The organism is Rhodococcus sp. AG1013 (genome assembly GCF_003350365.1).
Classification (GTDB): Bacteria; Actinomycetota; Actinomycetes; order Mycobacteriales; family Mycobacteriaceae; genus Prescottella.
This window is the reverse complement of record NZ_QQAT01000023.1, coordinates 57,672-100,646: the sequence shown is the minus strand read 5'-3', so window position 1 is coordinate 100,646 and position 42,975 is coordinate 57,672. Positions and strand designations below refer to the sequence as shown.

At 65.9% G+C, this 42,975-nt stretch carries 44 protein-coding genes, 1 tRNA gene and 1 pseudogene (1 of these 46 cut by a window edge); 17 read left to right on the top strand and 29 right to left on the bottom strand.

The window, feature by feature from the left end; genetic code table 11:
• On the top strand, nt 1-138 hold a 138-nt coding region (locus DEU38_RS23430; protein WP_147283580.1), incomplete at its 5' end, for a hypothetical protein.
• 574 nt (nt 139-712) lie between these two features.
• On the opposite strand, the gene DEU38_RS23425 is transcribed toward DEU38_RS23430, so the two are convergent.
• Nucleotides 713-1,804 (bottom strand): IS110 family transposase, encoded by a 1,092-nt coding sequence (locus tag DEU38_RS23425; RefSeq protein ID WP_114723778.1) that lies wholly within the window; start codon nt 1,802-1,804, stop codon nt 713-715.
• Nucleotides 1,805-1,872: 68 nt separating this feature from the next.
• On the opposite strand from DEU38_RS23425, the gene DEU38_RS29470 reads away from it, so the two are divergent.
• Nucleotides 1,873-2,001, top strand: coding sequence for a hypothetical protein (locus DEU38_RS29470; protein WP_258558124.1), 129 nt, complete (start codon nt 1,873-1,875; stop codon nt 1,999-2,001).
• 449 nt (nt 2,002-2,450) lie between these two features.
• Here the strand turns inward: DEU38_RS29470 and DEU38_RS29900 are convergent.
• A pseudogene (locus tag DEU38_RS29900) lies at nt 2,451-2,693 on the bottom strand (hypothetical protein); the annotation flags it as partial.
• Between the two features lie 119 nt (nt 2,694-2,812).
• Entirely contained in the window at nt 2,813-7,393 is a 4,581-nt protein-coding gene (locus DEU38_RS23415) for a hypothetical protein (protein WP_220181959.1), read from the bottom strand.
• Between the two features lie 356 nt (nt 7,394-7,749).
• Here DEU38_RS23415 and DEU38_RS29465 point away from each other — a divergent pair, with 356 nt between their 5' ends.
• From DEU38_RS29465 to DEU38_RS23405, 3 genes are all read left to right on the top strand, one after another.
• Nucleotides 7,750-7,998, top strand: a complete 249-nt coding sequence (locus DEU38_RS29465; protein WP_258558123.1) for a recombinase family protein — start codon at nt 7,750-7,752, stop codon at nt 7,996-7,998.
• Between the two features lie 67 nt (nt 7,999-8,065).
• Nucleotides 8,066-8,500: a helix-turn-helix domain-containing protein gene (locus tag DEU38_RS29460; RefSeq protein ID WP_397484749.1), complete on the top strand. Its 435-nt coding sequence runs from the start codon at nt 8,066-8,068 to the stop codon at nt 8,498-8,500.
• Between the two features lie 190 nt (nt 8,501-8,690).
• Nucleotides 8,691-9,065, top strand: coding sequence for a hypothetical protein (locus DEU38_RS23405; protein ID WP_114723776.1), 375 nt, complete (start codon nt 8,691-8,693; stop codon nt 9,063-9,065).
• A gap of 172 nt (nt 9,066-9,237) precedes the next feature.
• Here DEU38_RS23405 and DEU38_RS23400 read toward each other — a convergent pair whose 3' ends face one another.
• Both DEU38_RS23400 and DEU38_RS23395 read right to left on the bottom strand, forming a co-directional pair.
• On the bottom strand, nt 9,238-9,657 hold the full coding sequence (locus DEU38_RS23400; RefSeq protein WP_181818915.1) for a hypothetical protein: 420 nt from the start codon (nt 9,655-9,657) through the stop codon (nt 9,238-9,240).
• Between the two features lie 226 nt (nt 9,658-9,883).
• Nucleotides 9,884-11,467 carry an RNA-guided endonuclease TnpB family protein gene (locus tag DEU38_RS23395; RefSeq protein WP_114723775.1) on the bottom strand — a complete coding sequence of 528 codons (1,584 nt, stop codon included), beginning with the start codon at nt 11,465-11,467 and terminating at the stop codon, nt 9,884-9,886.
• Between the two features lie 3,778 nt (nt 11,468-15,245).
• Between DEU38_RS23395 and DEU38_RS23390 the strand changes: the two genes are divergently transcribed.
• Complete coding sequence (locus DEU38_RS23390) at nt 15,246-15,554, top strand: hypothetical protein (RefSeq protein ID WP_147283579.1); 309 nt, start codon at nt 15,246-15,248, stop codon at nt 15,552-15,554.
• A gap of 155 nt (nt 15,555-15,709) precedes the next feature.
• Here DEU38_RS23390 and DEU38_RS23385 read toward each other — a convergent pair whose 3' ends face one another.
• From DEU38_RS23385 to DEU38_RS23365, 5 genes are all read right to left on the bottom strand, one after another.
• A complete protein-coding gene (locus DEU38_RS23385; protein ID WP_114723773.1) occupies nt 15,710-16,579 on the bottom strand; it encodes a hypothetical protein in 870 nt (289 codons plus the stop codon).
• 132 nt (nt 16,580-16,711) lie between these two features.
• On the bottom strand, nt 16,712-17,092 hold the full coding sequence (locus DEU38_RS23380; protein ID WP_147283578.1) for a hypothetical protein: 381 nt from the start codon (nt 17,090-17,092) through the stop codon (nt 16,712-16,714).
• Nucleotides 17,093-17,113: 21 nt separating this feature from the next.
• A complete protein-coding gene (locus DEU38_RS23375; RefSeq protein ID WP_114723771.1) occupies nt 17,114-17,473 on the bottom strand; it encodes a hypothetical protein in 360 nt (119 codons plus the stop codon).
• Entirely contained in the window at nt 17,470-17,814 is a 345-nt protein-coding gene (locus DEU38_RS23370) for a hypothetical protein (RefSeq protein ID WP_147283577.1), read from the bottom strand. The genes DEU38_RS23375 and DEU38_RS23370 overlap by 4 nt, the downstream gene beginning before the upstream one ends.
• 43 nt (nt 17,815-17,857) lie before the next feature.
• Nucleotides 17,858-18,274, bottom strand: a complete 417-nt coding sequence (locus tag DEU38_RS23365; RefSeq protein WP_114723769.1) for a hypothetical protein — start codon at nt 18,272-18,274, stop codon at nt 17,858-17,860.
• A 454-nt stretch (nt 18,275-18,728) separates the two neighbouring features.
• On the opposite strand from DEU38_RS23365, the gene DEU38_RS23360 reads away from it, so the two are divergent.
• A complete protein-coding gene (locus tag DEU38_RS23360; RefSeq protein WP_181818914.1) occupies nt 18,729-19,145 on the top strand; it encodes a hypothetical protein in 417 nt (138 codons plus the stop codon).
• 634 nt (nt 19,146-19,779) lie between these two features.
• On the opposite strand, the gene DEU38_RS23355 is transcribed toward DEU38_RS23360, so the two are convergent.
• Nucleotides 19,780-20,175 carry a hypothetical protein gene (locus tag DEU38_RS23355; protein WP_258558122.1) on the bottom strand — a complete coding sequence of 132 codons (396 nt, stop codon included), beginning with the start codon at nt 20,173-20,175 and terminating at the stop codon, nt 19,780-19,782.
• Nucleotides 20,176-20,297: 122 nt separating this feature from the next.
• Between DEU38_RS23355 and DEU38_RS23350 the strand changes: the two genes are divergently transcribed.
• Both DEU38_RS23350 and DEU38_RS23340 read left to right on the top strand, forming a co-directional pair.
• Nucleotides 20,298-20,678 carry a hypothetical protein gene (locus DEU38_RS23350; RefSeq protein ID WP_114723768.1) on the top strand — a complete coding sequence of 127 codons (381 nt, stop codon included), beginning with the start codon at nt 20,298-20,300 and terminating at the stop codon, nt 20,676-20,678.
• Nucleotides 20,679-21,048: 370 nt separating this feature from the next.
• Entirely contained in the window at nt 21,049-21,462 is a 414-nt protein-coding gene (locus DEU38_RS23340; protein WP_114723766.1) for an SdpI family protein, read from the top strand.
• A gap of 1,012 nt (nt 21,463-22,474) precedes the next feature.
• On the opposite strand, the gene DEU38_RS23335 is transcribed toward DEU38_RS23340, so the two are convergent.
• Complete coding sequence (locus DEU38_RS23335) at nt 22,475-23,197, bottom strand: GAP family protein (protein WP_181818913.1); 723 nt, start codon at nt 23,195-23,197, stop codon at nt 22,475-22,477.
• Nucleotides 23,198-23,296: 99 nt separating this feature from the next.
• Between DEU38_RS23335 and DEU38_RS23330 the strand changes: the two genes are divergently transcribed.
• Nucleotides 23,297-23,890, top strand: a complete 594-nt coding sequence (locus DEU38_RS23330; protein ID WP_114723786.1) for a TetR/AcrR family transcriptional regulator — start codon at nt 23,297-23,299, stop codon at nt 23,888-23,890.
• A 261-nt stretch (nt 23,891-24,151) separates the two neighbouring features.
• Here the strand turns inward: DEU38_RS23330 and DEU38_RS23320 are convergent, their stop codons facing one another.
• From DEU38_RS23320 to DEU38_RS23285, 7 genes are all read right to left on the bottom strand, one after another.
• Entirely contained in the window at nt 24,152-24,349 is a 198-nt protein-coding gene (locus DEU38_RS23320) for a hypothetical protein (RefSeq protein ID WP_114723765.1), read from the bottom strand.
• Complete coding sequence (locus DEU38_RS23315; protein ID WP_107986258.1) at nt 24,346-24,591, bottom strand: type II toxin-antitoxin system Phd/YefM family antitoxin; 246 nt, start codon at nt 24,589-24,591, stop codon at nt 24,346-24,348. The genes DEU38_RS23320 and DEU38_RS23315 overlap by 4 nt, the downstream gene beginning before the upstream one ends.
• A gap of 67 nt (nt 24,592-24,658) precedes the next feature.
• Entirely contained in the window at nt 24,659-25,153 is a 495-nt protein-coding gene (locus tag DEU38_RS23310; RefSeq protein WP_114723764.1) for a hypothetical protein, read from the bottom strand.
• The gene (locus DEU38_RS23305; protein WP_114723763.1) at nt 25,150-25,347 is read right to left on the bottom strand and encodes a hypothetical protein; all 198 of its coding nucleotides are present in this window, start codon (nt 25,345-25,347) and stop codon (nt 25,150-25,152) included. Before DEU38_RS23305 ends, DEU38_RS23310 begins: the two co-directional genes overlap by 4 nt.
• Nucleotides 25,348-25,512: 165 nt before the next feature.
• Nucleotides 25,513-25,710, bottom strand: coding sequence for an antitoxin VbhA family protein (locus DEU38_RS23300; protein ID WP_107986261.1), 198 nt, complete (start codon nt 25,708-25,710; stop codon nt 25,513-25,515).
• Between the two features lie 163 nt (nt 25,711-25,873).
• Entirely contained in the window at nt 25,874-26,515 is a 642-nt protein-coding gene (locus tag DEU38_RS23295; RefSeq protein WP_114723762.1) for a Fic family protein, read from the bottom strand.
• A 1,085-nt stretch (nt 26,516-27,600) separates the two neighbouring features.
• Nucleotides 27,601-28,629 (bottom strand): trypsin-like serine protease, encoded by a 1,029-nt coding sequence (locus DEU38_RS23285; RefSeq protein ID WP_114723760.1) that lies wholly within the window; start codon nt 28,627-28,629, stop codon nt 27,601-27,603.
• Nucleotides 28,630-29,183: 554 nt separating this feature from the next.
• Between DEU38_RS23285 and DEU38_RS23280 the strand changes: the two genes are divergently transcribed.
• From DEU38_RS23280 to DEU38_RS28905, 4 genes are all read left to right on the top strand, one after another.
• The gene (locus DEU38_RS23280) at nt 29,184-29,522 is read left to right on the top strand and encodes a hypothetical protein (protein WP_114723759.1); all 339 of its coding nucleotides are present in this window, start codon (nt 29,184-29,186) and stop codon (nt 29,520-29,522) included.
• A 46-nt stretch (nt 29,523-29,568) separates the two neighbouring features.
• A complete protein-coding gene (locus DEU38_RS23275) occupies nt 29,569-30,105 on the top strand; it encodes a hypothetical protein (RefSeq protein WP_258558121.1) in 537 nt (178 codons plus the stop codon).
• A gap of 594 nt (nt 30,106-30,699) precedes the next feature.
• On the top strand, nt 30,700-31,182 hold the full coding sequence (locus DEU38_RS23265; RefSeq protein ID WP_114723757.1) for a hypothetical protein: 483 nt from the start codon (nt 30,700-30,702) through the stop codon (nt 31,180-31,182).
• A 234-nt stretch (nt 31,183-31,416) separates the two neighbouring features.
• Entirely contained in the window at nt 31,417-31,542 is a 126-nt protein-coding gene (locus tag DEU38_RS28905; protein WP_220181958.1) for a helicase associated domain-containing protein, read from the top strand.
• Between the two features lie 3 nt (nt 31,543-31,545).
• On the opposite strand, the gene DEU38_RS23260 is transcribed toward DEU38_RS28905, so the two are convergent.
• On the bottom strand, nt 31,546-31,977 hold the full coding sequence (locus tag DEU38_RS23260) for a hypothetical protein (protein ID WP_114723756.1): 432 nt from the start codon (nt 31,975-31,977) through the stop codon (nt 31,546-31,548).
• Between the two features lie 625 nt (nt 31,978-32,602).
• Here DEU38_RS23260 and DEU38_RS28700 point away from each other — a divergent pair.
• Nucleotides 32,603-32,749: a hypothetical protein gene (locus DEU38_RS28700; RefSeq protein WP_181818912.1), complete on the top strand. Its 147-nt coding sequence runs from the start codon at nt 32,603-32,605 to the stop codon at nt 32,747-32,749.
• 68 nt (nt 32,750-32,817) lie between these two features.
• Here the strand turns inward: DEU38_RS28700 and DEU38_RS23255 are convergent, their stop codons facing one another.
• The 8 genes from DEU38_RS23255 to DEU38_RS23220 all read right to left on the bottom strand — a co-directional run bounded on the left by DEU38_RS23255 (nt 32,818) and on the right by DEU38_RS23220 (nt 40,352).
• Nucleotides 32,818-33,300: a hypothetical protein gene (locus DEU38_RS23255; protein WP_147283575.1), complete on the bottom strand. Its 483-nt coding sequence runs from the start codon at nt 33,298-33,300 to the stop codon at nt 32,818-32,820.
• Between the two features lie 136 nt (nt 33,301-33,436).
• Nucleotides 33,437-33,937, bottom strand: coding sequence for a hypothetical protein (locus DEU38_RS23250; protein WP_147283574.1), 501 nt, complete (start codon nt 33,935-33,937; stop codon nt 33,437-33,439).
• Between the two features lie 543 nt (nt 33,938-34,480).
• Nucleotides 34,481-36,412 (bottom strand): hypothetical protein, encoded by a 1,932-nt coding sequence (locus DEU38_RS23245; RefSeq protein WP_114723753.1) that lies wholly within the window; start codon nt 36,410-36,412, stop codon nt 34,481-34,483.
• Nucleotides 36,413-36,690: 278 nt separating this feature from the next.
• The gene (locus DEU38_RS23240) at nt 36,691-36,903 is read right to left on the bottom strand and encodes a toxin-antitoxin system (protein ID WP_114723752.1); all 213 of its coding nucleotides are present in this window, start codon (nt 36,901-36,903) and stop codon (nt 36,691-36,693) included.
• Between the two features lie 305 nt (nt 36,904-37,208).
• Complete coding sequence (locus DEU38_RS23235; RefSeq protein WP_114723751.1) at nt 37,209-38,441, bottom strand: site-specific integrase; 1,233 nt, start codon at nt 38,439-38,441, stop codon at nt 37,209-37,211.
• Nucleotides 38,442-38,526: 85 nt separating this feature from the next.
• A tRNA-Ser gene (locus DEU38_RS23230) sits at nt 38,527-38,614 on the bottom strand.
• Nucleotides 38,615-38,656: 42 nt separating this feature from the next.
• Entirely contained in the window at nt 38,657-39,091 is a 435-nt protein-coding gene (locus tag DEU38_RS23225; protein WP_114723785.1) for a MarR family winged helix-turn-helix transcriptional regulator, read from the bottom strand.
• Nucleotides 39,092-39,170: 79 nt separating this feature from the next.
• Nucleotides 39,171-40,352, bottom strand: coding sequence for an alpha-hydroxy-acid oxidizing protein (locus tag DEU38_RS23220; RefSeq protein WP_114723750.1), 1,182 nt, complete (start codon nt 40,350-40,352; stop codon nt 39,171-39,173).
• Between the two features lie 37 nt (nt 40,353-40,389).
• On the opposite strand from DEU38_RS23220, the gene DEU38_RS23215 reads away from it, so the two are divergent.
• On the top strand, nt 40,390-41,385 hold the full coding sequence (locus DEU38_RS23215; RefSeq protein WP_114723749.1) for an NAD(P)H-quinone oxidoreductase: 996 nt from the start codon (nt 40,390-40,392) through the stop codon (nt 41,383-41,385).
• 9 nt (nt 41,386-41,394) lie between these two features.
• Here DEU38_RS23215 and DEU38_RS23210 read toward each other — a convergent pair whose 3' ends face one another.
• A complete protein-coding gene (locus DEU38_RS23210) occupies nt 41,395-42,597 on the bottom strand; it encodes a cysteine desulfurase-like protein (RefSeq protein ID WP_114723784.1) in 1,203 nt (400 codons plus the stop codon).
• A gap of 136 nt (nt 42,598-42,733) precedes the next feature.
• On the opposite strand from DEU38_RS23210, the gene DEU38_RS23205 reads away from it, so the two are divergent.
• On the top strand, nt 42,734-42,975 hold the beginning of the coding sequence (locus tag DEU38_RS23205; RefSeq protein WP_114723748.1) for a bacterial proteasome activator family protein. The gene runs 331 nt beyond the window's last position; 242 of the gene's 573 nt are visible here — the first part of the coding sequence; its start codon is at nt 42,734-42,736; its stop codon lies beyond the right edge, outside the window.

The following is a 42,975-nucleotide window of genomic DNA, read 5'->3' as shown; positions in this document are numbered from 1 at the left end:
TACCCGGATCGCAACGACGCCGAGTACATGCAGCACACCATGGCCTACAAGGTGGGCGACGGTCTGCTCTCCGACATCCGTCTCGACTACAAGCCGGTGGTCCAGACCCGCTACGAGCCCATGGAGCGTAAGTACTGATCACCCAGCTCAGGACACGATCCCCGACCACCCCGACAGGTTCGGTTTGAAATAGACGACGGTGCCAATGTTGGAGACATGCACGTCGGTCCACAGTGCGAGTGAGTTAAACCAATCATGAGGAGGCAGCCCAGAATGCTGGTGCACGCGATCGAAATCCTTCTAGTCCTCTGCATACTGCTGACGGCATGGTTCGTCGGCTACGTGATCTACCGGCTTGTAACCGACGAATCGTAGTCACTTCTTGTATCACCTGATATGTAGAGAAGTTTGTCAAGAGGGCATGGTGAGGCGCCGCCGGGGAGCGACCCCGACGGCGCCTCGTTGCTTCCTCGGCGAGTCTGTGTGGTGAGCGTCTCGATGAGCGACGCGCGGTCAGACGGGGGTCCCTCCCTGCACGCAGTGCTCGGGGGCATATGCGCGGGTTGGTTACCGCAGGACGGGATTTCGGCTGGATCGCATCCGCTTGTCTAGAGCCGAGCGTCGACCTCGGTGGTCTGCTCATAGGTGTGTCGCGGGTCGATCCACGCGCTGCCACCACTGCCTCGGGGAGGGAGCAGATCAGGGCGGTCGGTCAGTCGTCCATGACCGCCAGGGACCAGCACCAACCGGCCAGCTCCCGCGCGATCGCCACGTTCGCCACCGTCGAGCGCTTGCGGCGTTCGAGGAAACCCACCCACCGGTGGTGCAGGCGACGGTTGTCCTCGTCACCGCGTGCCCGGGCCGCCGCCGGCGCCTGGTCCCACCGCGAACGCATGACCGCGCCGACGTGATACCGCGGCCGGTGATGCCACGCCGCCTCGACCAGCAGCCGCCGGGCATGGGTGTTCCCGGTCTTGGTGATCGCACCCTGCACCCGTGACAAACCCGACGAGTACTCCGACGGCACCAGCCCGACGAACGAGCCGATTGTGTTGCCGGTAAACCGATTCCAGTCACCGATCTCGACCGCCAGCGCGAAGCTCGTCAAGGTGCTCACTCCGCGCAGGCAGCACATCCTCCGGACGATCGGAGTGAACTCACTGTCCCCAGCCATCTCCTCGATCGCCGTGTCGAGGCGCCCACGCCTGGCCTGCATGGTCAGGACGTGGTCGTAATCGGCGTCGAACGCCATCCGCGTCGGCGCCGACGTCAATTGTGGTGCCGCTTCGGTGCGCAGCCACCGATCGTGAGCTCCGGTCCAGGCAGCGCCGCCGTAGTAGACGATGCCATGCCGCAGTAGCAGTTTCGACAGTCGATGTCGTGCTCGCATGAGATCACCGCGGCAGTCTTCACGGGCCCGCACCAGGTCCCGAGCAGCCTCCTGATCCGCAGTCGGGATCGACACCGCGCAGATCTCGTCGAGGCGCAGCAACCGGGCCAGATGCAGGGCGTCGCGGGCATCGGTCTTGACCCGGTCCCCGGACGGTTTCTGCAGCTTCGACGGGGCGGCGACCTCGCACCGAATCCCTGACTCTGTCAACGCCCGATACAGCCCGAACCCGGTCGGTCCTGCCTCGTAGACCGCCGCTGCCGGTCGCGGCAACCCAGAAATCCAGGATCGGATGTGGTCGTAGGACGGAGTCAGGCGGGCCGCGAACACCTCGCCCGTGACGCTGTCGATTGCTGCCGCCGCGACCGAACGTGCGTGCACGTCCAGTCCTACGCTCGTACGCTCGATAAACACCGGGGCCTCCCACAATTGTCGGATAGGCCGAACAGGCAGGTTCGTCTGCTCGGTAACCCAGGAATCTTGTGAGTGGGGCCCCGGCCCGCAAGAGCGGTTCCAACGGCGGGCGTCCCTCGATCACCGCCGACCCGCCGGCGCACCCCGGCGATGTCAACATGCAGCACGCGCAGCGCAGCGAGCATGAACGACGTTGACATCGACCCTGCGCCGGCACATCCTCACCAACCGAGGGACGCCAACCAGCGGGAGTGAACTCGTCACAAGTCGTGCGTCACTCCATACGGTCTAGACCGCCAAACATTCAGCGGGGAAGACCGTGGACGTAGTGATCTACTCCCAGCAACGACACACCGTCGTTGCAGCCGTACGGAATTGAGCTCTCTAGTGAAGTCGCACGTGGACCGCAACTCGTCGAGCGCGTGACACAGTGGCCCCAGCAGGCCTTGGCGCCGTCCACTGATTGAGAGAACTCGATCGATTCGTTTTCCACATCAACCCGAAGGCCGCCCCGTAGATGCAGCTCTCGCAGACCCGCCCCGTGCCTACGGCTGCCTTCGATGATCCGAACCTGGTCACATACGCCGGACTAATCCCCGATCTACCGACTCGCCTTGATAGAAAGTTGTTTTCGGCGTGCGGTGGCGGATTCGGGCGCATACTCGCGGTGGAACGCCTTTCCCATCGCCCCGTGGTGCAGCAGTGCCATGTCGTCGATACTGTCGGCGCCAGCGACCATGCCGGCGACCAGCGAGGTCACATTGCGGCCCGCGTTCGCGCCTTTGTCCGTGGCCACGGACAGCTTAAGCCGGTTGCCACCGCCGTCCGCTAGCTCTGCGCCAACCCCGGAGAGCCTTCTCAGTGAAGTACCTGACTGCGCCGTTGGCATCGTCGGCCCGATGACGAGCGTGTTGTCATCATCCCGCACCAGCGGGCTCTTCCACCCCGGAGTGCTCAACTCCCGAGAAATGTGTGCCGGAGGGACGCCTTGTCAGCACCAGTTCCTAGCTAGTTGCGCACGGCTCCATCAATTGCTCGATCGACTCCGTAGACACCGAGTTCGAGCAGGCGATCAAGGATATCGAGTAGCGCCGTGATGCGCCCTCGGTCGCGAGTCTGCGCCAACCCACGGACCACCAGATCCGAGATGTAATGAGCATGCCCGGCAGCACTAGTCCTGATGTCGGCCACGTCTTCGCCATGGATGTTCAGAAAGTGGTGTGCAGCGAGGTCGACGAGATCGTCGACCTTGTCCGGCGCTTCCTGCAGCGTGATGAGCAGTTGCGGGGTCGCGTGTACGTAGCTTGGTGACGCGATCAAGTCAGCCAGGAACTCGGCGTAAGGGCGCAGGTCGTCTCCACGCAGGTGACCGGCCAGGGTGCCAACCTTTTTCCGAACCTCATCGTCCTCGTCATGCATCAGGCGGCGCAGAGTGGACAGCACGAGTTCTGAATCGGCGGATCGATCAACCCTCGCGGCGCAGACCTCAGCCAGGCCGCCTCGAATTTCCACATCGCTGGCCAGGGCTCGCTCCATTAGCGCTGGACGCCCCCATTGCAGCGCGGCGAATGCCGCCATGCGACCCCCTGCCCTCCGAACCTCGGCATCTGTCGAGCTGAGCATGCGATCGATGACCGGATCGACCATTTCTGGATCGGCGTTGCCGATATAGATCATCAGGTCGTCCAACTTGTCCGAGGCAAGTAGGAGATCGTCGGCGTCGATGAGGCGTTCGAAGGCTGTGTAGGCCGTTGGCCGTGCATGCCGCAGGCAGGCAGCGATGGTGTGGGCGACACAGGCGCGGACACTCAGTACTGGATCGCTCGCCAGCTCGGCGAGGTGCGGGGCCACGAGTTCCGTGCGCGTGCCATCAGGGTCGTGGACCAGGAGGTCGCCGAGCGACTCAGCCAAGCTTCCTCGCGAGGTGTTGTATCCGTTCTGGAACATGTCACGTCCGGGTTGGTGGTCGTCTCGGCGTACGAAGACGGGCGAGTTGTCGACAGGGTCAGGAGCGTGCAGCGCCCGGTCGAGGACCATCTCAACGATGTCCAAAGGTGCCTCGTCATAGACGCGACGGACCGCCCAGCCAAGCCAGCGGTCACAGTTATCGAGGCCGAGGCTCATGACGTGACGGATCGCGGCGAAGACAGCGTGCTGCCCTTCCTCTGGAATAGATGCTTCTCCGAAGCCCCACAGGATCGCAGCGGGATAGGCCGCGTTGATCTCGGGCGTCAACTGCATGGCCAATCCAGCGAATCGAAGTGGATCCTCAGCCGTGCGCGCCTTCAGCTGCTGCGCCAACTCGCGAGCACCGCCTACCTCGCTGCCGAAGTCGCGGTCGTCGTTGTCGTGCTTTGCCATGGCCTGCAGCCACTGCGCGTTGCTCATCTTGCCTGTGACTGGGCCACCAATCGGCGACCCGACCGTGTAGGTGATGATGCCGGTCGGTGGCTCGGGCAAATCGCGGTCGAACTTGCGCTGGTACTCCTGTAGCCGTCGAAGTCCCAGCGGTGATAACCGCCCGCGGTCGAGCGCTGATAGGAACTTAAAGGCGGTGTAGCCGAACGACCGAAGCCTGTGGTGGAGGTCGGAAGATTGGTATGTCGCGGGAAGGTCTCGGAGATGCTCTTCGAGCTGCAGGTGGACCTCATCGCTGACAATCGGCGCTATGGCCTCAACGACCTCGCGTGAGAGCCAGTGCGAATCGGATAGGTAGCTTGCTTCCAGGCGGTTGCCGCCTTGGAGAATCAGCTCAGCTGCCCACGGGGCAAAGGTCAGTCCCCCAGCAATCAGAGCGCGATACAACAACGACTGCGCCGCGTCGTGCTCGTTCGCGGCCAGGAGCTGCAGCACCGACTCGATGGTTTCCGGCGAGGTCTGCGCCCACTCTCCGAGCGCGTCCGCCCCGCCGTTGTACAACGCGGCATCGACGTCGCCATACCCCGGCTCCGTACGAAGTCTCAGGCTGAAGTGCCGGTCGCGAAGAAGGTCTTGCTCGTGGCGGTCGTAGTGCGTGGCGTTCATGACTGCGAGTAGATGCGGCACGAACGCCTCGGCGAACGCTTGCGGCTCTGCTTTGCATGCCGCCTCGATCATCTGAGTAGCGCCGTACTCATGAATGCCAAGGAGGGCTACCTTGCCGTCGGCACCGAGCACCAGAGCAGATGGACTCTCAACAAAGCAGGCCTTGAGCATCTCGATTGCCCAGAGTGGCTGGTGTTCCGCAAGCTCGTGTGCCGCGAGCCAGACGTTCTGATCGGCTGGGTTGATCTCGCCGGCACGGACTGCGTCTAGCAACAACTCGAACAGCTGCCGGTGGTGGTGCAGGTCGGCGCGCTGCGTCACCCGACGGAGCCACGTCACATAGTCGGGTGACTGGTTCCGCGCCTTCAAGAGGTCAGCCACCTCGGCGCCATACTCGGCGCCGGCGTTGCCCATCCAGTTGACGCTCCTGTCGCGCAGTGCGGCGTCGTCACTGTCGAGCCACCTTTCGATGTGGCCCTGGGCGTAGAACGGGCCGAACCACGTAGGGCGTGCGAGCTGCAACAAAAGCCGTTTCGTGAGCGTGGATTCCCTGTCGGCAAGGCGCAGCACAAGTTCGACATCCTCGAGCGTCGGAGCACTGACGTTCGCGAAGACGGCGACCACCGTCTCCTTAATGTGGAAGCGAACATCTGCGCTGCTCAGGACAGCCTCGACCTCCGTCCGGAACCGATCGGGATCTCGCTCACGCAGAAGCTCGAGGATCTGCCGCACCTGCGCGCGTCGGAACAGTTCTTGCTCCTGGGCGCAAAGGAATTCGACCATCGACTGCTGTCGTGACAGCCACTGACGGGCGAATGTGAAGTCGAAGAACGTCTCGTGAAAGAAGGAGACCCGGTCGTCTTCGATCGCGATGACCTGTTCGGAGGCGAGAACCCGCGCGTGTTTGATGAAGTCGCCAGGACCGAGGATCTCGACGGGGACGGACAACGTCTGGTTGTCGCTCGCGGTGTTGGCGATCCGGGCCAGCACGTCGTTGAACAACGTTCCAGGTCGTCGCTCCTCGGAGGTCTGTTCTTTGCGCTGCCAGAATGCTTCGAAGAGCGATCCTCGGGAGGTGAAGTTCAGGGCACCTGGCCGGTCGGCGATCGTCTCGAGCAGGACGAGGTTGAGCGGTGACCTGAGGAGTGCACGTTGCGTAGCAGTGAGCAAGTCGGGATCGAGACCCATGGCTGAGACAGCGTCCGCCGCTGCTTCGTCAGGTAGCGGCTCAACGGTCAGGCGCTCGACATCGTTCCGCGCATCGAGTTTGCGGATGCGGTGGTCGTTCTCGACGTCGAATAGTCGGCAGGCCAAGATGACGCGCACCCCGTCAACCGCTGTTGCTTCTTGAATGAGATCGGCAATGACGTCGTAGCGCTCCGAGAGGCGACCGGACGCTAGCGACACGGCGTCGAGTTGGTCGATGATCAGGAAGGCGTCGCGGCCGTCTGCCGCCTGTCGCAGCGCCGCAACCGGCGAGGTCGAGAGGCCCAGCTGAATGCCCAGTTCGACGGTCGAACCGAAGGCGCCACGGCGGTCAAGCCGGAACGCCAAAACCTCGGCGTCCTGCGTCTCGAACTCGCGCGCAGCCTGGTAAAGCACAGAGCTCTTCCCACCACCGCCAGCCCCGACAACGAGTGCGAGACGGGTACTTCTCATCAGTTCGACGAGGTCTGCAGCCTCAGTCCTATTGATCGGCGGCGTGAGTAGCTCGCGCTCGATCGTGCCTCGCCAACTCTGGGTCGTCGCTACGACCTGCTCGTGGGAGGTGCGTTGTGCCATCGAGTCGCGCGCCGTGATGCCCTTACGGGCGAGACTGGCGAGCAGCTCACGTCGAGTCAGACGCCTTCGGAGATTGTCGAGTAGGACGGCGCCAATTGCTGTCGCAATGACGTCGCCCGCGGCACCCTCCAAGCTCACATCAGCGAGCATGGCGTTGGTCATGACTAGCTGCTCTTCGACCTCGATCTCGATCCACATACCGCGCAGGGTCTGCCAGGCCCCCTCAGAACTTCCGAAGACATCCGCCGCGGTCAGCTCATCGAAGGTTTCTCCCAACTCCTGTGTGAGCTGATGCTTGACGAACTGCTGTGCATCCGCCGATTGCCGTGACCGCTCAGCCATGACCCGAAGTGCCCCGCTCGGAGTCATCGAACTGAAATGGAACGCACGCCCAGCAGCAACGTGACGAGCAGCTGCCGCCAAGACTCCGCGACCTCTGAGGGCTGCGATCGTCCAGTGATCAGTGATGTTGTTCTGGCGCTTCACCTGGGTCACCGCGATGTCGCCGTGCTCATTGACGTAAGTGAACTCCGAGCCGTCAGCCAGCTCAGGGTCGATCTCTTCGAGCGTGAGACTGCGGCGCTCGTCCTGGATGCAGAGCAGAGCGTGACGGATGGCCCAGGCCAGCTCGTATTTATTGCCCAGCTTGTCCGCGACTCCACCACTGGCGCCGGCCATTCGGGGCGGTGCCGGATGCTGTGGCGTGAGAGTTGCCGCGCTGCTCGACTGTTCGGATTTCTCGATCTCCTCTTCAGATGGATAGGGACGAGGGGCGCCGGTCATAGCAACAGGCTAGTTCCGCCCGGCGACATTCGCCGCCGCGACCAATTCCGGTTTTCGGCACACCATTGACCGGGCTTCCGCCCGGACCCCAGTCCGGTTGCGGCCACTCCCTCGATCGACGGCGCGAATCCGTCACCGGAACAGGTCTGGCGTGTCATACGTCTCCTCACCCTGTGTCAGCGCGAAGAGGCGAACTTCCCCGACACAGGGTCGAGTGTCCCGAAACCTTGGTTGTGGGACGCCCGTGGGCCGGTGGGTGCAGAACCGAATCACCGCAGCTCACAACGTCTCACAAGTTCATTCCGAAACTACGTGTCGAAACCGTGCTACGGGAACAACTTTCGATACGCTTGGCGGTGGAGCTGGGATTCGCGCGGGTCTCGACGACCAAACAGGAGCTCGAGCGGAAGATTCACGCCTTCACCGCGGCCGGCATCGCCGGAGACCGCATCTACGTCGACCGCAAGTCCGGAGCCACCGCGGACCGCCCCGGACTGACCGCGCTGCTCGACTACGCCCGCGACGGCGACGTCATCGTCGTGCACACTCTCGACCGTCTCGGCCGCAACGTCCGCGACACCCTCAACTCATCCACGACTGCGTGAACGCGGCGTCGAGGTCCGCAACCTCGCCGACCCGATCCGGATCGACTCGAGCAACCCGGACGACCCGATGGCGCAGCTCGCAGTCGTGCTGCTCGCGTTGTTCGCGCAAATGGAACGCACCTACACCCTCGAACGCGCCGCTCACGCCCGCGCCGTGGCGACCGCGAAAGACCGACGCACCGGCCGGTCGTCGGTGGTGACCGAATCCCAGATCGCTCACGCCGTCCAGCTCCGAGATGCCGGCGCCACCGCCGCGGAGATCGTCACCAAGACCGGCCTGACCCGTTCCACCCTGTACCGGCACATGCCTCCGCGGCCACCCGAGCCAGTCACCGTCGCTGCGCCCGCGCCGACAGCCGAGGCTGTGGCCCAAAGTCCGACTCCGATACCGGAGGTTGCCGGGGGTCCGCGGCCCACCGGCGACCGGTTGGCGTGCCCGACGTGCGGCTACCGACCGTCGACCAGGCAGGAGGAGGCCCCACATCTCGATGACCCAGCATGATCTGGTTGCGCATCACCCCCGACAACCGGATCAGCGAGCACCGACACTGCGTGCGACGCCAACCCCACGAGCAGATAATGGCGATTAGCTGCGAGCGCTGGGTGACGGGTCACTGGTCAGCCGCGCCGTACCATCTGGCGGCCTGTCCGTCGCGATACGCCAAGCTGTGACAACGCCGAAAGAAAACACCATGCCCGACACCAACAATCACGACCCGTCCGTCGAGAACGGCGACAGATCCTTCAACCTCATTCCCTTGGAGCAGGCTCCCGGTTTGGTTCTGGGGATGATCGCCCGCTTCGCTGAAGGTCTGCCAGAACCGATGGTCATCGGCGCGAACGATCAGCCGGTGGCCGCCTTGATCCCCATCGAAGACCTCCTTCGGCTTGGTGAATACGACCGTCGCGCTCTCGATTCCGAGGACTCGTTCTACGCCGAACTCGATCACCGACTTCACCACGCGGACATCGAGCAGTCGGTGATAGACCTCAACGACGTCGCCCGGTCTCTCAGGCCGACCGGAGAACAGTGGGCTGGCAGACGTCCCGGCAACGAACAAGACTGACGAGGTCGCCCGCTCCCATATCGACCGAATTCCGTCGGCGCACAGCCCTGCTCGCCGCCCCGGCGCGGTCGACGCGGACCCCATGTCGGTGCCGTCGACGATCTACATCCCGGTCAGCTTCTGCGGGACAGATTCCCTATGAAGGGCTGTCCAACACGGTACGTACGCAAGCTCACATCCCCTGCCGAGCGTGGTCGATCACATTGTCGACAGCGATCTCGGTGAGCTGTCCCGCTTCGAGGTCCTCTAGCGGGCTGTTCCCGTCGAGCATATCGGTCGGGGTCAGCCACCAACTCGCGGCACCGTAGGGGTCCTCGTTGACGAAGAGGCGTCGGTTCGCGTGGCGGACGACGTCGTGGATCTTGTGAGGCCCGGTGTCGAACTGGAAGAGCGGGTACAGGTAGTTCGGGCGGGCGCCGACGGGCAGGCCGATCAGTTCGCCTGCCAGGCGGCGCTTCTGGGCGACACTGAGGGTCGAGGCAGCAGCGGTCGGTGCCAGGATCCGGGCGACCTCCGTCGAGTCGACCACGACGAGCGAGTCGAGGATCAACCGCTTGGCAATGTCCAGGTCCGGCTGTCGTGACGTGGCCATGGATGGGAGGCTACCTCGAACCTGACTCCGGACGACGCCGGTCTGGGTTCCCCTGTCGAATACCGAATTGCACCGTCCCCGTACGCACAGGGGCGATCGCTTGAGCTCCGCATCGCATTTCATTCTGCTTCAGCTGCATGGGACCGTCCCCGTACACGCGAGGGAGATTGCTCATTGACCTGACGCGATGCACTCGACTGCACCGATTCCCGATCAGTTCCCGGTATCACGGGGGTGGGGACGGGAGGTCCATTGCTGGCCTCTGTGGCCTACCTTTCGGCAGGTCTGCCGGACCCCAACACCGGGCCGGCCGTGACCGGCTCGGTGTTGGGGTGTCGCAGCGTTTAACGTCGGCTGTATCCACGGGCGACGGGGTGAGGACGAGTGAACAGATGTTGCGGGCAGCGTTGAGATCACGGTCGAGGACCAGGCCACACTGCTCGCAGCGATACACACGCTCGGACAGACGCAGCGTGGCTTTTACTGCGCCGCAGCCTGAGCATGTCTTCGAAGTCGGCGCGAACCTGTCGACAATGACCAGGCATGCGCCATACCGCGACGTCTTGTAGAGAAGTTGTCGACGGATCTCCCCGAACGCGGCTCGGCGGATCGACCGGTTCAGGCCGGCCTTGGAACGCCGACCGTTCGGCAGGAAGCTGCCCGGGTGGTCGGGGTCGGGTTTGGGGTGCGGGGCGGCTGTCATCCCGGCCACCTCCAGGTCTTCGATTCCAACCGTCACGAATCTGGTAGCGATCCGTTTCGTCACCTCATGCAAACGTCCCCGACGCCGGACCGTGTCGACGCGCTGCAACCGCGCGATCCTGCGGGTGGTCTCCACCCATCCTGCAGAGGGGCCCTGCTCGTGGGTGGGGCCGCGCTGCCGAGCGGCGCGGCGTTGAAGTCGGCGCATACGCCGCCAGAAGGCGGCAGATGGGTAGCCGGCAATCAGTTCATCGCTCGACAGCGCGACCAGCGAATGCACTCCCACATCGACACCGACCGCTCCGGCGGCCCGCTGCCGCCGGGTGGTCACCGGCGCCGAAATCACCTCGGCAGGAACATCGAGGGTGATGCTGACCGTCCATCCGGTGCCGCGCCGGACGAATCGAGCAGATTTGGGGATAGCACCACGCTGGATCCATCGACGCAGCCGACGGGTGTTCTCGTGTACCCGCAGCGAACCGAGGTTGGGGACACGGATCCGGTGGCCCTTGTCGATCACCTTCCACGGATCGGTGCGGCGGCCGGTGACGCTGAGGTTGAAGATCGCGAACGAGTCCTTCGAACGGCCCTTTTTCTTGAACCGTGGCCAGCCGGCGGGACGACCGTCCTTGCGTGGCTTGCGTGGTGGGCGGGTCGACGGCCCCACATGGTTCCAGTAGCGGACGATCGCGGTGTCGAGGTTGCCGAGCGCGGTACTCATGGCGTGTCGAGGGATGCCGTGGTTCTCGACGTGCCACCAGTGGAATCGGCTGTTCGGATCGCGAGTGAGCTCGGTGAACCGACGATCCAGCGAGGCCGTGTTGGGACGCCGACGCAAGTCCCCGGGCGCCTGAAGCAGCGCACCCCTACGCCAGTCCACATCGCCGAGCAGGGTCTGCGCCTCGTCCTCGGTACGGGTGACCGCGCGGGCGCGCTCACGCAGCCACGCATACTGCCGTGCCTCCCATTCGTTGATAGTGGCCAGGCCCCAGTTGTAGACCGCGCGAGAGGTGCCGACGGACCGCTCGAGCAGCAGCTGCTGACGGTCGGTCAGTGCCGCCGCATCAAGGTGAAGCAGAACTGCGCGTGAACATGTCATGTCGGCCATAACGGATTCCTCGATCCTCAATCAGATCTCGTAGTCCTCCTTCTGGTGTAGCACCCCCAACCGATACGCAACAGAGGGAAGCGCGGAATTTCTTTCCAGGGAAGGGTTTTCGCCGATCCGAGCCGAGCCTGGCTCTGGCCGCGTCCCGCGCCCGATCCGTGGCGTGGGAGTTTCCGAGTAACTATCCAGGAACCTCGATTACGAACAGCTGGTGGGGAATTCAACGACGCGCCGAAGCGGAGACCGCGGGCTGCACCTGGCGGCAATCCCGGCTCCGGAGTATGAGAGTGGCGGAGAGAATCGAAGCAACGGCACCTGAGAACCGAAAGCATTGGGAAACAAAGGAAATTCACCGCGGCCCCGAAATTCTTCCGAAGTAACGAGATCGAGTTTCCCTCCACCGCATCCCGCCGACACCGCGTGAGGTCGTACGGCCCCGGAGACAGCACCGCCGTATCGCCCGGCGGATCCAGGCCCGGATACCTGGCACGGACGCACGACCGGCAGCCCTCACGACAGACCTGCCACACCGTCACGGCCACCCGGGCGAGGAACCCACACCACCACCGATCCGACACGACCGGCCCGCGACGAGGGTGAACACACCCGGGCCCACCCCGGTGGACACTCGCCCCCACCACGACCCCGATCCCGGGGCCGGGGCCGCACAGGCCCCCTCGCCAGCCCGGCCGGCACCCGGCCGGCGAGCACCGCTAGGCGGCCGAATCAGGCCACCCGACAGTGGCCGTGACGTCACCAACTCATTCGTGCCGGATTGCCTCGTCACAGAGGCGACCGATCGACCCACGGACGCCGTCTCCGCGCCCGCCACCGTGCCCGGCCACGGGCACATGGACTCCGCCTGAGCGCAGCGAGAGCGAGCCGCCCCCGGCGACCGCCGGATCCCCGGATACGTCACCAACGTCGCCGCCGCCGGGTCACCGAGCACTGCGACAGCAGTGTCGGAACATCCATCGCGACGGGGTCGCGTCGAACCGGGTAGCGAGCGAGCGAGTTGCCCGAGCAACGAGACCCAGTCACCGGGGGTGACACCACTGCCGTGCCAGCGGAGCGCAGCAGGGCGGGCCACCGGGCAGCCGGCCCCACCCGTCGCAGACGAGCGCGCCAGGGGCGCGACACAAGCCGGCACGACGCCGCGGGAGCAGTGGTTGGGAGCGAGCGAGCAACCACCCCGGGACGGGCCGCAGGCGCGCCAGCGCCGAGCACCGCACCGGAGACAGGCCGCGGCGGAGCGGGCACCCCGTAGGGGTCGTCGTCAGGAGTGAACGAGAAGACCGCCCGCGGCCGCCCGAGAGAGCCCTGGCGGCGATAAGGACCCTCGCGCAGCGAGGGCGACGAGGCGCCAGCCGAGGAGGTCGTCCCGGCTCTGCCGGGCAAACGAAGGGTGTAGTGAGCGAAGCGAACGAAACCCGAAGTGCGTCACGACTCCTTATGCCCTTTTTGATTCGCGCCATAGCAAGCGGCTCCGAGCGTCAGCGAGGGGAGTTTGCGTAGTTGGCGAACTGGGGAAACAGGCCAGATTCTCCGTATTTGCGCCCCCTCGCAGATAGCCGAGGACACCTCGAAACAGGGGGGCGCAAATACGGCATCGTTTTCCTGTTTCCCCAGCAAGAAGCGGGTGCGATTTGCGTAGGGTGATGCAAGTCACTGACGCAGCGGACGCAAATACGCCGGAGGCGGGATTTGAGGCCGATCGGGGGCCGCCGAGCGCAGCGAGAGGGGCCACCGCACCGCCAGGTGGCGTCAGGGTCACGCGGACCGCGCCAGCGGGCCGTGCCAAGCAAGGCGCAGCCGTAGCCCGTGGCGTCAGCCGCGGGTCATCTCTTGGTCCCGTGGTGTCTCAAAGTGCGGCTCCAGCCGACCGACACCACATCCGCGTAGGCGGAGCGGTCTCGTGGGTCCGATGCCCGCGCGTCAGCGCGTATCGAAGAGAGGCAGGCATCGGTGAGGGCCCCACGGGGACGCGCAGCCGCAGCGGCCGGCGACGGCAGGCGTCGGCTACAGCGCCGCCAGGCGCGTCACCATCCCGCGCCGCAGGAGCGGTGTCACAGCCCGCGCGATAGCGCGAGCCGGTTTCAGGGTCTTCTGGTCCTCGGCGTCACCGCCACTGATCGGTTGCCACGAGGACGGTCGGCGTGACGACACAAGCCCGCGGCAGCGCGGTGCCGCAAGCGTGCGGACGTGGGGCCAGGACACCGTCTCGCTACGGGCTCTCGTCACCGGCCGTCGCCGTCTGGAACAGGGGTCCGCAGCAGGTGCCACAGCCGGTTGGTCACCGGTCCCCGGGAGCGGTCCAGAAGGGCCTCGGACGGGCCGCGCGAGGGGGCCTGCCGGAAGGGGGTGACGTCACGACTGCGCGGCCGCCGTAGGTGGCTGCCACACGGTGTCACCGCCGCGGCCTCAGCCGCGGCTGCAGCAGCCCTCGGCGGCCACCGGCAGCGCCAGGAGGCAGCGGCGTGGCCGCCCGGTGGGGACACAGGGCGGCGGTCGCGTGAGCGGCCTCGGGAGCGGCTGCGGGGTCTGCCCGCAGACCGGCCACGGCAGGGGCGGCCGCCACCCCGGCGCCGGGGTCCGTGGCGGCCGGCCTCGGTGGCGGTAGCCACGGTCGGCTGCAGGATCTTGCGCCGGGACGGCAGGAACAGGGCGGCTTCTGCGGCGCACGTGGGTAGGTCGCAGTGTCCTTCTGCGACCGGCTCCGGCGCGTAGCGTCCGGGGTCGCCAGGTCACCCATCCGTGCATGGTTCACCTGGTCCCACGTGCGCCGCAGAAGCCGCTTCGTATCGGTGCGGGAGTATCTCGGGGACGGAAAAAGAATTCAGCGCGCAGCGCTTGTAGCCGGCCCCGGTTCCCGGTGGGCGCATGGCTCCCGGAATGGGCGCAGTACGGGCTTTTTGAATGCCCGGAATTCGTCTCATTCGCGTAAATGCGGATTGTGCATGGAGATCACCGCTGCCGGAATTGTTCGCCGGGTGCCGACGCCATTTATGAGGGGCCGTAGAGAATCGCGGGAGCGGTGCGGCCGGGGTTGCCGGCCGCCGCGAGCGTCTGCAAAAGCCCAGGTCACGGGGTTGTGGCGCTTCTGCGGCGCCGCAGTGGTGTTCCAGCGGCGTCCCGGTGGCGTCCCGGTGGCGTCTCGGCGGCCCGACTGCGCCCAGGGTGCAGCCGGTGCGACAGACACGCCGCTGTGCGGATGCTGTGCGGACACTCTCAGGCGACAGCACCGCCGCACGGCGTCCACAGCCGGGGCATTGAGTGGACGTTGCGCGGATAGTCACCCGCCGCTGTGCGTACACCAGACGCACTCTTGCCGTAGAACTGCCGCTCTACGGCCACTGTGTCACCGCAGAGCCGCCGCACTGTGGCCGAAGTGGCGATACCGCCACACAACCGCCACCGTGGAGACACCCTGTGGCGAATCTGCGGCGGCTGTCTGTTCGTTGTACGTCCCGGTGTGTCTAGTGCGAGCTGTGTGCGGATGGTGTGCGGCTGCTCAACGGCGTATCCGCCGCCACGTACGCGCCACGCATCCGCCGCTGAGCAGCCGCAGTACAGCCGTTCAGTGGCGGTTGTCCGGCGATACTCCGTCGCTGTGGCACCGGGGCCGCGATGGTGGAAGTACGGAAAGACAGAACCCGCACTCTGCATGAAGCAGAGTGCGGGTTCGGTGGCCGCGGCCGGCGTGGGGGCGGCAGCGGGTCGCAAGCTGGGGACGGTCGATGGGATCTGCCGATCCATTGCTACAGAGGGGGAGTCTGTGTTGTCAGTGAAGAAGGTCCTCGGGGTGGCCGCCGCGGCCGCTGTCCTGGGCGTCGGGTTCGTTACGGCCAACGCTGCGCAGAGCGAGGTGGCACCGCGAGCACCGGACGCGAGTGCTGCCGCCCTCGCGGAGGCGCAGGCCAAGGCCAACGATCCGGACTCGGGTTTGCTGGACGGTCTCACGGACGAGGAGAGGGACCTGCTGAGCTCGTCGAAGGTCGCGTCGGCGCTCCTCGACGCGACGACCGGTGCGGTCCTCAGTGTGGGTGAGGGCGACTTCATCCCCGAGGGCGCAGCGTCCGCGCGATAGCGTGAAGAACAGAAGGCACCCCGGCCATTCGGCCAGGGTGCCTTCTGTTTGCTGCGGCTCTGCTGATCTCGCAGAGACGGGACGCCCCCACCGTCACCGCAACCGCAACCGACTTCTCGGCGCAGCTCGGCGCCCAGCTCGGCGTCGCGGTGAGTTCAGCGTTTCCTCCACTCGACCTCGCTGTTGTAGCCGGCGTCGCGGGCGACCGCGGACACGAGGGCCTTCGCCGCGTCGGTGAGGTCGTGGTCGATCGAGACGGGACCACGCATCCACATGGCGTCGACGACCCGAGTGAGGTCCGACTTCTCAGCCGGTGTGAGCTCGACGCTCGCGAGTGCGACAGCGAGACGGTTGAGGGCGTCCGCGGTCGAGTGAACCGGGAAGGCCTCGTCGACGTAGCGGTAGGGCTGATACGGCGCATCCTTGCCTCGATGGCGGTAGATCTCGTCAGCGCTCGAGCCCTGGTCGCTGAGAATGTGACATGGGAAGCGACCCCCGTAGTCGGCCCGATACTTGAGCACCTGGTCAATCGACGATCGCATTCCGCCGGTGACGGCCTTGTAGGAGAAGTAGCGCAGACCGTTCAACTGATCCCTGGTGAACAGCTCGCTGTCGAGGACTGCGAGGTTGGCGGCGACCTCGTCGAGGTAGCCGTCGTCGCAGATCACCGCTGTCTCGTCGAAGAGCAGGCTGTGCGAGGCCCACACCCCATGCGCCGGTGCGCCCAGCGGCTTGTGCTCGCAGATTCCCAGCACCGTGCCGGTGTCGGGGTACAGGACCACCCAGTCGACCCCGTCGCCGGATTCGGTCACGTACGGGATGCGTCCGTCCTCGAGATCCGCCTCGGTGAGGGTCGGCGTGATCATCTGCACGATCGCCCAACGCAAGGCGTCGTTGTCTGATGATCCGAGTGCGGCGATCGCTCGATTGATGTCGCCTTCGAACGCCTTGTGAGCAACCCCGGTGTTCGAGGTCCATGTGGACCGAAGCGGTGCTGCATAGGGCGCGCGGTCGAGATCTGTCACAAGGTGTCTCCTTGTCTTCTGGTGAGTGATGGGGGTCGATCGATCGGAACATTGTTGCCCGTTCGCACCTTCTTTGTCCGAAGCAGAGTGCGGGTTCGGGTGGTGTCGGCGCCCGGACCGGGCGCCGGGCTGTCACGCCTCGTCCGGCGGGTCGGGTTCGTCCGGTGGTTCGGGGAGCTCTCGTGGCAATCCGAACTGCTCCCGCAGCGCCCGGTGGCGGGGGACGAGGAGTCTTCTCGCCAGCGACGCCCTGGCCGCCGCGATCTCGCGCTCGGCCCGAGCGACCGCCTCACCGCGCGTCGCGTATGCGAGGCCGCGCAGTTGCTGAGCGCGGCCGCCGGTGAGCTCGAGGATCGGAACGTACGGCCAGCGCGAGTTCCGTCCGCGCTTCACCGCGCCGGGTGAGCCGAGGTCGGCGTTCGCGGCGGCCGTGGCCACGTCCTGGAAGAAGCCGGTCGAGCACCGCGCCGCAGCTCTCGCACAGTCCGCGGTCAGTGACCGGCTGCCACTCACACTGGGCGCAGCTCCGATCGGTCATGGCGTCGTGTCGTCGAGGTCGGCGGTGTCACAGCTGCTGCCACCGTGCGGCCTGAGGCCGTTCACGACCTCCCGCAAACCCCAGACCAGCAACCAGGCGATGAACGCCACGATCGCGGCGGCCGCCAGGAGGCCGGCGAGCAGTCCTGCATTCCTGACGGCCGGCGAGACAGCCTCCCGCGCGGCGGCGCGCCACCCGTCGCCCCGATCCGGCAGCATCATCAGGACCGCGAACGCGGTGCCGACCTGCCGCAGCAGGGTGATCACCATTGCTACGCACCCGACGACCAACGGCCACTGCCACCGGCGCACGTCGTGCGGCTCGGTGTCGCCGTGCAGCTCCCGCCCGTCGCTCATACCGGCCCCCTCGGCGCACCGAGCGCATCGGCGGACTCGACCAGACGTTGTCTGGTCTCGGGGTCGCGCAGGTAGGACGGGTTCGCGTTGTAGACCTTCTTGCCGGTGTCCAGGTACTGGAGGGTGGCTACCACGGCCGCACCCGGGTGCTCCAGGTACACCGGGTCCTGGACGTAGCGCATATCCGCCACGTACGCGCTCGTGTCGCTCGTGTCGATGCGTAGGTCTACCAGCCTGGCCAGGCGGTCTTCTTTGATCTTGGTGTGCTTGTTCGGTACAAGCAGCACCACCGAGCAGAGCTTGGCCTGAAAGACGTCCCACAGTTCTCGTTCGGTCTTCATGACGGCGCCTTTCGATGTCGCGGCTGCGCTGATCAGCATCGGTTCAGTAGGTCCCGTCGATGCGGATGTCGCCGCAGTGGTCGAGGACCACTAGCTGGCCGGTCACCCGAAGGTCGATCGCGGCTTCGGCGACGCCGACGGCGAAGTCGGTGGCGCAGCGGGTGATGGCTGCGTCGACGGTGCCGCTGAGGTCCACGGCGCCGAAACGGCGGATCGTCCCCAGTCCGGGCACGGCGGCGACGAGGTGGACCCGGTCGTCGAAGTCACCGTCGGCGCCGATGGCGGCCAGTGCGTGCACGTGGATGGGGTGTCCTCCGTCGACGGTGACGGTGATGCCGGCCTCGTCGGCGACGAACAGGCCGGTGGGCACCGGTGCGACCGAGAGGTCGGAGCAGAGAGTGTCGGCGCGCGGGCTGTTGCGGCGGCGGCCGGGGAAGGTGGACTGGACGACGATGCGCATGGGTGTCTCCGGTGATCGAGGGGTGGAGGGTTTCGGCCTCCGCCCGGCGTTGGCTTTGCCAACCAGCCCGACACGGTCGGGCTCCGCAAACCATCCCGACGCTGCGAGCGGCCGAGACCGCCGTCAGACCAGGCACGGGACGGGCACCACGGCGGGCCGCCCCACGGCACGCTTCGCCGGTCCGGTCACGGGCCGGCGGGCACCCAGCGGCCACCCTCCGTCGTCTGCGCGGCCTTCAGCGCGTCACAGGGAGGCCGATCCCCCATGGACTTCCCGTTCTCGGCGGATACTGCCCCTGAGGAGGTGATCGAGATGAGTGCAACAGCTTGGGCTTTTTATGGAGTATGGGCCCCGCTCTTCTACGTGCTCTCCCTGTTTGGAGTGCCGGTCAACTGAAACGGGCACGACAGCGGGCCAGCAAATCCGGGGGTTGCTGGCCCCCTTGGAGGTCGCCATGATCGATTTCGTTCGCCGATCGGTCGCCTGCGCCGCGATCGTGGCCGGTGCGGTTCTGGCGCCGCCGGCCGCCGCCTCCGCCACTGTCGCCGTCCCGTTCCAGATCGACCCGTACGGAAGCTTCGATTTTCCCTCGGTCCGCTGCGTGGCCGTGGTCGGCGAACAGCCCGGGGCGGTGACGATCGCCGGTCCGGAGGAACGCAGACGAGAAGGCCGATCGGGGTGCCTACAACTGTCCGAAGTGTGCTGGCTGAACCTGTCGAGCGGAGCCTCCGGCTCCACCCGGATGTCGGGCGGCTCGGACGGATACCCGGAAGCGGTCCTGCCGACCGGGACCGGGCAGGTTGTTGTCGTCGTCGTACACACCGGCAGCTCGTTCGTCACACCGGGCATCGCAACCGTCTACGTCCTGTAGTCGACGGGAGGACAACGCAACACCTTCCGCGTCTGCATCCCGTGTGACCTCGGTGGACACTGCCCCTGGATTGAAGGAGACGAAGCAATGGACAACGACCTCGCACCGCTCAACGGCGTTTTCATACCGAGATGGCTCTTTGACGTGCTGTACCAGGCCTGGCTTGTGTGGGAGCCGCTGGTCGGGCCACCGGTAACCCATTGATCGACCGAGACCACGCCCCGTGCTGGCTAGGTGGCTACTGCAACCGCTGAAGGGAGCCTGCCCAGGGTCCTGGCGCTCGCGTCGGAATGAGTCGGGAGGATCGGCGGACACTGCCCCTGACGCACCCCCCGGATTCGAAGGAGGCGAAGCAATGCTCGACAACACTCCCACGCCGCTTGGCGACTTCTTCGTGCCGAAGTGGTACTACGACATCGTGTACCAGCTCTGGCTGTGGGGCATCCCGCCGCACTAACCCGAAACGACAGTGGGCCAGCGAGACGGGAGTGCTGGCCCACTGTCGTGTGTTCGGTTTGTTTTCAGGGATCGGTCGCCGAGACCGCCGTCAGAACGGGCACGGGACGAGCGCCACGGCGCGCCGCCCATCGGCACGCTTCGCAGGACCGGTCACGGGCCGGCGCGCACCTGGCAGTCACCCGCCGCCGGAAAGTTCGCCGCTGTTGCTGTCGGTAGACGTGGATCTGTGTAGGCGGTAGGTAGCGCCGTTTTTGAGTTCGTCGGAGGTGAACCGCTGTGTCACGAAGTTGCCCACGTAGATGTCATATTTTCTCTGGTTCGCGGGGACGGCCTCGAAGTGTGCGGTGTACGTACACACGCCCGTGCCGTCGGGGTTCTGGTCGATGGAGTCGACCTTCAGTGCCGACGAAGCGTATGCAGAGCCACTGTCCCCGAGGATGACTATCTGGTCGTTCGGGGCAACGTGAGCTGCTCCGATAGTGCACTCGCCGGCGTCGACCGATGCCCGGTCTGCCTCTCCGGTGACGGTCACCATGGCAGCGAAGGTCTCCGGCACGTCGACGTTGGTCACACAGCTCGTCAGAAGTACTGCTCCCACAGATGCGGCTGCCGCGAAAGCGATCTGCCTCAGTTTCCACCCCATAGACAGCCACGATAGGCAGTCGTATTCGGCGCTATCCGGGGGACGAGCCGATGGAGACGCAGACCGGGCACCGGGTGGTGGACGGCACGGGCCGGCGCATACCCGACCAGCGCGATGCGGCTGTGCGTGCAGTGGCGTACCGAAGGACGCCGCTGTGTTTAGCTGCATGGATGGGGCGAGTGAACTGGCAGCGCGTGTCGGCAAAGCTGGACGCGTGGGCGCCCTTCGTATTTCTCGTGTTGGTCGGCCTCATTCTCGGGCCGACCATCGTCAACGACGCCTTCACCGCTCCGTCAGGGTGGAACTGGTTCCTGTTCGGGCTGTGGGTATTCGTCGTCGTGGGTCAGATCTGGCAATGCGCGAAAGGGCTGCGACGTCGTGGAGAGGGCGGGGGCACACTCGGACGAAATGGGGAGGTAGGTACGAAGTGAGAACGTGGCTCCACGAAACATGGCACGCGGCACCCCGGCAGAGCGTTGTCGCCGCCTTCGTACTGACAATGGTGTTGACCGTCACCACAGCGGCGCAGCAGTCGTGGCCCATGGCCGCTTACGTGTTCGTCTCGTCGGCGGTGTGCGGTAGCGCGGTTCTGGTACTTGTGGCGCGATCGAGAATCCAGCACCAGGGCAACAGCTAAAGCGAGGCTGAAACTGCGAGGTAGAACGGTTCCGGGTTCAGTCCGCCATGCCCCAAGGGTTCAACTGGGAAACAGTGCCCCCCGCGGACCGGTGAAGCGGTCCGCCCAGCGGGCCGGCGCGCACCCAACCGCGGTGCGGAAAGACGATCGCGAGTTCGTCGGTAATGTCCGTTGTGTCGAAATTTTCTGATAAGGGGGCGGCACTGGTGGACACATCAGAGTTACTGGGGCTGACGATCTCGATGACGTCGTCGACGCTCATCGCCGCGGGCTTTGCTGGACTTATGCCGCACCTCATCGGAGACGAACCGAATCCCGTTATGGGCATCCGGACGAAAGCGACGATGGCAAGCCACGAAGCGTGGCAGTTGGCCCACCAGGTTGCGCAGCCGATTCTGCGCCGGACCGTATGGACAGCCGTTGCGGGACTGTGCATACAGGTCGTTATCGGTTTCGTGACAGGTTTCGGGTCCTTGCCGTCAGCTGTCGCTGCAACGGTTGTGTGCGCGGCGGCCTTCATCGTCCTGATCGCTGCGGCGTTGAAGGGCAACGCCGCAGCGAAGACCCTGAGTCGTTAAGCCGCCGGTCGGAGGGCGCTGGGTGCGGGCACGGGACGGCCACCACGGCGGGCAGCACGCTTCGCCGGTCCGGTCACGGGCCGACACGCACCCACCCACCCACCGCGCAGACAGCGAAACGCCCCGGAATGAGACCATCGGGTATGAACATGCAGTTTTGGGAGGTATCCGCACTCTTACGGAACCTGCGGTACTACCTCGTGAATGCCCGTCGATTCTTCACAGGGTGGAGTGTCACCGAGATCCCGCCCACCGAACTCCCGCGCCCCGAGGACCGCTGATCCGACGAGGTGCCCGGGCAGTTCGGTGGCACACTCGGACGAAATGGGGAGGTAGGCACGAGTGAGAGTGTGGCTCCGCGAAACATGGCGGGCGGTACCTCGACAGAGGGTTGCCGCTGTCGTCTCACTGACAACAGTGTTGACCGCCACCACCGCGGCACAGCAGTCGTGGGTCCTGGCTGCTTCCGTGTTCGTCTCGTCAGCGGTGTGCGGTGGCGCGACTCTGGTACTCCTCGCGCGATCGAGAATCCAGCACCGGCGCAGCAACTAGGGCTATACCGACGAGTGTCGAGGTACAACCAAGATTGACGAAGCGCGGCGCTAGATTGATCAACGACGCACCGGTTACTTGAGGGCACGAACTGTTCCGCGGGGATGAGCCCCGCGGAGGCGTGTCCGGGAGATGTTTGGGGGACGTACCTATGTTGCGGTCGTATCGGTACTCGTCGAAAGGGATCATCTTCTGCAGTCTGCTGCTGGCAGTGGCTATAGGACTACGAGCACAGGGGCAGACGATCTGGGGAGATGTTCTGCTGGCCGCTTCGATAGTCGGGCTGCTGGCGGTCGCTTTCGAGGGGGTCAGATCCCGGAATCGTGAAGCTGACAACGGTCGTCTGTGATGACGTGGAGCCTGGTTGATTCGATCCAGACGTCGCGACCCTCCCCGGGGTTCGTCGAAGTGGCGCGGTGTGTTCCGCTGATTTCCGTTGCACCTCGACAGCTGGTCAGCGTCAGCGCGGTACCCAGCCGAGGTCTTGGAGTGCGGTGGCGGCGAGGAAGAATCCAGCGACGCCGATGATCCACAGCGTCGTGCTCCGGGCGTTCCGTGTCAGCCAGACGTCCAGCCGTTTCAGTGGTACCTCGACGGCGGAGCGTGCCACGAGGCGTCCAGCGGTGAGCGCCAGCGCAGGTGCGATCATCACCAGGCAGTACCCCGCCAGCACCAGCAGAGCAGCCGGCCATCCGGGGGTCTGTTCAGCGATGATCCCGGTCGCGACGAGGTACGGCAGCATCGAGGCGACCTCCAGGAGAACTGCGGCGACCGCGAGCCCGACCAGGGCGGAGGTCGCACTGTCGCTCATGGCGCGCTCGCGCCAGCGGCTCAGCCGCCCTGATTGTTGCGCGCGCTCGGCGGCGCGAGCACGAGCGGCTTTCGTGTCGAGGGCGAAGCTGGCCGCTAACAGCGCGGCACCGACGATCAGCCGCGCAATAGTCGCAGCGGTGGTGTCCAGCAGTCCCGCTGCACCGTCGATCACGAACCGGCCGCCGGCCATGAGCGCGATCCCGATGCCGTAGTAGACCGCCGCGACGGTGCCCAGGTAGAGCAGGATGCGGTGCGGCCGCACCCGCCCCGGCGTCATCAGCAGCCAGACCGGCACCAGGAGCGTGCCGAAACTCAGTGAGTCGGTGAGCGCCAGTACCGCGAGGGCACCCGCGGCTTCGGCGGAGATCACCGCGCCGCCCCGTCCGCCGTCGTGTCGTGCTCCTGCATGACGCCCCCTTAGTACAGTCGTACCAACTCAGCAGTTGGCACGATCGTACTAGGAGGAGTGGTGACGGCTGTCGCCCCGCGCGAGGAACGCAAGGCAAGGCTGGCCGAGGCCGTCTGGCGGATCATCGCCGAGCGCGGCATCACCGCGGTGTCGGTGCGGACGGTCGCCACCGAGGCCGGGATGGCGGTTGGGTCGCTGCGCAACCTCTTCTCGACGCAAGCGGAGCTGCTGGAGTTCTCCGCCGAGCTCATGGTCGCCCGCGCCGCTGCCCGTGTCACCGCAATCCCGCCGAGCGCCGACACGGTCGCGTATGCGCTGGCCGCGATCCGCGAACTCATGCCCCTGACCCCGCAGACGCGCCGGGAGTTCGAGATCAACGTGGCCCTCATCGCCGAGACTCCCGCACACCCGGGCCTCGCCCAGATTCGCGACCACGCTCACAGGCAGCTCCTGGACCTGTTCACACGCATCGCGGCCATGCTCCGCGACGAAGCCGCGTCGTCCTCGGCAAGCCGGACGGACGGCCGGCGTCTGCTTGCGCTCGCCGACGGTCTCGGAATGCACCTGCTCCACCAGCGCGCCGGCGACGACACCGACTGGGCACTCGACATCATCCGGGGCGAACTACACCGCATCGACAACGAACCCGGCTGACGACAATGAGCTGGGCGAAAGAACAGAACCCGCACCTGCCGGCGAAGGCAGAGTGTGGGTTCTGTGTTCGGGTGCCCATGTGCCGCCACGGATCTAGGAGTTGCTATGAGCGTCGCGCGGTCCTCGTACCGACGCAGTATGTCCGGATCGGAGGCTCCGTGAGGCTCGGTGGCCGTGACGAGCTTGTTCCGTAAAACAGTCGTTCCCGGGATGAAATAGTCATCCCAGGAACGAAACTGTGCAGTTGTACGCGCCATCGAGTTAGCTCAGTAGCTCCCGACGGAACGCTGCCAACTCTTCTTCCACAGTGCTGGTGCCGTTCGCCACGCGTCGCGAGGCAGCCTTGGTTGCTTCGGTGACGGCGCCACCGGCGAGACGAACGCCCGCGGTGGCGAACTGGATCGCCTCTTCAACGCTGCGGACAGGCACCTGCTTCGTCACCTTGCGTGCGACAGTCATTCGATCAGGTCGTGGGTGGTGCCGCGCTCGAGCCTATCGATCGAGGCCAGCAGCCGACGGGCGTTCTCCGGGCTCCTGATCAGGTACGCCGTCTCCTTCAACGACTCGTAGTCGTCGAGAGCCACCATCACCACCGGCGCATGGCCAGCCCGGGTGATCACCACTTCCTCACGGTCGGCGGTGACGGCGTTCAAGGTCTCGGCATATCTCGCCCGCGACTGCGAATACGTCATCGTCTTCACGGGCCGACCCTACCTGGAAAAACACAGGACCCGCGTCTGCCGGAGGCCGCAGAGTCACAGCCCCCATCTACGTCGACTCCCAGGTGGCGGCAACGATCACGTCGGCCGCCTGCTCGATCTCGGCGTCGGTGCCCGCGCAGCCGGTCAGCCACGCCACGATCGACACCGGCCGGCCGGCCACGACCAGGGACGGCTGCGGCTGCGTGAGCAGCGCCTGCACCGTCAGCGGGTGCAGATCGTCGTTCAGCAGCGGCAGGACCTTCTCCAGATGAGGGACCGCGCCGACGGCGATGAACTGGGCAGGCGGCAGCAGTCGGCCCTGGCCCGACGTAAACGCCCACAGGGTGCCGTCGGTCAGGCGCTGGCGGATGCAAGTGGTGGTGACACCGAGGCGCTGCGCCGCGTCGTCGACCGACAGGGAGCTGTGCACCAGGTCCTGCATGCGGATGTCCCGGTCCACGCGAGCCGCCGTGGCGGCCGCGGGGTCGGTGACGAAACCGGCCTCGGCCAGCAGCGTGGCGTCGTGTTCGGACAGCGCAGGCCCGGCAGACGGGTCTGTCACGCAAGCCTGCGGTTCAGTTCGGCGGACACCGTGGCGACCCTCTTCGCTACCTCCGCGACCTGCCGCTTCCTTGAGCTCGCAGCGGCGATGACGGCATCGTGCACGAACGTTTTCAGCGACACGTTTTCGCGTTCGGCAGCCTCCCGCAGTTCCCTGTGCTCTTCGTCGGTGAACGTGATGTTGAGTGATGGCACGGCGGTGGTCCTTTCTCATCAGTCCCTCGCCAGGATGCCTAGTCGTTCAGCGGCCCGGCAAGGGTGAAGCCGCATCGGCGGCGGGCTCCGGGGCTCGGATCGTTCAGTCGCCGAACTCGGAACCTTGGTCGCGCTGGCTGTTAGTGTTGCTGCGCGAGCATCGAGTCAGCTCAGAAGCTTCCGACGGAGTGCCGCCAGCTCTTCCTCTGCCGTGCTGGTGCCGTTCAACACGCGTCGCGCGGCAGCCTTGTTTGCTTCGGTGACGGTGCCACCCGCGAGACGAACACCCGCGGTGGCGAACTGGATCGCCTCTTCAACGCTGCAGGCAGGTGTCTGCTTCAGCACCTCGTGCGCGAGAGTCATGCTGGCGCCCTTCTCTGTGCGGTTCGGTCGATCGCATTCTCGATTTTACGTGGTTGTTGATCAAAGCGTCGGCAGTGAGACGATTAGCGTCGACCTCGGCGGACGGCGACGGTGAATACGGCGTCGTAGCGGATCTGCCAGCTGTGACCTGCAGTCTCCAAGTTCAGCGCGGGAGCGCGGTGAGACCGTGTTTGCGCATCAGAGCCTTCACCGCGTCGTGCTCGTCGTTGATGTACGCCCGGGCGAGCAGATCGTTGACGGTGTCAGCGAGCCGCGGATCGTTCTCGTCGACGGGAACGACCAGCATCTGGCCGTGGCCGATGAGCGGGCTGTTCGCGACGAACAACGCGGTGCGCTTGTTCCCATCCTCGAACGGCTGAGCCTTGGCGAGCTCCACGAACAGATCCAGTGCGTTCTCTATGACGTCATCGCAGGCCAGTGAGTCGATCAGCTGCTGGAGACCATCGTCGGTCAGCGCGGGAGGCATGTGCCGGCCGTAGCGGGTTCCGACGCCGATCTGCTGGTCGTCGGTGCGCAGCTGTCCCGGGTGCAGTGCGCCGCTGCGGGTGATCTGCGCGTTGATCGCGCGGACGTAGGGAGCATCGACCTGCTGATCGTGGTGGTCGATGACGAACTGAGCGACGTCCCGGAGGTCCTCGAGCAGCGCGAGGTCGGCGCGGGAGCAGATACCGGCCAGGCTTCCTGAGCGCAGGAAGTTCTCAGTGTCGAGGCGGCCGACAGCGAGACCGTCGAACACCTTGCCTGAGGTGTAGACGACGCCGGTCAGGTCGGCAACGATGATCATGGGCAACAGCGTGCTCCGTGCATGTGGTCGGAGGCCGGCCAGCGGCCATCCCCGAGAAATCACTGTAGGTTCTCATCCATCTTGTCGGCCACAGACGTCGGTAACCTGCGCATTCTCGCGCAAATGTCGCATCAGGATTCTTGCGTTCTTGTCGTGATCCTCGAATCGCCCGTAGCGAGCGGATCCGTGAGATCTGCAATCAACGGGCCGGGATACCCAAGGCGGGAAGCGCCTGTGTCAACCTAAACGGCCCGGGGTGACGGCTCGAGGTGTGACCGGACGGTGGTGCGAGTTCCAATCGGACGCAGTCAGGTGTGCAGGAAGACCTGCGCTCTTTCTGATGTGAGGCGCCCTGATCGTCGGTGGTGACCGCGGATCACCCAGCGTTGCTCGAACGCGACCTCCGCGAGGCGGTCTGCGAGGCGCCCTGATGCCCCACAGGTGCTCGAGCCTGCCGTTGATCGCCTTCCTCGGAGCGTTGGAAACCCCGACGTCGCAGTCATTGCGTGGTCCTGTCTCGAGTCGACCTGGCAGCTCTGATCGATCGGACTTCCATGAGTTCGCTACGGATAACCGCCAGCTGGTGGCTCAGCGCCTCCTGAGGCCCGGAGTCGGAGGGTTTCTGGTGCCCTTGATGTTTCTTCGGTATCGCTGCAGCCTCGTCCGCGGATGCGGCGCTGCGGTGACCGATCGGGTCGACACCACAGAATGTGGCGCCGACCCGACAGGCTGTGCGCTAAATCAACCCATGGAGCCGAACAGTAAGTACCCAGAGCCGAACAGCAGTCGTGCTACAGCGAGGTCCATCTCGGTGATCGGTCGCAGAGGGCAGGGGCGGGAGCCAGTTGAGGCGCCACCTTCAGCGTCCTTCAGACACTGAGCGATCTCTTGCTCGGTGAAGGTCCGGTTAAACCGAATGGCGTCCGAGATGGTCTCGGCGGAACCCGTCTGGAAGAGGCTACTGCCGCTTGCGGGAAGGCTCCCGCCGCCGGTGGAGTCTTGAGCATGGGCAACGGCCGGGGCTGCGGCCAGGAATAGCCCCGCGGTCAGGATTACGGATCGAGTCAAAGTGAGTCGCATGGTGGTCAGCTTCCTATGTAGCCGATATTCGGGGCATATCCAGCGTTTCGGAAGGGCAAGTTTGCGCCCACCCCGCCGGTGAATGCACGGGCAATCTCACCGAGGTTGGATTGGGATTGCGTCGCCATAATATTCTGAATCCACGGAATATACGGGGTGAGGTTGGTCATCATTGACCAATTTGTGCAATTGTAAATCGTGTTCTGGGACACAACAACTCCCTGGCCGGTATGGACACCGAACATCGATCCGCCGGAGAAATAGGCGCCACCGGAATCGCCCTTGCAAGTGGGGTAATCGGTGGCAGTGAACGACGAGAGGTCATTGAACACTGAGCCGTCGACGAACGTAATAGAGGGGATGTGGTACTCGTAGTCGAGTGTCGACGAAGAGGAGAAGTTCTGCGGGGTGTTGGTGTTGTTGATCCCGGAGTACCCGACGAGTTTGAGGGTGTCGGAGATGGTCGGTGTGCGGGTTGACAAGCTGAATGGTGTCGCACTGATGCCGGACCCGACCTTGATCAGTGCCAAGTCCACGTTCGGCTGGTTAATGCGGTAGATGTTCTCGATCCCGGCGAACTGCCCGTCGGACTGCTGAATGAATCCTGGCGCCCAAGGGGCGGTTCTGACACAGTGATCGGCGGTGAGCCAGAACTTTCCACCGATGTAGTTCGCGGTGCACGAGCGGTAGGAGTAGGCGACCGCGGTGAAATAGAGTGCTCCGACGCCGTCGTGACGCGTCTCGACAGGGTTGGTGCTGCGAGCGGAAACCTGGCCGGCCCCGCCACTGTCCGGCGACGCAACCGTCGGCGCCGTCTGAACCGTCTGCTGGTATTGCTGTTCTTGCTGAAGGTAGGCCTGGAAATCGGGATCGAGTTCCAGCTCGCTCTGGCTCAGAACCGGGGCGGGATCGTCTAGTGCCTCAGGGATTTGCACAACCATGGCGTTGGGAGTGTCGGTTTCGGCGTTCGCCGGCAGCGTCGGGACCAACACAAGGCTGACCGCCCCTGCCGCAGCCGCGGCGATCTTTAACATTCGTCTCACTGCATCATCTCCAGACTCATGAAGTTCTTTCGTGCACCGGCAGATATTGGCTGGACTTACTACAAGTAACGATTCGATCGATCAACGAAGCTGGAAGGCGATTCCCGATCGGGAAGGGCCCAGGTGAGCACGCCGCAGGTCAGCGCTCCGAGGTACAGTACCGACTCAACGGTCTGCTGTGGCTGAAAGGGATAAATAGGAAGCCGCTCGAGCGCACGCGGCAGTGCAACACCAAAGACTCGCCCGATTCGTCACGCTGGGTTGGGGCTTCTACGTGACTTGTCTCATCGACCTCCGACTCGGGGCGACCGCGGAACCATGTGGCAAGGAACCGGAGCGTTCTTCTCCGGTTTCGCAGCAGCCTTGTTACTTGGCCCGGCCGCGTCGTCGACGGCACGACCCGCGCTCTTTCGTCCCGCGTGGCTGCTGCGTGGTTGGGGCCATACCCACACAACAGGTGGACAACCAGGGAAAACTCTGGACGAGCCCCGTAGAATGGGCGAATCGACGCTGCGCCGGCGGCCTGAGCATGAGAGGAGTGCGAGATGACCGTCGTGAACATGAAGGTCACCCGCCAGAAGCTCATGCAGAGCGCGGTGTTGACCAAGATCGACCGGGAGCATCTGTCTGTCGACACGGACAAGGTGCGCCGGAATCTCGACACGATCCGCCAGCATGTCTCTCGCGGCCCGCTGATGACCAGTTACATGGACCGGTGGGAGCAGATCGTCCGCGACAACGACATCAAGTCCTTCCGGAACATCGTGGACTCGGACGACGAGACGGCCAAGGAGATGCGGAACCTCTCGCCGTTGTCGGTGCTGCTGGACGAGGACGAGCGCCTGCAGGTGCTCGACGATCTGCGTGACCTGCTGAAGCGGTGAACCGGGAAGAACTCGGGCGGGCGATCAAGGGGCCGCGTGCGCGAACTTGGACGAGTCGCCGGTCGTCGTCTTGGGCTCCCAGTCGATCCTCGGCAGTTACGACACCGCTGAGCTGCCCGAGGCCGCGTTCCAGTCCCGCGAGGTCGACATCCTGCCGCTGAGCGGCATCACCAATCCGCCGGCGGTCGAGGAGAAGCTCCTCATGCTGGATGCGCGCCTGGGGGAGAACTCCCCGTTCCACGAGCACCACGGGTTCTATGTCGAGGGGATCCACAAGGACGTCGTCGTGCTGCCGAAGCATTGGGACAGCAGGTTGGTGCACTTCACCGTCGCGGACGGCTCGTCCGAGCTGTACGGGCGGACTGGGCTGTGTCTGGATCCGGTCGACCTGTGCGTGTCGAAGTGCATCGCCGGCCGTCCGAAGGATCATGAGTTCGTCGCGGCGCTCGTCCAGGACGACATCGTCACGGTCCCGGAGACCCTCGAGCCGATCGACAAGTACGGCATCGAGTGGCCTCCGACGTACGACTCCGGAAATGACGCCGGGACCCCGTTTCCAGATCCGCCCCCTCTTCACTCCTGATTTCTGCGCGGTTACCGATGAGAATTTCAGTTCCCGCAGCGTCTCCGGCAAAAAGCCACCTCAGCACACATTTGAATCCCGTCGACGGCTCTACTCGCCGACCAGCTCGACGCCGACAGCCTGCCCGCCGAGTATCTGCCGCGGCCAGTGACCGACGAAGTGCTGGCGCGTCGACGGAACGCTCCGCTGTTCACCCCGATCGACCGCTGGGGGCACACACCCTTCGACCGCTCCGCGTTGTCCGCGCAGTCGATCGGCGGGCGTTCTCGCCGCGGACGTATCCGGCCAGGCCGCGGCGCACCGTCCGTACCTCCGCGGCCTGCCGCGACTCGACGAGGCCCCCGAGCCCTACCAGCCGAAGGTGTACCCCAAGATCGTCCTCGACGAGGGGTACTACGAGCGTGGCATCGAAGCCCGCCGCGCGACCCAGGAGGCCCTGTCCGACGTCCCCGGCATCCTCGACGACGTCGAAGCGCAGGGCCGACGCGATCCTCGAGAAGCTCCTGGCCGTTCTCGACGGCGAATTTTGAACTTCGGAACGACCAGGGGCCAGTTGATCGGCCCGGGGCGGCTCCGGCCCCGTAGCCTCTGCCCGTGACAGATCGCGCCGTGTTGGCTGCCCCATCCGCCAAGCGCACGCAGACGCACTCCCCTCGTTCCGCGGCCACGCCGCCCGACGCGACGACGCGCACCATCGCGGCGGACTCCGTGGAGACGGACGGCATCACGCTGACGGTCACCATCACCTGCGTGCCGATCGCGGCGGAAGCGAGGGAGTGGGATCCTGCCGTCTCCGGGACCGTTGTGACGGTGGCAATCGTGAGCGCCGACGCGACGACAGATGCCCGCCGGCACATCCCCTTACGGGAGCCGGAGGCATGGGCGCGGGGTGTCTTCGACGAGTTCGACGACGACGAGCGCCGGATCTACCTCCTCGGCGGCGTCGATGCCGACACCGGACGTCCCGAGTTCAGCCTAGTCACCTACCGTCTCTACCTCGACGAGTACGGTGCCCCGATCCGAGTCTCCATCCAGCTACTCACGATGCACTACTACTGGGTTCTGCCCCTCGAATGAGCCTCGTTCGACGCCATACTGCGGTAGGTCCGCGGCGAGCAAGCTCGGCCGCGAGTGCCGCGATGACCATGAGTTGCATCGGTGCTAGCCAGGACGGAACCGAGGCGTCAGCGAACAGCACGAGGCCGGCCGGAATCATCGTGCTGATGGAAACCGCGGCGAGGGCGATACGCAACACGATCGTGGCTCGAAACGTGGGCATGGCGCATCCTCGGGGTCGGTTCCGACGATCGTATGCCGCTCTGGGTCACCAGCCGCCGCGTCGACCGCCGACACAGCCGGCAGTCACTCACCCCAGATCGCATCACCGAACTCGACAGCCTCGGCTTCGACTGGGGCACCACCCGCACGAAGAAGTGACCGTCAGGGCACCATCCAGCCACCGGCGCCGGGCAGGACCGTGACGATCGGGTATCCGGGCGATCCGGTCGACGCAGTGACCGTCGCGACCACCGGTCCGGACCCAGTTCGGGCGTCAGCGCTCGAATACCCGGCGTCTGTGTGATTGACGAACACGGTGTCGGCCGCACCGGTCGAGTGGTTGCGCCAGTGGACGAAGAAGCAGCACAAGGCACGCGCGGTGAACCGGGTGACGCCGGGCATCTCCGGGTCGGTGCTGGCAACCACGTGTCCGGCGGCCGCAGCGGGGAATCCAGGTGGAGTGAACCCGGCGACTGCGATGGGGATCGGGAAGACGGTGTCGGTCGGTGCGGCGCCCGCGGGCTGCGCCGTCAACAACAGCGCGGCACCGGCCCCGGCAACAACGACCGCTCGACGAAGACGCAGACGGTTCATCGGTGAACCTCCAACTCTGGCGGCCCGGCTCCCGACCTCGGCGCAGGCCGACGATGGACACCAGCCTACGACCGCCGCCCCGCAGTACACGCCGCTTTCGCAACAGGTCCGCCGACATCGGTGTGGGGAGCGGGACGAACGACGTCGACTGGGGCTCCACCGGGCGAAAGCCGCACTGTCAGAGCATCATCCAGTCGCTCGCCCCGGACAACAGTGTCAGTCCCGACCACGCGGCGAGCACGATAACCGACGGTGTCGCGGCGGCCATGGCCGATTGCCGGTCTGTGCCTACCAGGGAATTGCGCCGTAGTTCAGCCATGCCAGGAACACATCGATGGCTACGCCGAGCGGACCGAGCCACATTCCATATGGCGTCATCACTCGCGTCCTAGCAGCTCTTCCACGTGTTGCCGAGCCAGCACGGCACGTTGGCCAACGCCCAGCCCCGCTGCTCGTCATTGAAGAACGGCGGATACATCAGCCAGATGAACCATGGCCAATCCATCGCGGTCACCTCCTCAGCACGGCGGGATTCCCCACAGCCAGAGCTGGAACCGACCCCGGCGAAGGCCGACGATGCACACCAGCCTATGCCCGCGGATCAGCAGGCCACGCCACTTTCAGAATGCCGACAATCGTGGTCATCGTCCTGTCGCTCGTCGAGGTCCGCTCGGTCGGGATCGTCAGGCGCAGGACGCTGTCGACGTCGACCTTGATGTTCGCGAAGTCGCCCGGCGCGGTGGCCGCGAACTTCTCGATCAACGGGCCCTGATCACGGACGGTCTTGTGTTGCCGCTTAGTGTCTTTGAATATCGCGCAGCAACACCGAACCGTCAAGGATTACCTACGAGTCGTCATCTCCTTGAAGTGAAGAACCCCTATCAAAACCGCCCCAACCACCACTGCGGCCACTACAAGCCCCACGACCTTCCAGTACACAACGCCAATCACAAGCAACCCTGCGGCCACGACAAGCCACAACGCGCGTCGGAGTCGGCGAGTCACCTCGGAATCCGGCCGCCGCCGCAGCAGACGCTTCGCGCTGCTCGTCACTGGACGGATCTCACCGTTTGCTGCGTACTCGAACAGGGCAATCCCTCGAATGTTCGCGAATTTTCGTGCATCGTCTGCGTATCCGCCGTACGAGAAGTGAACCCAGCGGCAGCCCTCCTTCTTCAGGAAGACGCTTGAATAGACCTCCTCGATGTGTGCGAGGTCGACAGGCATTGCGCGAACGGTGCCCCGCCCGACAAGCCCCTTCCCGTCGAGGTGGAAGAGGTCATCCGCTTTGCCTCGCCGCGTACTTACGTTCTCGAACCCCATAACCCGCAGGTGAGCGGCCACACGCGGAAACATGGCCTGGCGGGCGATCTTGGTTTTCAAATCCAGCTCCGGGGTGCGAGTAGGCAGGTCAATGACAGAAGCGAACTAGCCGCCGCATTCAGCAGGAATTGTCGATTCAGTAGACAACTGACGGGCGACGTGGCGCGAACCATGGAGACGGGTTCGCGTACTCGTCCCGCAAGGCGTCCAGAATGGCGTTACCCCGAACGCCCGAAAAGTACTGTCCGCCTTTGAGGTTGAAGCCGACCCGGTCCTGTACAGCGTTAACCGAGATCCCGTTCTCGAAGGGGATCGTGTAGTCATCGTCAACCCAGATAGTGCCACGATCGGTTGCGTTGCCGACCGCGTACTCCAGGCAAAGGAAGACTCGCGGAGTTGTTCCTATAATCGTCAACAGGATGTCGTCGTCACGGTAGGTCCGGTTGACATGCCAGACCGGCGCAGACGGCTCCTCGACATAGAAGTCGTCCACTGCCACCTCCCAGTCAGGGCCGGTGACGATGTAGAGCCTCTGGCCTCGTTCAAGTCGTGGGATTTCAGGTGGCGGCATCAACATTGCAGTTGACGCCATCATGCTCGCAACTGACGAACCCTTCGCGGACCCCGTCTTTGACATCTCAGCCCTCCATCCTCCCGCGCTACCCGGTAGCCCGGACAGCTCCGCCTGTTCAACTGCACGACCAGGTGGCAGTTCGTTCTATCAGAAAAAGCCGACAAGTCGGCCTCCACCAAGGATGAAATACGACGATGACCAAGGCGATTGCTACCAGTGACAGCACGATGATCAGGTAGTCCGTGACCGTCGGAGCAGTAGTCGGCTTCGTAGGCTGCGATGGCGTCCCCTTGAACTGCCGAGCAACCTTGTTCACCGCCGTCATCTGACCGAGGGACTGACATCTCACCCGAACACAGCACAGCCAGGGCGACGCCCAGGCCGGAAGCAAACACGAGAACCCACAGGGGATCGCGTGACTTCTGGTGCCCGAGCGCCCGTTTCGAAAGTCCGCCGTCACCCTGTCCCCGCAGAACACCCCAACAGCGATGGACCTCATGACCCGCACCTTGGCCGGACTGGTCACCGAGACCGCGATCCCCGCATTCGGGCCGTACTCGACCAGCGTGATCTCGCTCGATTCGGCGCTCCACTTGCTCGTGGTGCTCAGCTCGGTGCTGCGACGATCACTGCACCGAGCGCGTCACTGAGTAGGTCCAGCGCGTCGAGGAGCGGGTCCGCCGGCGGTGGACCCGCGGCCATCGTCGCGGCCCAAATCAGCTCGGAATCCTGTGCATCGAGTACGGGCGCAGCCGCGATCGCGGCTGCCAGAGTGGCGCCCCGCTGGTCCGCGGTGTCCTGATCAGCCGGCGGCGGCCCGAATCGACACTCGAGCCAGGCATGCCAGACCAGGCGCTCGGCGCGGTGCCTGACGATTCGCTCGGCCGCGACGATGGCGAGGCCGGCATCGGCGGCGACGTCGTCCAGGGTCCGGTCGCCGAGCGCGAGCGAGCCCTTGTCCAGGGTGATCAGCCCGGCCACCCGCAGGTCAGTGAGGGTGGCGTACCCAGCCGACTGCCCCAGCTTCGCGGCCGCCAGCGCGTCCGGCACGGTGGTCACCTGGCCGCTGCGGATCAGGTCGTAGAGCGTCCGCCCGCGCAGTCCGATCACGCTCCAGGCATGGTGAACGGGCTCGACACGGGCCCTCTCGAGCGCGACTCGGTCAGGCCCATCGGCGGCCGCGCCCGCAGGCGTGGTCAAGGCGTACCGGTCGGGGAGCTGGCCCGCACCGCGGGCGATACGCAGCACCGGGGAGCCGAGTGCATCCCGGAGCAGCCGCAGCGCGGCCCACACTGTGGACTCCGACATCAGCCCAGCAGAGTGCGACAGACTGCGGCCGCCGACAGCCACCACCGGCACGCCCTCCACAAGCTCCCCGGCCAGTGCGGAGGTGTAGGCGAGGGCCTGAACCACGGCCAGCAGGATGGGTCGCTGTCGGGATCCCAGGAACTCCTGATCGATCCACATGTGTGCGGCAGCGAGCCAGCGGCGTCGGATCGGATCGTTGCGGAAGTCGGTAGTTCTCGGAACCCTGGTTCCCCCCGCCCCCCCTGTGTGCTTGTTCTCGTGCGCGAGATCACGGAATTGGGAGGACGCTCTCGCTGCCCAGGTCAAAGCCTTGGCGACATCCCGGCGCAGAGCTTTCGCGATGGTTGTAGAGGATCCGTACCGGGCATAGGCACCTCGCAGGCCGGCATAGTCGGCGGTTCTAAGCGCGGCCTCGATGTCACGGGCGCTGGCGCCGCGCAGTACAGCGCTGCTGATCACCGATTGCCTGGCTTCGGAAGGCGACGGCCAGCGGGAGGTGTCGGTGATCTTGCCGGTCCGCGCGAACGTGGCCACCAGCGTCGGTATAGCGCTGACCAGGCGGTAGCGGGGATGCAGGCGGCGGTCGTCACCGACGCCGACAAGACGCTCCTCGCAGACCAGCGCAGCCTCCACGACCGCGACCGCAGTGCGGGGACGAGACCGGCGCGTATCGGCACCGCCGAGCAGAGCGACCAGGCGGGCGACAACACCGCGATCGGATCGCAGGGTGAAGGCCTCGACCGCGGCCGCGAGGGGGCCGTCGAGGCGCCGGTGACCGCCTTCGCGGCACAACGACCCGGGGACGCTGATACAGCCGTGCGAACTGCCGAGCATCGGGGACTTGTCGAGGGTCGGCAGGCGCTTCTCGAGCGCATCTAGCAGTTCGCGGAGGCCCTCGACTCGCAGTGGCGTGTCGGTGGGCAGCGGAACGAGCACGTGCCGGCCGCCGCTGGTGGACCGGTCGGTGACCGCGCGACCGCCGCACTCGTGCAGCCACGCCAGCACCCGCTCGACATCCGCATCGACCTGGGCGGCACCGTGCCGCTTCGCGTCGAAGTCGAGCGCCAGCAGTACGGTGCGGCCGTGCTTGCCGTAGAGCGGCACGGCGGCCGGCGCATCGGGCAATCGGCTGTTCAGGGGGCGCGGCGTGGCGAACTTGCCGTCGTCGCTGGGGGTGGACAGGCGCATGGAGTGGCGCGCGGCCATCAGCGGTGCGAGCGATCGCCACACGGTTTCCGGTGTCGACTCTCCGCCGTTATCGTCGAATCTTGAAGAGGCGTGAGGGCACGAGGTACCGTGAGACCTGTCGTCCAAGACAGTCCCTTCGGGGAATAGCAACGCAGAGAATCAAGTTGGCGCTTGGTTCTCAACCAGAATTCAGTCGATAACCCTCGTTCCTGTTCGGATCAGGAGCGGGGGTTTTCGCTTGTCGAGGTGAGCTCGCGCTGCTGGATGTATTGGGGTGGGTCACCCGTGAGACGCGGTGCCCGGCTATGGGGCCTGTTCCGTCAGGCCGCAGGCATTACCCCCTTCAACAGAGCCTCGTGGTCGAGCTCCCGCATCAGGTCGGCACGGCCGGCACAACCCGACAGCAGGTCGGCGACAAACTGGCTCACGGAACCGACTCCGGTGGCGAGCCGCCACTCCTCGAGGATCTGGTACACGTCGTCGGGGACGCGTGAGGCGACGAGTGTGCGGGGCCCTTTGCTCGCCATTGCCATTGCTGACTCCTTCCGTATCGACCGGTTCGAGATCAACCTGGCACACCTTAAATACCTTCGCCACCACCACTTCTCAGATCACAGCCCGCCGTCGAGTCGGGGACACTCGCGGCGGGTAGCAGCGAGAAATCGCCCGAATATCTCAAGTCGGCCCGTTGGCCCATGTCGGTCCCACCGCCGAATAACTTGCGCGAGAAACCGCAATGAGCCCTGACCCTGGCCATGCAGCCCAATCCAGGGTTGCTATGTGATATTGGTCACATGGCTTTGCGGCGCGGCAGATCACGCCATCGACAGATCCTCGACTACCCCAGCAACTCCGCCAGCGCATCCACTTCCGATGCGTCAGTGTGGGCGTAGGTCCGCAGCACGAGCGTCCCGCCGTCTGCGTGACCGAGCCACGCCGCAACCGCAGACGGTGTCGCTCCTGCGGCGATCAGCCGTGACGCCGCGGTATGCCGAGCGGCATGGAGCCTGCGGTGGGGAACCTGCGCGTACCGCAGCGCCTCCTTCCACCAGTCGTCCAGAGTCCGCGGCGCCACTGCTCGCCCGTCCCAGTGCGTGAGCACGTGGAGATCTCGGGCCCCGACCCATGCCTCACCAGCTCGCTTCCTGGCGATCTGCTGTCGTTCTTGCGCGCCCCGCAGGACGGTCAGCACCGAAGCTGGCAGTTTCAGTGATCGCCGCGCACGGGCGGTCTTACCGTTCTTCTGATCGATCGTGCGGCCTGTCACGCGCACTCGGGTCCGCACGGCCACCGTGATGCGGCCGGCATCCAAATCAATTGCGCTCCAACGCAGCCCCGCCAGCTCACCGCGCCGCAGCCCGATCAGCGCAAGGTGCACCATCGGCGCGTGAACCACGGACATGTGCTGAGGCGACCGTGGCCCGCCAACCAGGGGCAGATCCACCCTGGAGTGCATCTTTACCAACCGCGCAACCTCGTCCTCACCGAGTCGGTCGGACAAGTCCAGGGCGCCCTCGTAGGCGTCAGCGTCGTCTTTCTTGCGTAGCGGCTTGATGTACTGGATTGGATTGTCGCTCAGCACCCGACGCCGCTCCAGGTCTTTCCAGACAGCCTTGGTGCGCGCGAGCATCGGGTTGATCGAGGTTCGTTTCCACTTCCGCCCGCCTGGCCCGGTACCAGCGGCCAGGTCCTGCACGAGTTGCTCCACCTCGCTGTCGCCGATCGTCCGCACATCGCGACTATCGAACCGGTCGACCAGTGGCGCCAGCGCCGCCGTGTAGGCCGCGAGCGTGGTCGGGTTGATCCGCTGCGCCGCGAGCCAACGCTCGACCGCCTCAGCCACCGTGACGACCCCCGCCTCGTCGGCCGCAGCCTGAGTGGCTTCCTTCTTGAGCGTGTCCTGCAACTCGTCGAGGAACTCCCCCGCCGCCTTCGAGGTCTCGAATCTTCTGTGCAGCTGACGTCTCGCGCCGTCTGGGCCGGCCACCCGCACCCGGACCTGGTACCGGATGTCCCCGCTCGGCAGCTCGACTTTCTCAACGCCATTTCGCAACGCCTGCTCGGATACCAACGATGGCGTGTCATGGCTGTGTCACATCGGAACGTTGTTGGATCTTCCGACGTCAGGGGCGGTTTCTCAAAACCGCCCCTGACCTTGGCGGAAGCGGAGGGATTTGAACCCCCGGTCGCTCTCGCGACGCTCGCTTTCAAGGCGAGTGCATTCGGCCGCTCTGCCACGCTTCCGTGGCAGATCCTAACCGCATGCGCGACGGGGGGTGAAACCGATCAGCTGGCGGCGCGGTCGCCGATGGCCTCGTCGACCCGTTCGAAGACGTCGGCGAGCATCCGCATCTCCGACTTGCTGAGCAGATTGATCAGGTAGTGGCGGACCCCGGAGAGGTGGGTGGGAGCGGCCTCGCCGAGCCGTCGCCGGCCCTCGTCGGTGATGACGGCGAGCACGCCGCGACCGTCCTCGACGCACTGGCTGCGCTCCACCATGCCCTCGGCCTCCATGCGGCGGATCTGATGTGTCAGGCGACTGCGCGACGACAGCACGCCGTCCGCGAGGTCGCTCATCCGCAGCGATCCGTCCGGGGACTCCGACAGCATCACCAAGATCCGGTACTCGGCTAAAGACATGTCGTGCCCTGTCTCCAACTCTCGGTTGAGTACGTCCATCAGTCGTTGACTGCCGTCTATGAAACCGCGCCACGCGCGCATCTCGTCGGCACCGAGCCACGCCACCCCGGCACCCGTGGTTACTCGAGCATCTGCTGTCACGAATGCATAGTAGTGCTACCTATCGTCCGACAGCGCGAAGCACGCTCGAATCGACCTCGGCGACGCTGGACAAACCGGCCAACCCCATTGTGACGTCCAAATCCGCCAACAGTATTCGCAGCGCGTGCCGGACACCGTCGGCGCCCGCCAGGCCGAGACCGTAGGCCCACGGCCGCCCGTAGAGCACCGCGTCGGCACCGAGCGCCAGCGCGATCAACACATCTGCGCCGCAACGGATTCCTGAGTCGAGCAGGACGGTGGCCCGATCCCCCACCGCCGCGGCGACGGGGCCGAGCGCGTCCAGCGCGGCGATGGCACCGTCCACCTGCCGGCCGCCGTGGTTGCTCACGACCACCCCGTCGGCGCCCGCGTCCACCACGGCACGCGCATCATCCTCGTGGACAATGCCTTTCACCAAAACGGGGAGACCGGTCCACTCGTTTATCTTCGCGATGTCCGACGGGCGCAGCGCGTGGTTGCCGAACAGCGACACCCACGTGAGCACCGCGATCTGCATCGCCTCCGGGCTCTCCTCCGGCGGGGTCGCCAGCCGCGAGCGGAAGACCGGATCCGACAGGTAGTTCGCGATGCCCTGCGCCCGCAGGAACGGTAGGTGACCGAGTTCCAGATCCCTTGGCCGCCAGCCCATTCCCGGGGTGTCGACGGTTACGACGATCGCCTTGGCGCCGGCCTTGGCGGCCCGCTGCACCAACGACTGCGCCAGCTCGTCGTCGGCTGGCCAGTACAGCTGGTACCACCAGTTGTCGCCCGAGACGGCGCCCACGTCCTCGATGGTGGACGACGCCGCCGTCGACAGCACCGAGCCGATCCCGAGTTCGGCGGTCACCTCGCCGACGATCGCCTCACCCCGCTCACGAACCAGACCGAGCACCCCGATCGGGGCGGTAAGCACCGGTGCCGCGAGCCGGGTGCCGAGGATGTCGACGCTCAGGTCCCGCGCGTCGGGTGACCCGGTCCCGCGCAGCATCCGCGGCACCAGCGCGCGGCGGGTGAACGCGTCCAGGTTCGCCGCGGCGGTGCGCTCGGTGGACGCGCTGCCCGCGATGTACGCGTAGGCCTCGGTGCTCAGTTCCTCGAGGGCCCGCGCCTCGAGTCCGGCGGCGGTCATCGGCAACTCGGGGCGGGCGCCGCCGATGCCGGTCAGGTAGATCTCGTTCTGCATGTTGCCGAAGAAGGTCATCCGGTGACGCTAGCGCGGTCCGACTAGCGTCACGGGTATGTACGCGATCACGATTTCCGAGCCCGGCGGACCCGAAGTGATGACCTGGTCCGAGGTTCCCGATCCGACACCCGGCCCCGGCGAGGTCCTGATCGACGTCGCCGCCACCGCCGTCAACCGCGCCGACCTGCTGCAGCGGCGCGGCATGTATCCGCCGCCGCCCGGCGCGAGCGACATCCTGGGCCTGGAATGCTCCGGCGTGATCGCCGAGGTCGGCCCCGACGTCCACGGCTGGAAGGTGGGCGACCGGGTGGCGGCGCTGCTCGCCGGCGGCGGCTACGCCGAGAAGGTCGCCGTCCCCGCCACCCAGCTGCTGCCGGTGCCCGAGGGCCTGGACCTGCGGGCGGCGGCGTCGCTGCCGGAGGTCGCCTGCACGGTGTGGTCCAACCTGGTGATGGAGTGCGGCCTGCACGCCGGCCAGGTGCTGCTGGTGCACGGCGGCGGCGGGGGCATCGGCACCCACGCGATCCAGGTCGGCAAGGCGCTCGGCGCGCGGGTCGCCGTCACCGCCGGCTCCGCCGACAAGCTCGAGCGCTGCGCCGAACTGGGCGCCGACATCCTGATCAACTACCGCGACACCGACTTCGTGCAGGTGCTCCGCGAGGACACCGGCGGCCGCGGGGCAGACCTGATCCTCGACAACATGGGTGCGTCGTACCTGGGTCGCAACCTCGACGCGCTGGCCCCCGACGGTCAGCTGGTGATCATCGGCATGCAGGGCGGGCGCAAGGGCGAACTGGACATCGGCAAGCTGCTCGCCAAGCGGGCCCGGGTGCTGGCCACCGGACTGCGCGGACGCCCCGAGACGGGCCCGTCGAGCAAGGCCGCCGTGATCGCGGCGGTCCGGGACAAGCTGTGGCCGCTGGTCGGCGAGGGCATCGTCGCGCCGGTGGTGCACGCGGAACTGCCGATCACCGAGGCGCCCACCGCGCACGAGATGCTCGACTCCCCCGACACCGTCGGCAAGGTGGTGCTCAGCGTGCGCGAGGACTGACGGGCCTGGTCAGCCCAGCGTTCCGAGATGCTTGACGAGCTGGTTGATCTCGTAGCGGGTGGTGTAGGGCGCGAGACCCACGGTGATCGCGCCGCCCTCGTCGTTGACACCCAGCGCGTCGAGCAGGCGGTTGCCGCACTGCAGGCCACTGACGGTCGCGATCCGGTTGTCGGCGAGGTGCGCGGCCACCTTGTCGGCCGGCACCCCGGCGACGGTGAAGCTGAGCGTGGGCACCCGGATCGGGGACCGGCCGATGACCGTCACCTGAGGCAGCGAATCGAGCGACCGCATCAGGTATTCGAACAGCTGGTCGTGGTAGGCCTGCAGCGAGCTGATGGACGTCTCGAGGCGCTCCCGGCGGGTGCCGGTCGCGGTCTCCTCGAGCCCGGCCATGAAGTCGATCGACGTGGTCAGCCCGGCCAGCAGCGCGAACTGGTGGCCGCCGACCTCCATGCGTTCGGCACCGCGCGCGTACGGGTTGAGCGAGACCGCGGGGATGCGGTCGAGCAGCGTCGGGTCCCGGAACACCAGCGCACCCACCTGCGGGCCGCCCCACGACGGCGCGCTGACCGCGATGACGTCGGCCCCGAGGTCGTTGATATCGATGTGCGCGTACGGCGCGGCCCCGACGGCGTCGACGACGAGCAGTCCGCCCACCTCGTGGATGCAGTCCGCGGCCGCCCGGACGGCGGGCGCGGATCCGACGATCGGGGACGCCGCGGTGAGCGCCATCAGGCGCGTCGTCGGCTGCACCAGCTCCGTGAACTGCCAGCTCGGCAGCTCACACGTCTCGATCTCCACCTCGGCCCACCGGACCTGCGCGCCGTACCGGCTCGCGACGCGCAGCCAGGGCGCGACGTTCGCCTCCTCGTCGAGGCGCGACAGCACCAGCCCGGTACCGAGACCCAGCCGGGAACTGAGCGATTCCGCCAGCCAGGCCAGCAGCACCGCACGGTCGGCACCGAGCACGACACCCGCCGGGTCGCCGCCGACCAGGTCGGCGACGGCCTCTCGCGCTGCCGCGACGATGGCGGCACTGCGGCGCGACGACACGTGCCGTCCGCCTGACGACGACGCCGATGCGCGGAACGCGGTCGAGACGGTGCGGGAGACCGCGTCCGGGATCTGCATACCGGCCTGCGGGTCGAGGTGGACCCATCCATCGCCCAGTGACGGGATCAGTCCCCGTACCCGGGCAACGTCGTAAGCCATGACGGACACTCTAAGTCCCACTGTCAACACCGCGTGATTCAGATCCGACTTTTCGGAACGTGCTCTAGCACACGACACTTCCGACACTGCCGACCCACCCTCGGCAAACCGGCACCGAAACGTACAAGATGGAGCCATGACGCAACCGGAGAACGAACGCGTGCTGGTGATCGGACCCGACGGCCATCCGGTTCCGGTGTCCGCGGCCGCGACCCGCACCGACGGGGCCGCAGACGACTCGTCGGGCCAGAGCGACCAGGACGCGCTCGCCGACATGGTGGAGCAGCCGGCGAAGGTCATGCGCATCGGCACGATGATCAAACAGTTGCTCGAGGAGGTGCGCGCCGCACCGCTCGACGACGCCAGCCGCACCCGGCT

Coding starts and splice junctions, on each gene's coding strand:
- DEU38_RS23415 (WP_220181959.1), bottom strand. CDS start 7,393: ATGACCGGCGCCCCTCGTCCCTATCCATCTGAAGAGGAGATCGAGAAA.
- DEU38_RS29460 (WP_397484749.1), top strand. CDS start 8,066: ATGGCGCAGCTCGCAGTCGTGCTGCTCGCGTTGTTCGCGCAAATGGAA.
- DEU38_RS23405 (WP_114723776.1), top strand. CDS start 8,691: ATGCCCGACACCAACAATCACGACCCGTCCGTCGAGAACGGCGACAGA.
- DEU38_RS23400 (WP_181818915.1), bottom strand. CDS start 9,657: ATGGCCACGTCACGACAGCCGGACCTGGACATTGCCAAGCGGTTGATC.
- DEU38_RS23395 (WP_114723775.1), bottom strand. CDS start 11,467: ATGGCCGACATGACATGTTCACGCGCAGTTCTGCTTCACCTTGATGCG.
- DEU38_RS23375 (WP_114723771.1), bottom strand. CDS start 17,473: ATGAGCGACGGGCGGGAGCTGCACGGCGACACCGAGCCGCACGACGTG.
- DEU38_RS23370 (WP_147283577.1), bottom strand. CDS start 17,814: ATGAAGACCGAACGAGAACTGTGGGACGTCTTTCAGGCCAAGCTCTGC.
- DEU38_RS23365 (WP_114723769.1), bottom strand. CDS start 18,274: ATGCGCATCGTCGTCCAGTCCACCTTCCCCGGCCGCCGCCGCAACAGC.
- DEU38_RS23360 (WP_181818914.1), top strand. CDS start 18,729: ATGATCGATTTCGTTCGCCGATCGGTCGCCTGCGCCGCGATCGTGGCC.
- DEU38_RS23350 (WP_114723768.1), top strand. CDS start 20,298: ATGGAGACGCAGACCGGGCACCGGGTGGTGGACGGCACGGGCCGGCGC.
- DEU38_RS23340 (WP_114723766.1), top strand. CDS start 21,049: ATGTCCGTTGTGTCGAAATTTTCTGATAAGGGGGCGGCACTGGTGGAC.
- DEU38_RS23320 (WP_114723765.1), bottom strand. CDS start 24,349: ATGACTGTCGCACGCAAGGTGACGAAGCAGGTGCCTGTCCGCAGCGTT.
- DEU38_RS23300 (WP_107986261.1), bottom strand. CDS start 25,710: ATGACTCTCGCGCACGAGGTGCTGAAGCAGACACCTGCCTGCAGCGTT.
- DEU38_RS23295 (WP_114723762.1), bottom strand. CDS start 26,515: ATGATCATCGTTGCCGACCTGACCGGCGTCGTCTACACCTCAGGCAAG.
- DEU38_RS23285 (WP_114723760.1), bottom strand. CDS start 28,629: ATGTTAAAGATCGCCGCGGCTGCGGCAGGGGCGGTCAGCCTTGTGTTG.
- DEU38_RS23280 (WP_114723759.1), top strand. CDS start 29,184: ATGACCGTCGTGAACATGAAGGTCACCCGCCAGAAGCTCATGCAGAGC.
- DEU38_RS28905 (WP_220181958.1), top strand. CDS start 31,417: ATGCCGCTCTGGGTCACCAGCCGCCGCGTCGACCGCCGACACAGCCGG.
- DEU38_RS23260 (WP_114723756.1), bottom strand. CDS start 31,977: ATGAACCGTCTGCGTCTTCGTCGAGCGGTCGTTGTTGCCGGGGCCGGT.
- DEU38_RS28700 (WP_181818912.1), top strand. CDS start 32,603: ATGCCGACAATCGTGGTCATCGTCCTGTCGCTCGTCGAGGTCCGCTCG.
- DEU38_RS23255 (WP_147283575.1), bottom strand. CDS start 33,300: ATGGGGTTCGAGAACGTAAGTACGCGGCGAGGCAAAGCGGATGACCTC.
- DEU38_RS23250 (WP_147283574.1), bottom strand. CDS start 33,937: ATGTCAAAGACGGGGTCCGCGAAGGGTTCGTCAGTTGCGAGCATGATG.
- DEU38_RS23240 (WP_114723752.1), bottom strand. CDS start 36,903: ATGGCAATGGCGAGCAAAGGGCCCCGCACACTCGTCGCCTCACGCGTC.
- DEU38_RS23225 (WP_114723785.1), bottom strand. CDS start 39,091: ATGCGCGCGTGGCGCGGTTTCATAGACGGCAGTCAACGACTGATGGAC.
- DEU38_RS23220 (WP_114723750.1), bottom strand. CDS start 40,352: ATGACCTTCTTCGGCAACATGCAGAACGAGATCTACCTGACCGGCATC.
- DEU38_RS23215 (WP_114723749.1), top strand. CDS start 40,390: ATGTACGCGATCACGATTTCCGAGCCCGGCGGACCCGAAGTGATGACC.
- DEU38_RS23210 (WP_114723784.1), bottom strand. CDS start 42,597: ATGGCTTACGACGTTGCCCGGGTACGGGGACTGATCCCGTCACTGGGC.